The sequence below is a fragment of the Mycolicibacterium sp. P4_G11 genome (assembly GCF_056555145.1).
This window is the reverse complement of the sequence record NZ_JBFUJW010000003.1, coordinates 515055-571127: the sequence shown is the minus strand read 5'-3', so window position 1 is coordinate 571127 and position 56073 is coordinate 515055. Positions and strand designations below refer to the sequence as shown.

The 56073-nt window shown below is 66.0% G+C and carries 58 protein-coding genes and 1 tRNA gene (1 of these 59 cut by a window edge); 35 read left to right on the top strand and 24 right to left on the bottom strand.

Going from position 1 to position 56073, the window contains the following annotated elements; translation table 11 throughout:
• Nucleotides 1-296: 296 nt before the first annotated feature.
• Nucleotides 297-722 carry a PPOX class F420-dependent oxidoreductase gene (locus AC1U2B_RS08730; RefSeq protein WP_480216477.1) on the bottom strand — a complete coding sequence of 142 codons (426 nt, stop codon included), beginning with the start codon at nt 720-722 and terminating at the stop codon, nt 297-299.
• Nucleotides 723-861: 139 nt separating this feature from the next.
• Here AC1U2B_RS08730 and AC1U2B_RS08725 point away from each other — a divergent pair, with 139 nt between their 5' ends.
• Nucleotides 862-1332, top strand: coding sequence for a nuclear transport factor 2 family protein (locus AC1U2B_RS08725; RefSeq protein WP_480216476.1), 471 nt, complete (start codon nt 862-864; stop codon nt 1330-1332).
• A gap of 19 nt (nt 1333-1351) precedes the next feature.
• On the opposite strand, the gene AC1U2B_RS08720 is transcribed toward AC1U2B_RS08725, so the two are convergent.
• Entirely contained in the window at nt 1352-1861 is a 510-nt protein-coding gene (locus AC1U2B_RS08720; protein ID WP_480216475.1) for an allene oxide cyclase barrel-like domain-containing protein, read from the bottom strand.
• Between the two features lie 197 nt (nt 1862-2058).
• On the opposite strand from AC1U2B_RS08720, the gene AC1U2B_RS08715 reads away from it, so the two are divergent.
• From AC1U2B_RS08715 to AC1U2B_RS08705, 3 genes are all read left to right on the top strand, one after another.
• Complete coding sequence (locus AC1U2B_RS08715; protein ID WP_480216474.1) at nt 2059-3081, top strand: bile salt hydrolase; 1023 nt, start codon at nt 2059-2061, stop codon at nt 3079-3081.
• 55 nt (nt 3082-3136) lie between these two features.
• Nucleotides 3137-3748, top strand: coding sequence for a hypothetical protein (locus tag AC1U2B_RS08710; RefSeq protein ID WP_480216473.1), 612 nt, complete (start codon nt 3137-3139; stop codon nt 3746-3748).
• A 111-nt stretch (nt 3749-3859) separates the two neighbouring features.
• Entirely contained in the window at nt 3860-4606 is a 747-nt protein-coding gene (locus AC1U2B_RS08705; protein WP_480216472.1) for an alpha/beta fold hydrolase, read from the top strand.
• Between the two features lie 19 nt (nt 4607-4625).
• On the opposite strand, the gene AC1U2B_RS08700 is transcribed toward AC1U2B_RS08705, so the two are convergent.
• Entirely contained in the window at nt 4626-6035 is a 1410-nt protein-coding gene (locus AC1U2B_RS08700) for a glycoside hydrolase family 183 protein (protein WP_480216471.1), read from the bottom strand.
• A gap of 294 nt (nt 6036-6329) precedes the next feature.
• Between AC1U2B_RS08700 and AC1U2B_RS08695 the strand changes: the two genes are divergently transcribed.
• On the top strand, nt 6330-6953 hold the full coding sequence (locus AC1U2B_RS08695; RefSeq protein ID WP_071287111.1) for a TIGR03085 family metal-binding protein: 624 nt from the start codon (nt 6330-6332) through the stop codon (nt 6951-6953).
• Between the two features lie 77 nt (nt 6954-7030).
• Here the strand turns inward: AC1U2B_RS08695 and AC1U2B_RS08690 are convergent, their stop codons facing one another.
• Nucleotides 7031-7363, bottom strand: coding sequence for a hemophore-related protein (locus AC1U2B_RS08690; RefSeq protein WP_071287112.1), 333 nt, complete (start codon nt 7361-7363; stop codon nt 7031-7033).
• Between the two features lie 238 nt (nt 7364-7601).
• Here AC1U2B_RS08690 and AC1U2B_RS08685 point away from each other — a divergent pair, with 238 nt between their 5' ends.
• On the top strand, nt 7602-8210 hold the full coding sequence (locus AC1U2B_RS08685; protein WP_480216470.1) for a GNAT family N-acetyltransferase: 609 nt from the start codon (nt 7602-7604) through the stop codon (nt 8208-8210).
• 28 nt (nt 8211-8238) lie between these two features.
• Nucleotides 8239-8931 (top strand): YceI family protein, encoded by a 693-nt coding sequence (locus AC1U2B_RS08680; protein ID WP_051954820.1) that lies wholly within the window; start codon nt 8239-8241, stop codon nt 8929-8931.
• Here the strand turns inward: AC1U2B_RS08680 and mbtN are convergent.
• The 6 genes from mbtN to crcB (AC1U2B_RS08650) are packed head-to-tail and all read right to left on the bottom strand — an operon-like array spanning nt 8921 to nt 13796.
• On the bottom strand, nt 8921-10096 hold the full coding sequence (gene mbtN, locus AC1U2B_RS08675; protein ID WP_480216469.1) for a mycobactin biosynthesis acyl-ACP dehydrogenase MbtN: 1176 nt from the start codon (nt 10094-10096) through the stop codon (nt 8921-8923). The two genes, AC1U2B_RS08680 and mbtN, sit on opposite strands and share 11 nt — an antisense overlap.
• Nucleotides 10093-11670 carry a long-chain-fatty acid--ACP ligase MbtM gene (mbtM, locus tag AC1U2B_RS08670; RefSeq protein ID WP_480216468.1) on the bottom strand — a complete coding sequence of 526 codons (1578 nt, stop codon included), beginning with the start codon at nt 11668-11670 and terminating at the stop codon, nt 10093-10095. The genes mbtN and mbtM overlap by 4 nt, the downstream gene beginning before the upstream one ends.
• Nucleotides 11667-11930: an acyl carrier protein gene (locus tag AC1U2B_RS08665; protein WP_071287115.1), complete on the bottom strand. Its 264-nt coding sequence runs from the start codon at nt 11928-11930 to the stop codon at nt 11667-11669. Before AC1U2B_RS08665 ends, mbtM begins: the two co-directional genes overlap by 4 nt.
• Before the next feature lie 47 nt (nt 11931-11977).
• The gene (locus AC1U2B_RS08660; protein WP_480216467.1) at nt 11978-13057 is read right to left on the bottom strand and encodes a putative PII-like signaling protein; all 1080 of its coding nucleotides are present in this window, start codon (nt 13055-13057) and stop codon (nt 11978-11980) included.
• Nucleotides 13036-13401, bottom strand: coding sequence for a fluoride efflux transporter CrcB (gene crcB / locus AC1U2B_RS08655; protein WP_043394752.1), 366 nt, complete (start codon nt 13399-13401; stop codon nt 13036-13038). Before crcB (AC1U2B_RS08655) ends, AC1U2B_RS08660 begins: the two co-directional genes overlap by 22 nt.
• Nucleotides 13398-13796: a fluoride efflux transporter CrcB gene (gene crcB / locus AC1U2B_RS08650; RefSeq protein ID WP_480216466.1), complete on the bottom strand. Its 399-nt coding sequence runs from the start codon at nt 13794-13796 to the stop codon at nt 13398-13400. Before crcB (AC1U2B_RS08650) ends, crcB (AC1U2B_RS08655) begins: the two co-directional genes overlap by 4 nt.
• A 70-nt stretch (nt 13797-13866) precedes the next feature.
• Between crcB (AC1U2B_RS08650) and pgm the strand changes: the two genes are divergently transcribed.
• The 9 genes from pgm (at nt 13867) to AC1U2B_RS08605 (ending at nt 22127) form a co-directional block, all read left to right on the top strand.
• Nucleotides 13867-15501: a phosphoglucomutase (alpha-D-glucose-1,6-bisphosphate-dependent) gene (gene pgm, locus AC1U2B_RS08645; protein ID WP_480216465.1), complete on the top strand. Its 1635-nt coding sequence runs from the start codon at nt 13867-13869 to the stop codon at nt 15499-15501.
• Nucleotides 15498-16757: an MFS transporter gene (locus tag AC1U2B_RS08640; RefSeq protein ID WP_480216464.1), complete on the top strand. Its 1260-nt coding sequence runs from the start codon at nt 15498-15500 to the stop codon at nt 16755-16757. Before pgm ends, AC1U2B_RS08640 begins: the two co-directional genes overlap by 4 nt.
• A 56-nt stretch (nt 16758-16813) precedes the next feature.
• Nucleotides 16814-16886 (top strand) — tRNA-Ala (locus tag AC1U2B_RS08635).
• Between the two features lie 104 nt (nt 16887-16990).
• Nucleotides 16991-17866, top strand: coding sequence for an alpha/beta fold hydrolase (locus AC1U2B_RS08630; RefSeq protein ID WP_480216463.1), 876 nt, complete (start codon nt 16991-16993; stop codon nt 17864-17866).
• A 57-nt stretch (nt 17867-17923) separates the two neighbouring features.
• Nucleotides 17924-19606 (top strand): patatin-like phospholipase family protein, encoded by a 1683-nt coding sequence (locus AC1U2B_RS08625; protein WP_480216462.1) that lies wholly within the window; start codon nt 17924-17926, stop codon nt 19604-19606.
• Between the two features lie 56 nt (nt 19607-19662).
• On the top strand, nt 19663-19965 hold the full coding sequence (locus AC1U2B_RS08620) for a DUF4333 domain-containing protein (protein WP_051954822.1): 303 nt from the start codon (nt 19663-19665) through the stop codon (nt 19963-19965).
• A 79-nt stretch (nt 19966-20044) separates the two neighbouring features.
• Complete coding sequence (locus AC1U2B_RS08615; protein ID WP_480216461.1) at nt 20045-20887, top strand: LLM class flavin-dependent oxidoreductase; 843 nt, start codon at nt 20045-20047, stop codon at nt 20885-20887.
• Nucleotides 20884-21273 (top strand): DUF427 domain-containing protein, encoded by a 390-nt coding sequence (locus AC1U2B_RS08610; RefSeq protein ID WP_480216460.1) that lies wholly within the window; start codon nt 20884-20886, stop codon nt 21271-21273. The genes AC1U2B_RS08615 and AC1U2B_RS08610 overlap by 4 nt, the downstream gene beginning before the upstream one ends.
• Nucleotides 21270-22127 (top strand): acyl-CoA thioesterase, encoded by an 858-nt coding sequence (locus AC1U2B_RS08605; RefSeq protein ID WP_480216459.1) that lies wholly within the window; start codon nt 21270-21272, stop codon nt 22125-22127. The genes AC1U2B_RS08610 and AC1U2B_RS08605 overlap by 4 nt, the downstream gene beginning before the upstream one ends.
• A 1-nt stretch (nt 22128) precedes the next feature.
• On the opposite strand, the gene AC1U2B_RS08600 is transcribed toward AC1U2B_RS08605, so the two are convergent.
• From AC1U2B_RS08600 to AC1U2B_RS08580, 5 genes are read right to left on the bottom strand one after another with little or no spacing between them, the layout of a single operon-like run.
• Entirely contained in the window at nt 22129-23628 is a 1500-nt protein-coding gene (locus tag AC1U2B_RS08600; RefSeq protein ID WP_480216458.1) for a class I adenylate-forming enzyme family protein, read from the bottom strand.
• Nucleotides 23618-25015 (bottom strand): class I adenylate-forming enzyme family protein, encoded by a 1398-nt coding sequence (locus AC1U2B_RS08595; RefSeq protein ID WP_480216457.1) that lies wholly within the window; start codon nt 25013-25015, stop codon nt 23618-23620. The genes AC1U2B_RS08600 and AC1U2B_RS08595 overlap by 11 nt, the downstream gene beginning before the upstream one ends.
• Nucleotides 25012-25791, bottom strand: a complete 780-nt coding sequence (locus tag AC1U2B_RS08590; RefSeq protein WP_480216456.1) for an enoyl-CoA hydratase/isomerase family protein — start codon at nt 25789-25791, stop codon at nt 25012-25014. The genes AC1U2B_RS08595 and AC1U2B_RS08590 overlap by 4 nt, the downstream gene beginning before the upstream one ends.
• Entirely contained in the window at nt 25788-26588 is an 801-nt protein-coding gene (locus AC1U2B_RS08585; protein ID WP_480216607.1) for an enoyl-CoA hydratase/isomerase family protein, read from the bottom strand. Before AC1U2B_RS08585 ends, AC1U2B_RS08590 begins: the two co-directional genes overlap by 4 nt.
• Before the next feature lie 2 nt (nt 26589-26590).
• Nucleotides 26591-27388, bottom strand: a complete 798-nt coding sequence (locus AC1U2B_RS08580; protein ID WP_480216455.1) for an enoyl-CoA hydratase/isomerase family protein — start codon at nt 27386-27388, stop codon at nt 26591-26593.
• 81 nt (nt 27389-27469) lie between these two features.
• On the opposite strand from AC1U2B_RS08580, the gene AC1U2B_RS08575 reads away from it, so the two are divergent.
• From AC1U2B_RS08575 to AC1U2B_RS08565, 3 genes are all read left to right on the top strand, one after another.
• Complete coding sequence (locus AC1U2B_RS08575; RefSeq protein WP_480216454.1) at nt 27470-28123, top strand: hotdog family protein; 654 nt, start codon at nt 27470-27472, stop codon at nt 28121-28123.
• Entirely contained in the window at nt 28123-28986 is an 864-nt protein-coding gene (locus AC1U2B_RS08570; RefSeq protein WP_480216453.1) for an enoyl-CoA hydratase/isomerase family protein, read from the top strand. Before AC1U2B_RS08575 ends, AC1U2B_RS08570 begins: the two co-directional genes overlap by 1 nt.
• Before the next feature lie 61 nt (nt 28987-29047).
• Nucleotides 29048-30223, top strand: a complete 1176-nt coding sequence (locus AC1U2B_RS08565) for a thiolase family protein (protein WP_480216452.1) — start codon at nt 29048-29050, stop codon at nt 30221-30223.
• Nucleotides 30224-30229: 6 nt separating this feature from the next.
• Here AC1U2B_RS08565 and AC1U2B_RS08560 read toward each other — a convergent pair whose 3' ends face one another.
• Nucleotides 30230-30970 carry a TetR/AcrR family transcriptional regulator gene (locus AC1U2B_RS08560; RefSeq protein ID WP_480216451.1) on the bottom strand — a complete coding sequence of 247 codons (741 nt, stop codon included), beginning with the start codon at nt 30968-30970 and terminating at the stop codon, nt 30230-30232.
• A gap of 128 nt (nt 30971-31098) precedes the next feature.
• Between AC1U2B_RS08560 and AC1U2B_RS08555 the strand changes: the two genes are divergently transcribed.
• The 9 genes from AC1U2B_RS08555 (at nt 31099) to AC1U2B_RS08515 (ending at nt 40659) form a co-directional block, all read left to right on the top strand.
• Nucleotides 31099-31860 carry a crotonase/enoyl-CoA hydratase family protein gene (locus AC1U2B_RS08555; RefSeq protein ID WP_480216450.1) on the top strand — a complete coding sequence of 254 codons (762 nt, stop codon included), beginning with the start codon at nt 31099-31101 and terminating at the stop codon, nt 31858-31860.
• Nucleotides 31861-31866: 6 nt separating this feature from the next.
• Nucleotides 31867-32664: an SDR family NAD(P)-dependent oxidoreductase gene (locus AC1U2B_RS08550; protein ID WP_480216449.1), complete on the top strand. Its 798-nt coding sequence runs from the start codon at nt 31867-31869 to the stop codon at nt 32662-32664.
• Between the two features lie 78 nt (nt 32665-32742).
• Nucleotides 32743-33582, top strand: a complete 840-nt coding sequence (locus AC1U2B_RS08545) for an enoyl-CoA hydratase (protein WP_480216606.1) — start codon at nt 32743-32745, stop codon at nt 33580-33582.
• Entirely contained in the window at nt 33582-34826 is a 1245-nt protein-coding gene (locus tag AC1U2B_RS08540; RefSeq protein WP_480216448.1) for an amidohydrolase family protein, read from the top strand. The genes AC1U2B_RS08545 and AC1U2B_RS08540 overlap by 1 nt, the downstream gene beginning before the upstream one ends.
• An 11-nt stretch (nt 34827-34837) precedes the next feature.
• A complete protein-coding gene (locus AC1U2B_RS08535; protein ID WP_480216447.1) occupies nt 34838-36454 on the top strand; it encodes an acyl-CoA synthetase in 1617 nt (538 codons plus the stop codon).
• Complete coding sequence (locus tag AC1U2B_RS08530) at nt 36451-37281, top strand: amidohydrolase family protein (protein ID WP_480216446.1); 831 nt, start codon at nt 36451-36453, stop codon at nt 37279-37281. The genes AC1U2B_RS08535 and AC1U2B_RS08530 overlap by 4 nt, the downstream gene beginning before the upstream one ends.
• Before the next feature lie 4 nt (nt 37282-37285).
• Nucleotides 37286-38326 (top strand): acyl-CoA dehydrogenase family protein, encoded by a 1041-nt coding sequence (locus AC1U2B_RS08525; protein WP_480216445.1) that lies wholly within the window; start codon nt 37286-37288, stop codon nt 38324-38326.
• A gap of 1 nt (nt 38327) precedes the next feature.
• Nucleotides 38328-39521: an acyl-CoA dehydrogenase family protein gene (locus AC1U2B_RS08520; protein WP_480216444.1), complete on the top strand. Its 1194-nt coding sequence runs from the start codon at nt 38328-38330 to the stop codon at nt 39519-39521.
• A gap of 1 nt (nt 39522) precedes the next feature.
• Nucleotides 39523-40659: an NAD-dependent epimerase/dehydratase family protein gene (locus AC1U2B_RS08515; RefSeq protein ID WP_480216443.1), complete on the top strand. Its 1137-nt coding sequence runs from the start codon at nt 39523-39525 to the stop codon at nt 40657-40659.
• Here AC1U2B_RS08515 and AC1U2B_RS08510 read toward each other — a convergent pair.
• The 5 genes from AC1U2B_RS08510 to AC1U2B_RS08490 are packed head-to-tail and all read right to left on the bottom strand — an operon-like array spanning nt 40636 to nt 46225.
• Nucleotides 40636-41874 carry an amidohydrolase family protein gene (locus AC1U2B_RS08510; RefSeq protein ID WP_480216442.1) on the bottom strand — a complete coding sequence of 413 codons (1239 nt, stop codon included), beginning with the start codon at nt 41872-41874 and terminating at the stop codon, nt 40636-40638. The two genes, AC1U2B_RS08515 and AC1U2B_RS08510, sit on opposite strands and share 24 nt — an antisense overlap.
• Nucleotides 41871-42635, bottom strand: coding sequence for an SDR family oxidoreductase (locus tag AC1U2B_RS08505; protein ID WP_480216441.1), 765 nt, complete (start codon nt 42633-42635; stop codon nt 41871-41873). Before AC1U2B_RS08505 ends, AC1U2B_RS08510 begins: the two co-directional genes overlap by 4 nt.
• A 5-nt stretch (nt 42636-42640) precedes the next feature.
• Nucleotides 42641-43786 (bottom strand): thiolase family protein, encoded by a 1146-nt coding sequence (locus AC1U2B_RS08500; protein ID WP_480216440.1) that lies wholly within the window; start codon nt 43784-43786, stop codon nt 42641-42643.
• Nucleotides 43786-45012 carry a CaiB/BaiF CoA transferase family protein gene (locus AC1U2B_RS08495; protein WP_480216439.1) on the bottom strand — a complete coding sequence of 409 codons (1227 nt, stop codon included), beginning with the start codon at nt 45010-45012 and terminating at the stop codon, nt 43786-43788. The genes AC1U2B_RS08500 and AC1U2B_RS08495 overlap by 1 nt, the downstream gene beginning before the upstream one ends.
• Before the next feature lie 4 nt (nt 45013-45016).
• Nucleotides 45017-46225, bottom strand: a complete 1209-nt coding sequence (locus AC1U2B_RS08490; RefSeq protein ID WP_480216438.1) for a cytochrome P450 — start codon at nt 46223-46225, stop codon at nt 45017-45019.
• A 95-nt stretch (nt 46226-46320) separates the two neighbouring features.
• Between AC1U2B_RS08490 and AC1U2B_RS08485 the strand changes: the two genes are divergently transcribed.
• Nucleotides 46321-47799, top strand: coding sequence for an aldehyde dehydrogenase family protein (locus AC1U2B_RS08485; protein WP_480216437.1), 1479 nt, complete (start codon nt 46321-46323; stop codon nt 47797-47799).
• Here the strand turns inward: AC1U2B_RS08485 and AC1U2B_RS08480 are convergent.
• Genes AC1U2B_RS08480 through AC1U2B_RS08470 form a run of 3 tightly spaced genes read right to left on the bottom strand, consistent with a single transcriptional unit; the run spans nt 47781 to nt 51226 of the window.
• Nucleotides 47781-48773: an aromatic ring-hydroxylating oxygenase subunit alpha gene (locus AC1U2B_RS08480; protein WP_480216436.1), complete on the bottom strand. Its 993-nt coding sequence runs from the start codon at nt 48771-48773 to the stop codon at nt 47781-47783. The two genes, AC1U2B_RS08485 and AC1U2B_RS08480, sit on opposite strands and share 19 nt — an antisense overlap.
• Entirely contained in the window at nt 48770-49705 is a 936-nt protein-coding gene (locus AC1U2B_RS08475) for a TIGR03619 family F420-dependent LLM class oxidoreductase (protein ID WP_480216435.1), read from the bottom strand. The genes AC1U2B_RS08480 and AC1U2B_RS08475 overlap by 4 nt, the downstream gene beginning before the upstream one ends.
• A 24-nt stretch (nt 49706-49729) precedes the next feature.
• A complete protein-coding gene (locus AC1U2B_RS08470) occupies nt 49730-51226 on the bottom strand; it encodes an acyl-CoA carboxylase subunit beta (RefSeq protein ID WP_480216434.1) in 1497 nt (498 codons plus the stop codon).
• Nucleotides 51227-51291: 65 nt separating this feature from the next.
• Between AC1U2B_RS08470 and AC1U2B_RS08465 the strand changes: the two genes are divergently transcribed.
• The 6 genes from AC1U2B_RS08465 to AC1U2B_RS08440 form a co-directional block, all read left to right on the top strand.
• Nucleotides 51292-52320, top strand: coding sequence for an LLM class F420-dependent oxidoreductase (locus tag AC1U2B_RS08465; protein ID WP_480216433.1), 1029 nt, complete (start codon nt 51292-51294; stop codon nt 52318-52320).
• 10 nt (nt 52321-52330) lie between these two features.
• Entirely contained in the window at nt 52331-53575 is a 1245-nt protein-coding gene (locus tag AC1U2B_RS08460; RefSeq protein WP_480216432.1) for a cytochrome P450, read from the top strand.
• 28 nt (nt 53576-53603) lie between these two features.
• Nucleotides 53604-53918 carry a hypothetical protein gene (locus tag AC1U2B_RS08455; RefSeq protein ID WP_480216431.1) on the top strand — a complete coding sequence of 105 codons (315 nt, stop codon included), beginning with the start codon at nt 53604-53606 and terminating at the stop codon, nt 53916-53918.
• Nucleotides 53919-53926: 8 nt separating this feature from the next.
• On the top strand, nt 53927-54346 hold the full coding sequence (locus AC1U2B_RS08450) for a Zn-ribbon domain-containing OB-fold protein (RefSeq protein ID WP_480216430.1): 420 nt from the start codon (nt 53927-53929) through the stop codon (nt 54344-54346).
• Nucleotides 54343-55488, top strand: coding sequence for a thiolase family protein (locus AC1U2B_RS08445; RefSeq protein ID WP_043985427.1), 1146 nt, complete (start codon nt 54343-54345; stop codon nt 55486-55488). Before AC1U2B_RS08450 ends, AC1U2B_RS08445 begins: the two co-directional genes overlap by 4 nt.
• Before the next feature lie 87 nt (nt 55489-55575).
• Nucleotides 55576-56073, top strand: the 5' portion of a protein-coding gene (locus tag AC1U2B_RS08440) for an enoyl-CoA hydratase (RefSeq protein WP_043394823.1). The gene runs 426 nt beyond the window's last position; the window shows 498 of its 924 coding nt (coding positions 1-498); the start codon lies at nt 55576-55578; its stop codon lies off the right edge, out of view.

The window sequence follows — 56073 nt, the reverse complement described above, 5'->3', positions numbered from 1 at the left end:
CGCAAACTCGATGCGGATATATGGCGACTCGCTAGAGGCTCAGACGAGCTGGGAAGACGCCGCGTCTTAACCTGGCGGACACGTTGGAAGACACGGCATGGAAGACACTCTGCATACGACAGTTGCCTCCACAAGAGAAGGCCCGGCTCGAATGAGCCGGGCCCTTTCGTTTGGATCCATCGTTGGGGCGCGCGTTGCGATGCCTGAATGTCAGTCGGTTCGTACGCGCCAGAACCGGTGGCGAGCCGTCAACGCTCCACACCTGTTCGTCGGGTCCGTCCCAGACGCCCTTGGACTCAGACGTTACGGCTGTCTGCTTTGAGCAGGTGGGGTTCGGTATCGGTGTCGTCGATGCCGAAGCTGATGATGCGACGGGGCGTGATGCGAATGATTGCGGAATCGAGGGCATCCCCTGCGGGGCCATGTTGTCCTGACGCTGTCACGGCCTGTTGGGCGGTGCCGCGTATCTCCAGGCAACGCACGCGCCATGGGTCGCGAGAGGCGATGTCGTCGACGACGAAGGCCACCTTGTCGTGGTGGGCGAGGTTGCGGAACTTTTGGCTCTTGGCCATGTGGTAGCCCGAGATGTCGATTGTGCCCAGTTCCTCGTTGTAGGTGAAGCCCACTGGGCTGACCTGCGGCGTGCCGTCGGGCTGGATCGTCGCGAGTCGCCCGAGGTCTGCCGCCTTCATGAACTCGATTTCGTGTGCTTTGAAGGACATGCACTCCACGCTAAAACCTCAACGTAGGTTGAGGTCAACCCCGGCCGTACAACACGCTTCGTAGTTTCGATACCACCATGCGGTGAGCCGGGTTCCGCATTGTCGTGACAGAAAATGAAACACGTTCTAGTCTCTGGTTATGGGTAACCTGGAGGCGATCGCTGACATTCATCGACTCAAGTACCGGTACTTCCGGTCCCTGGACCTCAAGGAGTGGGACACCTTCGGGGACTGCCTCACTGCAGATGTCGTGACCCGCTACGGCACGCATGCGATGGGTGAGCCGGTGCATTACACCGGGCGGTCGGACGTCGTCGACTTCATGCGGACGAACCTCGACAACGGCATCATCACGACACATATCGCCAGCCACCCGGAGATCGACATCGACTCCGACACCACCGCGCACGGTTCCTGGGTGTTCGAGGACACCGTGATCGTGCCGGGGCACGCGATGATCCGCGGCTCGGGCTACTACGCCGATACCTATCGCAAGGACGAGGACGGTTCGTGGCGGATCGCCAGCACCGGGTACCAGCGGATCTACGAGGCGCTGGTACCGCTGGAGGATCTTCCGAGTTTCAAATTGCTGGCGAACCGCTGGGCCTAGTGCTCGTGCGCTTCGGCGCCTAGTTCGTCACCACGTTCAGCACGAAGTTGGCGTCGGTCTGATTGGGCACCTCGGGCGGCACTTGAGCGGTGCCGTCGCCCCGGGCCTTGTTGTACTTGCCGCTGCCTCCGACGATCGAGACGGGCAAGGTTTCGCCCTTGCTGAACACGGCAGCTCGGTCGGCCAGCATCTGGATCGAAATCTGTCCGCCATCGAGGATGAAGGTCTCGGTGCACGAGACGTCACCGGAGGTGGCGTCTCCGCTGACGGTCGTGCACTGCCCTGCCGTTCGCCCGAGCTTCGTGCCCCCTTGGCGATCGAAGACGTCGCCGGAGAAGATGAATTGGTCGCCGGGGCCTTCCCCGGGAGTTCCGAGATCCACGCTGGTCTGTCCGGTGTCGTGCTCGTAGAAATGCAGCGTCGTGACGGCTGCTGTGGAGTCGTCGGCCTTCTTGCCGCCCGAGGAGCACGACATCGTCAGCAACAAGGCAGGGATCAACACGGCCGTCGTAGTACGCAACATGTTCATGTTTCTTCCTCTCGGAGGGCGAGTAGCTACCGACGGCCGCAAACCATCGGTTGAGTGGCGGGGACCTCCATATCCGTAGTTTCAGCTGCGAGTTCCCTGTGGGAAGCAACCATCTCAAGAGCATCCCACTCGCACGGCGCAATTTTTGGCAAACAACTCAGCGATTGTGGCGGACCGAGAAAGTTAGGCTTGCTCCGGTGTGCACACGAGTGATCTGGCCTGACGCGGGCGACGCGGTCCTGGTCGGCCGCAACATGGACTTCCATCGAGACCTCATGACCAACTTGTGGAAGCAGCCGCGCGGCGTGACCCGCGACGACGGGGTCGCCGGCAAACTGACCTGGACCTCGAAATACGGCAGCGTGATTGCCACCGCCTTCGACATCATTTCGGTGGACGGCCTCAACGAGGCCGGACTGGCGGGGCACGTCCTGTGGCTGGCCGAATCCACCTACGGCACACCGGATGCCACCCGAACCCAGCTGAGTCAGGCGATCTGGCTGCAGTACTTCCTGGACAACTTCGCAACGGTCGCCGAGGCGGTCGCGTGGATCGGCGAGACCAACGTGCAGGTGGTCCAACTCAACGACCCCACCGGTGGCAATCCGCCCACCATTCATCTGGCGCTCGACGACGCCACCGGCGACTCGGCGATCATCGAGTACCTCGACGGCCAGCCGAAGGTCTACCACAGCAAGGACTTTCGGGTGATGACGAACTCACCCGCCTTCGATCAGCAGCTCGAGCTGGTGAAGAACTTCGAGGGCCTCGGCGGCACCGAGCCGTTGCCGGGCTCCACATTGGCCTCCGACAGGTTCGCGCGGGCCACCTACTACGCCGGCCGACTGCCCACACCGTCCAGCCAGGTGGAAGCGATCGCGAGCATGTTCTCGGTGATCCGAAACGCCGCCCAGCCCTTCCGGATTCCGGATCCGGGCAAGCCCGACGCCTCGCAGACCATCTGGCAGGTAGTGCTGGACCTGACCAACAGGCGCTACGTCTACGAATCCACCACACGGCCCAACATCGTGTGGGTGGACCTGGCTGATCTCGACTTCAGCGAGGGCAGCCCGCAGCTCAAGCTCGACCTGATCAGCGACCTCGCCATTGAGGGCGGCATCGCGGGCAACGCCGGTGGCAAGTTCAAGGACGCGGGACCGATGACCTTCCTGTCGTTATCTGTCCTGCGCGAACTGGAGAAGGCGAAGACGGCGGATTGAGTGGCACGTCGGTGATTGCCATGACGTGTCGCTGACGCTCTGACAGTCTGTGCACGTGGACCTGATGTGGCGTGTCGTCGCGCTGACCGTCGCGACGTTCACGGTGCTGCTGGCGGTGCGCCGAGTGGTCATGGTCGTCAGCGGGTTGGTGTTCGCGCGCTACGTCGCGGTCGGCGGATTGGCGGCCTTCTCCGTCGAGCGCAACGGAGCCGATGGCTACACGGTGCGGTTCGAGGTCGGTGGGCCGGCGGTCTTTCACAACGTCGCAGTGCAGCTGTTCGGCGTGCCCGAGGGTACACAGCCGGCACCGCCGGCGTTGCGCCACACCATGATTGCCGGTGACGATCCGATCGAGTGGACCTTCCGGCTTCCCGACGACGCGGCGGGGCAGACGTGGGTGATGGTCACCTGGGTCCGGCCGTATCTGCAGGGCGTCGAATCCGAAGCGCTCGCGCACTGGCTGCAGGCCGGTCGCCTGTACGAATGGCGTTGGTACTCAGAGACTAACCGCTATGTGCGGACCGTCATCCGCTTCGTGGCCCGACGACGGTCCGTGGGCGGAGAGTCGTTGCGCGAGTTACCGCTGTCCGGTCGCTGGCGACGCACCTCGTCGAACGACAGCACCGATCTGTTGGGCCCGGCGGCCACACCGCCGCCGCGAACATAGTCATCGTCAGGTCGGCAGCTGCTATGGGGCCTCGGGCTGGGCATCCTGCGCGATTTTGTGGCGGCGGCGATTTTGTGGCGGCGGCGATCGCGGCAGTGTCAGGATGGCCTCATGACTGTCGTTCTGGTGCACGGTAATCCGGAGACCGATGCGATCTGGGGGCCGCTGGTCGGCGTGCTGGGCCGCGATGACGTGGTGATGTTGTCGCCGCCGGGATTCGGCGCCCCGCTGCCCGACGGTTTCCCGGCTACCTACCTTGCCTACCGGGACTGGCTCGAAGCTGAGTTGGAGGCCATCGGCGAGCCGGTCGATCTGGTCGGCCATGACTGGGGCGGCGGTCATGTGCTGTCTGCCGTCATGCACCGGCCTGAACTCGTGCGAAGTTGGGTCACTGACGTGGTCGGGATACTCGACCCGGACTACGTCTGGCATGACCTGGCTCAGGTGTGGCAGACGCCGGGGGAGGGCGAGCAGCTGGTCGACACGATGCTCGGCGGCACCGTCGAGGATCGCGCCGCGCAGATGGTCGCGCTGGGTATGCCGCTGGATGTCGCCACGGCCCTTGCCGCCGCGCAAGGTCCGGAGATGGGGCGGGCGATCCTGGCGCTGTACCGGTCGGCACGCCAACCCGCTATGGCGGAGGCCGGTCGCGACCTCGAAAACGCGCGAGCCAAACCAGGTCTTGCGCTGCTGGCCACCGACGACCCGTACATCGGCTCCGACGAAATCCGTTACCGCGCAGCGGAGCGTGCGGGCGCGCGGACGACCGTGCTCGACGGCTTGGGGCACTGGTGGATGCTGCAGGACCCGGTCCGGGGCGCCACGGCCCTCACCGACTTCTGGAACACCCTCGACTGATCACCAAACCTGAACTGGCTCAGGGCAGTACGGTGTGCAGCAGCATCACGTTGTACGCCGACCACAGCGACAGGGTGAAGTACAGATCGCGACCGTTGGACCACGGATGCAGGTACGGCGCGTAGACGCCGCCGGGGAACTGCTGCGACGACACCACCAATTGCTCTGGGCCCCAAGGTCCTTGCGGCGTCGGCGCGGTACGGATCACCACGTCGGACAGGTTGTTGCAGTACATCACCAGGTACTGCTTGAGGTAGGTGTTGTACTGCACCGACATCTCACCGACCGGGCCGGGAATGATCGGCGAGGCTGCGGCGGGGTTGTTGGGCACCCACGACTGGCTTTCGTTGTTCCAGTACTCGTACTTGCTCATGTCGGGTAACAGGTTCTGCGGCACCCGGGACACGTATGCGTTTCCGATTCGGCCAGAAGGGGTTCCGTACGAATAGATGTAGCCGTCGCTGCCCTTCAGGAACGCGCCCTGCTGAAAATTCTCGTTGCCGGGCATGAAGGCAACTCGCGACACGCTGTCCGGCGCCATCGGCCGGACACTGCTCGGGTACACGCCCCAGTTCTGGCCGTTGTCGTTGGAGACGGCGATCGCCGAGTAGTTCGTCGTCCACTGGCCGGCGCTGTCCCAGTTCTTGATCGACATGAAACTGGCGTACTGCGTCTTGCCCACGGAGACACCGGAAGTCGGGATGATGCCCTTCTCGACGGGCGCCCAGCGGATGGTCGGGATGGTCTGCTTGGCCAGGTTCGGCTGCCACTCGGGTGAGCCCGAATAGGGGTTCGTCACCGAGCCGGGTGGGATGTGGACACCGCCCGACAGCGTGCGGTCGCTGGTGCGCACCATGGTGTTGTAGCGCCACTGCTGGTTCGGGGTGGCGCAGTAGCCGTACGTGTCACCGAACATCATCAGCACCTGGTTGTTCACCGGGTCGCCGTTGTCCCACATGATGCCGAGGTCGGTGCCGGAGATGCCGAACCGTTGCAGGGTGTCGCCGCCCGCACTCTGGTCGCCGGTCACCCACCCGACGAGGGACGTGGTACCTGCGTCGATGGGCGGTGCGGGCGCTGCTGCGGGTTGGGGTTGCGTAGCGGCCGGAGCGGGCTGGGCCGCGCGTTGTTGGACCGGCGGCTGCGGCACCCGAGGTGTACCGGGCAGCACTCCGGCCTGCTGTTGCACGGTGCCCTTGGTGAAGGCGCTGAGCAGTGATCGGGACAGCTTGCCCAGAGTCGGCAGCGGGGCCTTGTCGATCGCATTGCTCGGTCGATGGCCGCCCGACGTTGGCCGCATGACTCCGCTCGACGGCACCCCGTTCGGCGGCAGGACGCCCGCGTTGGGGCCGGTGCACGGATCGGCAGCGGCGCGCGGCGGCGCGATGCCGACCGCTCCGCCGAGAACGACGGCGGCCGTCAGTGCCATCGATGCAATGCGAGGACGCGGCGACACGGTCACACCTTTCGGATGGCGGGCGGCGCTCGGGCGCCAGCAGGGGCTTTTGTGACCATAGTTATCAATGAGGTTCGTGAGGCCCCTGCTGCGCGGATGGGTACCTATCTGTGACCGCGTCGCTACCGTTCACCTGGCGTTTGCCCGGCGAGGGTGACCCACATCGCAATGCTGGAGCAAGAGCGTCCGACCCAATGGGATTTGTCGCGCTCCTCACCGCGGCTCGTGCCTCGCCCCTTGATCGTCGCCCGACCTAGACTTCAGCGCATGACAGCCGCCCGGCGGGAACGCGCCGCACTCGTCGAATCCCTGCGCGAGCACGGACCCGATGCACCCACATTGTGCGAAGGATGGACCGCCCGTGATCTGGCCGCGCATCTGGTGGTGCGGGAACGTCGGCTCGATGCCGCGCCCGGAATTCTGGTGCCGCAGCTGGCCGGGTACACCGACCGGGTTCAGGCGCAGGTGACCGCATCCACCGACTGGGAAAAGCTGGTCGACATGATTGCCGCCGGCCCACCGCTGTACTCGCCGTTCAAACTCCTCGACCCGTTCGTCAACGTCGCCGAGATGTTCATTCACAACGAGGACGTCCGCCGGGCGGGCCCGACCTGGGAGCCGCGGGAGCTCGATGACCGACTGGTGTCCGCATTGGCCGGACAGGTGGCGAACATGGCGCGTATGGGGATAAAGAACGCGCCGGCACGGATCGTGTTGGTGACCCCGGAGGGCCGTCGCCTGGCCGCCGCCGGCCGCGGCGCTGAGGTGACGGTGACCGGCGCACCCGGCGAGCTGCTGCTCTTCGCGGCAGGCCGTGGGCCCGCGCAAGTGACCTTCACCGGACCCGACGAGGCCGTCGCCGCCGTCCGTGGCTCGAACCGCGGATTCTGACTATCGGCGGCTACCCGCAGAAAGCACAACGCAGCTCAATCCCGAAGGATTGAGCTGCGTTGTCTTGGCTTCTGGGATCAGAAGTTGTTGCAGGTGTTCGCGACGTTCAGCACCAGGTCGGTGTACCCAGCGGCACCCGGGGTGTTGTACGCGCGCGTGATCAGCGCCTTACGCTGCTGCGGACCGGAGGCGATCAGCTGGTGCAGGTAGCCGACGCCGATCGGGTTTGCCTGCAGCTCAGCGGCGGCACCCGGGTCGAGCGCGGTCAGCGCGGCGATCACCTGCGGGTAGGTGCAGGTCGAGTACATGATCGGGGTGGGGTCCGGCTGAGCGGTGGCGACAGCGCCGCTGGCCATGACAGCGACCAATGCAGAACCCGCGCCGACCATCATCCGAGTGGTGAAAGACATTGTGTGTTCCCCTCCCGCACCAGCTAACTGATGCGACCAAAGTGATTAATGACTACGTTAGCAGCTCTATCGACCTGTTGTGGCTGAGCGTTACAGGGGCCGTTTGCGCATTCGGTGGGCTCTGTCGGGTGTTCTGGGCGAACCGATGACGACCTTCGGCCTTCAGTGGATGGCGGGCAACACACGAGGCGATGTAGGCAAACCTAACCTAAACCAATCCGGTAGGCTCGCCGCTGAAATGACCGAGATTGATCAGGGGCCGGTGCTGCCGCGCGAGTTGACGTCGCTGTCCGCTGAAGTGCGCGCGGTGGGTGCACCACCCGTTCCGCAGCTGGCGGCTCCGTGGGCAGTGCGTCTTGTCGACGCCGAAGCCGACGCTGAGCTGTTGTCCGAATGGATGAATCGGCCCCATCTGGCCGAGGCCTGGGAGTACGACCGACCTCCGCAATGGTGGCAGCGGCACCTTCAGGCACAGCTCGACGGTGAGTACTCGCGACCGTTGCTGGTGAGCTACCAGGACAAGGCCATGGGCTACCTCGAGCTGTACTGGGCCGCCAAGGATTCCATCGCGCCCCGATACGACGCCGATCCCCATGATCTGGGACTGCACGCCGCGATCGCGGATGAGCGCTTTGTGAACCGCGGCCTGGCGCCGATGTTGCTGCCTCAGGTGTTGGCGAGTCTGTTTGAAATGGTGCCGTCGTGCCGGCGGGTGATGTTCGATCCCGACCACCGCAACTCCGGCGCGCGCCGGCTGTGCGAGCATGCCGGTTGCGAATTTCTCGGTGAACACGACATGGCGAACCGCAGGATGGCGCTGTACGCGCTGGCGCGCCCATCCGTCTGACGTCCGACCCGCCCTGTATATAGGGGGAGTGGCAAAAAGGCTTCTGCTGGCGCTGACAGTGCTCGCCGTCGTGGGGGTGTGCGCCGGACCGTGGTTCTACCGAACCCAGATGGAAGGCCTGCCGGCTCCGGTCCTGACTCTGCCGTCGACGCTTCGTCCGGCCACCACAAACCTCGACGGCAAGTGGGTCGTGGCCGCGGGCCCCGACGACGAGGCCAACCGCTCCCAGGCCGGTTACCGAGCCAGGCAACAACTGTTGTGGGAGACCGTGACTGTCACCGGGCGGACGAATGCGGTGCGGGGCGACGCCACCGTCGCGGGCGGCACCTTGCAGGCGGCGAGCTTCGTCGTCGACGTCGGGACGATACAGTCACCGCACCGCGGCCGCGATGACAAGTTCCGCAGCACCGATGTGATGGACGCCGCCCAGTTTCCGACGGCAAAGCTCGCTGTGCTCGATCCGGTGAACCTGTCGTCCATCGCCGGGGACGGCACGCCCACGACTCAGGAGGTGTCGGCGCAACTCACGCTCAAGGGCGTCGCCCGGCAGGTGGCTGTGCGGCTGGAAGTGCAGCGGTCGGGTAGTGGGGTTGTTGCCGTCGGGCAAATCCCGGTCACCTTCGCCGATTACGGCATCATCCCGCCGGCGCCGCCGGCGGGACTGCTCGCCGTCGATCCGATCGTCACCATCGAATTCCTGGTGAACCTCGTCAAGCGATGAACCCGGCTGGTGACGCAACCACCGCGTCGTAGCCCTCGTAGTCGGGTCGCATGCCCGCCGCGACCAGCTCCCAGAGCACCTCGTCGGTGCCGCCGCCTACCCGCGCGAGTTTCATGTCGCGCCACCACCGACCCAAAGGTGTCTCGTCCACCAGGTATCCGGCACCGCCGAAGATGTGCATGCACTCGTCAACGACCTCGACGCCGAGCCGTGCCGCGGTGACCTTGATGGCCGCGGCCGCGCGCAAGTCCATGCGTCCCTGCGCGGCAAGCCCTGCCAATCCGTAGCGCAACAGGTCGACCCGGGCCTGCAGGTCGGCCAGCCGCATCCGCAGGGCTTGATGTTCGTACAAGGTATGGCCGAACTGGCGCCGTTTCATCATGCGGGCCAACGTGATTCCGATGATCCGGCGGCAGTTGGCCTCGATCTGACCGGCGATCGACAGCCGCTCCTGCGCCAAGCCCCAGGAGATGGCCGCCAGGCCGGTGCCCGCGCGCGCCACCAACGCTTCCGCGGGCACCCACGTGTCGATGTGGACTGCCGCAGTGTCGAGCGGGCCGGCACCCACCTTGCGGTAGGGCGTCTGGACGTCGACTTGGGCGGTCGGCACGGCAACAACCACCACGCTGCCGTGGCGGCTGCCCGGATCGTGGTCGACGCTGCGAGCAACCACCATGATGTGATCGGCGATGGGCGACAGCGACACGAACTTCTTGATGCCGCGGACCTCGAAACCTCCACGCGCGGAGACGACTTCGGTCTCGACGATCTGCAGATCCGAGCCGCCGGACTCTTCCGACGCGCCGATGCACAACACGGCGTCGCCCCGGATGGCCTGCTCGGTGATATCGCGCAGATAGTCGGATTTGCCGAATCGGCGCAGGATTGCGATGGCCGAGTCGTGCAGGCTCACTCCCACGCCGATTCCCGCGGACCCGAGCTTGCCCAGTTGCTCGGCGAGCGCGAACACCTTGGCCACATCCGGATGCTGGCGCTCGCCCCACTTGGCGGCGAAAACCTCGGACTGGCCCAGGTATTCGATGAGCTTGCGCGGAAAGCGTTCGGATTCTTCAGCTTCCGCGGTCCAGTCGCGGACCCGCTCGTCGAAGACCTCGCCGAGCAGCTCTCGATAGCTCTCGGTGGTGCACGTCTCGAATGTGGTCATGAGCCCACCGTTTCCAGCGTGCGTCTGACCTCGAGGCGTCGGAGTTTCCCAGATGAGGTCCGCGGCAGTGAGCCCGGTTTGAGGAACACCACGTCGGCCGGGACGATGCCGCACTCGGAGGCGACGAGCGCCACCACTTGGCTTCGGGCGGTCGATTCGTCGTCGCCCTTGAACTCCGCGGCGATCACCAAACCCTGCCGAGCGCCGGTGTCGTTGGTGCCCACCGCCACGACGGCACCCTCGCGCACTCCGTCGGCGCGTGCGGCGACCTGCTCGATCTCCGTCGGGAAGATGTTCCGGCCCGCGACGGTGATGAGTTCCTTGAGTCGACCGCACACCACCAGACCGTCGTCGGTGAAGTAGCCGAGATCGCCAGTGGTAAACCAATTTTCGGGGTCGATCGGGTCCAGGCCGAGATAGCCCGCCATCATCGAGGTGCCACGTACCTGGACTTCGCCGACATCACGTCCGGTGAGCTCGTGGGGCACATCCGTGGGGGCAATGCGGACTTCCATGCCGTCGATCGGCCGGCCGAGTATCGCGTACCTGCGCACAGCGGTGCTGCCGTCGACGGTCACGGTGACGTCGTCGCAGCGTAGTCCGCCGCCCGGCGCGGGAACGGTTACCGCACAAGTCGATTCGGCCAGTCCGTACGACGGGCAGAGGGCGTTCGCATCGAACCCGAACCTCGACATCTCGGTGGCGAATCGATTGGTGCCGTCGCAATCGACGGGTTCGCCGCCGTTGAGCGCGAATCTCAGTGCGCCCAAGTCGACATCGCTGACCAGGCGGGCGTACTTGCCGAGCAGTCCGTAGGCCATGTTCGGGGCCGCGGTCATGGTGGCCTTGCTCTCGGTCAACCATTTGAGCCAGTTGAACGGCGACGCCGAGAATGCGGTGGTGGGTGCCTGCCACAGTTCGCCGCCGCCGAGCGTCACGGTGAGCATGAATGCCAGGCCCATGTCGTGGTAGATCGGCAGCCACGACTGTCCACGATCTGCGTCGGTGACGCTGATCCGCGCGACCAGGCCGCGCAGGTTCGCCAACGCCGCGTCCGCAGGGATCTGCGCGGTGCGGGGGGTGCCGGTCGATCCCGCGGTGCCCTGCAAGATGCCGATGTCGGCGCGCTGGGAGGGGATGAACGTGGTCGAACGCTGTTCGTGTGCAACGGCATTGACGTCGTGCAGCTGCGTGCCGGTGGCGCCGGTGCGCAACAGGTCGAGATGCTTGCCGTGGCTGAGCACCGTGTCGATGCCGATACCGGCGAACCTGGTCAAGGTGGCGTCGGCCCAGGCGCGGGTGTCGGCCCCGCGAACCGGCCCGGGAAGGATGGATACGGCGGCGCCGGCGAAAATGGCGCCGTAGATGCCGGCCAGGAATTCCACCGTGGGTTCGCCGACCAGGCCAACTCGTGTTTGGCCATCGACGTGTGCGGCGACGTTCTCGGCGCGGGCGTGCACTTCCTGCCAGGGATGCCGCCGCCAGTCACCAGATTTCGGATCGAGGGTCACCAGGTCGCGCCCGGACTGGGTCATCGCCTGCGACAGGGCGGACGCGAGGCTCGATGTGCTCATGAGCGTTGGGCGGTAGGGAGTTTCGCGGCGATCGCGTCTTCGAGGTCGCCGACGGTCTCGCTGCCGAGCAGGTCTTCTTCGGACAGCGCGACGCCGAAGTGGTCTTCGATTGCGACCATGCCCACGGCGAAAGCCACCGAGTCCAGACCGACATCGTTGATGAGCCGTGATTCACGGGTGACGCGCTTGATGTCCACGCCCATGTCGTCCTGCATGATCTTGGCCAAGCCAGCGCTGACCGATTCAGTTGTTGACTCCATGCCGAGGGACCGTAGTCGACCGAAGCTGTTTAGGCTAGGCTTACCTTCTACGTGAGAAAGTGTCCCAGACTGGTACCGCCGTCCCGGTATCCGTTGTCGACGGAAACCAGTGCCGGCACCCGCTCGCAGGTCACCACTCCATGGTCGGATGTCACCTCATCGATGAGATCGAAAGCGGTAGCGATGTTTTCGGGAGTGTCGACCACGATGGTCGTGACGGGAACCTGGCGGCCGAGCTGAAACAGCCGGTCGCCATGCGGCGTTCGTCCGTCATGGAAGCCCCAGATGCCGCGCAGGGCAGTGACGCCGCGGGTGCCCTCGATGGCACGCAGGCGGCGCACGATCTCGCGGTGCACCGGCTCGCCGCCGTGCAGCGTGTCCTCGGTGGTGTACACCATGAGTTTCTGCCACAACGGAGATCCATTGGCATCGTGGGCGGGGAGCGCACCGGGACGGGTCAGTAGCGTCCCCGCCTGCTTGCAGAGCTCGGCCCGCTCCACCGTCACCAACGGGTCGGGCAGCAGGCGCTCCAGGTCGGGCAGGACTGCGGCAGCGCGGTCACCGTCGCCGATCGCGATGATCATGACGGGCACGTCCGTGTTCCGGTTCAGGAATCGGGCCCGCTCACGGCGGCCGCGGACCGTGCCGTCGACCCCGAGAAAGACGGAGGCACAGGCGAATCCGCTCCGGTGGAGCAGTTCGCACACCGCGATGTGGGCCGGCCGGCCATTGATCCGGTGCTGGCGGCCGACGTAGACGGTGAGCTTGGTATGCACGCCGGCATTCGCGGTGGTGACCAGCCGGGCGCGTTCGAGCGTGACCAGTCCCCGGGTCGTCAGCTCCACGGTCCGCTCGGCCAGCCCCGCGATCTTGTCGGCGGTGTCCACCGCGGCGATGGCCACCGGCAGGTCCTCGGACTGGCTCAGGGTCTGGTCGGTGCGCAGCTGGTGCCGTGGCCCGAATCCGGCGATGCCGCGCAGCACCACGCTGGTGGCGACGTTCGCGGCGCCGTAGAGGTCGAGCAGCTCCTCGGCCAGGAACCGGCCCTGATGACGTTGTCGCTCACCGAAATACGTCGTGAGTTTCAGGTAGTCTGCGGAATCGCTCACAGCAGGCCGCCCATCCATAGTCCCAGCGCCGCGGCAGCCAGACCGAGCACCACACTCGCCACGATATTGGCCAGTGCGAACCAGACCTGCCGTTCTTCGCCGAGCCGCTGGGTTTCCAGCATCCACGTCGAGAACGTCGTGTACGCGCCGACGAACGCCGTACCGGCCAGCAGCGCGACATTGGGGCTCAATGCCAGTCCGCCGAAGAAGCCGAGCAGCCAGGCGCCGCTGAGATTCACCACGAAGGTGCCGTACGGGAAGCTGCTGCTCTTGCGTTTCGAGACGGCCCGGTCGACCAGGAAACGGGTCACCGCGCCCACGCCGCCGATGAGCGCGACGCCGGCCCACACCACCGCCGTCACGCCCGCACCCGTACCCGCCGCACCAGGACGGTCGCCAGGTACACCGCGGCCAGGCCCGCGACGATGCTGGCGACCGTGTAGCCGGCGGCCAGCCCGTAGGCGCCGTGCTCGAGCATCCGCACCGTCTCGACCTGCATGGTGCTGAACGTGGTCAGGCCGCCGCAGATGCCTGTGCCGAGCAGCGGGCGCTGGTAGCTCGACACAGGTAGCCGCTCCAGCAGGCGGGTGGTGAAGTACCCGAGCAGGAAGGCGCCGACGATGTTGACCGCGAAGGTGGGCCACGGCCACTGGTCGGGATGGGGTGCCGCGTAGACCGCGAGGACGGCGCGCGCGACGGTACCGATCGCGCCACCGATGAACACGGCGGCCAATTCTCGGTTGTCGTGGCCGAACATGTTGCAAAAGTATCGTGACCGACCGTCGACTGGGCGACACCGGGGGCGTGCGGGTAGCAGAATCGAGCCCATGACGGCCAACCCGCGCGCCGGCCAACCGGCCCAACCAGATGACCTGATCGACGTGGCCCACGTGGTCACCGCTTACTACACAGTGGCGCCGGACCCCGAGAACGTCGACCAGCAGGTCGTATTCGGCACGTCAGGCCACCGCGGGTCCAGCCTGGACGCGGCGTTCAATGAGCCGCACATCCTGGCCACCACGCAGGCGATCGTCGAGTACCGCGCCGCGCAGGGCACCACCGGACCGCTGTTCATCGGTCGCGATACCCACGCCTTGTCCGAGCCGGCCTGGGTGACGGCACTGGAGGTGCTGGCCGGCAACGAGGTCGTCGCGATGATCGACGCGGCCGACCGCTACACACCCACCCCGGCGGTCAGCCACGCGATCCTGACCTTCAATCGCGGCCGCGAAGGCGATCTCGCCGACGGAATCGTCGTCACCCCGTCGCACAACCCGCCGCGCGACGGGGGTTTCAAGTACAACCCGCCCAACGGCGGCCCGGCCGACACCGATGCGACGAGCGTGATTGCCAAGCGCGCCAACGAGATTCTGCGTGACGGGCTGCGCGACGTGAAGCGGATCCCGCTGGCGCGCGCGTTGGGCTCGACGGAGCGGCACGATTATCTGAATGCCTACGTCGAGGATCTGCCGAATGTCGTTGATCTGCACGCCATTCGGGCCGAAGGGGTACGCATCGGAGCGGACCCGCTCGGCGGTGCCAGCGTCGACTACTGGGGCGCCATCGCCGAACGGCACCAACTCGACCTGACCGTGGTCAACCCGCTGGTCGACGCGACCTGGCGGTTCATGACACTCGATACCGACGGCAAGATCCGGATGGACTGCAGTTCGCCGAATGCCATGGCCTCGCTGATCGCGAACCGGGACCGCTACCAGATCGCCACCGGCAACGACGCGGACTCCGACCGGCACGGCATCGTCACACCCGACGGCGGGCTGCTCAACCCGAATCATTACCTCGCCGTCGCGATCGACTATCTGTACACCCATCGCGCGGGGTGGCCGGGTTCCACCGCGGTCGGCAAGACGGCGGTCAGCTCATCGATCATCGACCGGGTGGTGGCCGGGCTGGGGCGACAGCTCATCGAGGTGCCGGTCGGCTTCAAATGGTTCGTCGACGGATTGCTCGGCGGCACAATCGGATTCGGTGGCGAGGAGAGCGCGGGGGCGTCGTTCCTGCGGACGGACGGGACCGTCTGGACCACCGACAAGGACGGCATCATCCTGGCGCTGCTGGCTTCGGAGATCCTCGCGGTCACCGGCGTCTCACCGTCGCAGCGCTACACCGAGCTGACCGAAAAGTACGGTGCCCCAACCTATGCCCGCATCGATGCGCCGGCCAATCGTGAGCAGAAGGCCCGGTTGTCGAAGCTGTCGGCCGAGCAGGTCACCGCGACCGAACTGGCGGGCGAACCGATCGTCGCCAAGCTCACCGCGGCGCCGGGTAATGGCGCCCCGCTGGGCGGCCTGAAGGTGACGACCGAGAACGCGTGGTTCGCCGCGAGGCCGTCGGGTACCGAGGACGTCTACAAGATTTACGCCGAGTCGTTCAAGGGCCCGGAGCATCTTGCTGAGGTGCAGCAAGCCGCACGAGATGTGGTGAATACAGTCATAGCGTGAGCGCTGTCACGGAGGGCGACTGTCCGGCCCCGACCCGACTTCCCGCCGAGATATGGGTGCTGGCCGGCGCCAACGTCGTCATCGCACTCGGCTATGGCGTGGTGGCTCCGGTGCTGCCGGCGTACGCCCGCAACTTCGGTGTCAGCATCAGCGCGGCGACGTTCGTCATCACCGCGTTCGCCGCGATGCGCCTGATCTTCGCGCCGCCCAGCGGACTGCTGGTGCAGAAACTCGGTGAACGGCGCGTGTATCTGACCGGCCTGCTGATCGTCGCGTTGTCGACGCTGGCCTGCGCTTTCGCCCAGACCTACTGGCAGCTGCTGCTGTTCCGCTCGCTCGGAGGTGCGGGCTCGACGATGTTCACGGTGTCGTCCCTGGCGCTGATGATCCGGCTGTCGCCGTTCGACGCGCGCGGCCGAGTGGCCGGCTTGTTCTCCAGTGCCTTCATGATCGGCGCCGTCGCCGGGCCGGTGGTGGGCAGCCTGGCCGCCGGGCTGGGTCTGGCCGTGCCGTTCATCATTTACGGCGTGGCGCTGACCGTCGCCGCGGCCGTGGTGTTCGTCAGTTTGCGGAACTCGACGCTGGCCGCGCCCGAAGAGGAAACCGGGCCGGCGGTGTCGGTGCGGACAGTGCTGCGCAACCGCGCCTATCAGGCCGCGCTGCTGTCGAACCTGGCGTCCGGCTGGGCCGCGCTGGGCCTGCGGGTGGCGCTGGTTCCGCTGTTCGTCGTCGACGTGTTGCACCGCAGTGCGGGCATGGCCGGCCTGGTGTTGGCGGTGTTCGCGGTCGGCAACGTGTGCGCCGTCATTCCCAGCGGCCATCTGTCCGACCGGGTCGGCCGGCGAAAGCTGCTGATCGCCGGGCTGACGGTGTCGTCCGTTTCGACGATGCTGCTGGGCTGGACCACGTCGCTCCCGGTTTTCCTGGCGATCGCGTTCGTGACCGGCGCGGCGAGTGGCGTCTTCGTCTCACCGCAGCAGGCGGCCGTCGCGGACATCATCGGCAACCAGGCTCGGGGCGGCACTGCCGTGGCGACCTTCCAGATGATGTCCGACCTCGGCACGATCGTCGGCTCGCTGGTCGCGGGGCAGATCGCCCAGCACGTGTCCTTCACCGCGGCGTTCGGCGTAGGCGGGGTGATCCTGCTGGCAGCCGCGGTGGGCTGGTGGCTGGCTCCGGAGACGCGTCATTCGGGTGACGAGGAGGAAACCCCGATCTGTCCGCTGGGTCACGAGCCGGTGGAAGGGTCGCTCTGACCAGCCGTTTTGTTCACCATGGGGCCGGTGGTGTAGCTTCATCAGGCACCACTTAAGGGGCTATGGCGCAGTTGGTAGCGCACCACACTGGCAGTGTGGGGGTCAGGGGTTCGAATCCCCTTAGCTCCACAAGTAAAACCCGTTCTGACTTCGGTCAGAGCGGGTTTTCTCGTTTCCCAGCCGCGATCACTCGGCCCTCGTCATCGGAACTGACCGCACGGTAAGATGCCCGAATGACTCAGCGCAGCATGCCCACTCTCGATGGCGTGACCCATGAATATGTGCAGGCCGGTGACGTGAAGATTCACGTCGCCGTGGCCGGACCGGAGGCTGGGCGCCCGGTCGTGCTGTTGCACGGCTGGCCGGAGAACTGGTGGATGTGGCACAAGGTGATTCCCGCGCTGGCCGACGCCGGCTACCGGGTGCACGCCATGGATCTGCGTGGCGCCGGCTGGAGCGAGGTCACCCCGAAGGGCTATGAGAAGGAGCAGTTCGCCTCCGACGTGCTGGCCGCGGCGACCGCGCTGGGGCTCGACTCCTTCGACTTGGTCGGCCATGACTGGGGCGGCTGGACCGCGCAGCTGGTAGCGCTGAAGGCGCCGTCGCGGATCACGCGGCTGGCCATCCTCAACATTCCGCCGGTGTGGCAGGAGCCGGGCCGGGTGGCCCGACATGCCCACAAATTGGCGTACCAACTTGTCGTGGGAGCCCCTGGTGTCGGGCCGCTGTCGCACCTGTCGCCGACGCTGTGGTGGTTCATCCGCCGCAGCGGGATGCCCCAGGAGTCGGTGGACTTCTTCCGCAGCTGCTTCCGCGACCGGGACCGTCGCGTGGCGGGTTCCAAGATCTACCGGTCGATGGTCGGCAAGGAGTTCGCCAAGCTCGCGCGCGGGCCCTATGACGACCAGAAACTCGCGATGCCGGTGCGGGTGCTGTTCGGTCTCGACGACGTGGCCGTGCACCCGTCGCTGCTGGATGGCTTCACCGATCACGCCGACGATCTGAACATCACCGAGGTGCCCAACTGCGGTCACTTCATCATCGACGAGCAGCCCGAACTTGTGATCAAGTGGCTTTCGGATGTGCTGGCCGAGCCGCTGAAGAGCTGACGTCGCGAATCCGCCCCAACTGCCTCGGTCAGCGACCGGGATGACAAGAATGGACTGATGGCGAATTCCGAGCTCGTACCGTTCGGCGAGCTGTCCAATGAGTTGGCCCTGGTAGAGGAAGTCGAACCTCCTGGGCTTCCGGGCAGCAATCCCACCCTGGCGCTGCAGCACATGGAGGCCGCGCTGGTGCGCGCCGACCTCGAATGCCCCGGCGTGCTCAGCGCCGAGCAGTTCCGGCGCCTGCGCTATCTCTTGAGCTTCGCGCGCCTGACGGTGTTCGAACCGGGCGCGGCCGGCCCGGGCGGCACCCGCGGCCGCGGCGACGTCACGGTCGGCGACGAGATCAGCGGCTTCCGGAACCGAGTGATCGATGCGCTGTACAACCCGCTCCGTGGCCGTACCTCGGCGCAGCAACGGTTGGACGCGGCGAAGGCAGTCCTGGCGAACTTCGCCGAGGATGTGGAGTACGAACGGTCGGTGCTGCTGGAGCGCCACGGCAACGACTTCTCGGCGGCCGAACTCGACACCGAACTCGGCTACAAGACCTACGTCGCCGTACTGGGCGGTGGGGGCGGCGCCGGCTACGTCTACCTCGGCGGGATGCAGCGCATGCTGGCGGCGGGTCTGCCGCCCGCCTACATGCTGACCAACTCCTTCGGCGCCATCGTGGGCAGTGTGATGGCCCGCGTGCTGCCGGTGCCCATCGAGGACTACGTCGCGTGGGCGAAGACCGTCACCTACCGCGGAGTCCTGGCCCCGGCCAGGACCCGGCGGCGCCACGGCCTCAACGGACTGTTCTCACTGCAGTTCGACGAGTTCGCCAAAGAGATGTTCACCCGCGAAGACGGTGAACCGATGCGGATGACGGACCTCTCGATCCCGTACGAAACCGTCGTCGCCGGGGTCAGGAAACAGTCGTTCGACCGCCTACCTGGGCAGTTCCATCCGTCGCACTTCACGATGATGGGGGTGCGGGCGCTCGAACACCTCAAGCTGGGCTACGCGCCAGGCGCCGTCAATCGGCTGTGGCAGGTCGCGGCGTTCATCGACTCCCGCGTCGTCAAACCCATCGTGCTGGGCGGCGACGACCTGACAGCTGACTTCAATGTCGTTGACGCCGCGAGCTTTTCATCGGCGATCCCGGGAATTCTGCATCACGAGTCCAGTGATCCGCGCATGTGGGACCTGCTCGACCAGTTGCTCGTGGAGAAGGACGTCGCCGCCTTGGTCGACGGGGGAGCAGCCAGTAACGTCCCAATTGAGCTGGCGTGGAAGCGTATTCAAGACGGGCGCCTCGGCACCCGCAACGCGTGCTTCATCGGCTGGGACTGCTTCCACCCGCAGTGGAATCCGAGACACCTTTGGCTGCAACCCATCACCCAGGCCTTGCAGCTGCAGATGGTGCGCAACGCGCCATTCGCCGACCGCGTCATCAGGTTCAGCCCGACGCTCTCGCCGGTCACGCTGGCGGCCGCGCCGGAAGCCATCGATCGCGCGATCGAGTGGGGCAACGCATCGGTCGAGAGCTCGGTGCCGTTCGTGCAGCGGCTGACCGAGCCGGTGTGGTGGCAAGGAGATCGGCCGCCGCAGGTCGATCGCACGCCCACGCGCATCTCCGCACCGTTGCAGCCGATGACCACGATTCTCGACGGAGCCCGACGGGCCGCTGAGTACGTACCGCGGGTCACCCGGGTACGCCGTCGGGTTGCCGCTGTTGGGGAACGGATCCGCCGGTCGTAGTGACGGTGTGCGTTGCTTCCAACGCATTTCCAACTGCCCGTAGCTACGTTCCTGCCATGACCCGATCCACCGGATTCATCGGCACGACGCTCATCTGCGGAGTGCTCACGCTGCAGCTCAGCGCATGCGGTTCCACCATCAAGCCCGACGGCGCCGCGCAGTCGGTGACCGACTTGGTGACCAGCCAAACCGGGTTCCATCCGACGGACGTCAAATGCCCGTCCGGCGTCGACGCCAAGGTCGGCGGTGAATTCGACTGCACCTTCACCGGTCCGGAAGGGCCGTACAAGGCGCACTTGAAGATCACCAGCGTGGACGGCGAGAAGGTCGGCTTCGACATTAAGACGAGCCGCAGCTAGCGGCGGGGAATCCGAACGAGAGAATGATATTTCCTAATAGATAGAACATGACTTCCCGTCGCGGTAGGCTGGCGGGGTCATGGCCGAGTGGTTCTTGTTCCTGCCGCAGGTGCGGCTGGGTATCGATGAGATCGTCGAGCGCGCGCAGGTGGCCGAGGGGTCGGGCTTCGACGGCATCGCCTTCATCGACCACCTTGAAGCGCCCGGTGCCCCGGATCGAGGTATCTGGGATGCCATGGCGATCGCCGCCTGGGTCGCCGCGCGCACACAGCGGCTGCGTGTCGGACATCTGGTGCTGTGTGACGGTTTCCGCCACCCGGCGGTGCTCGCCAAGCACGCCGTGACGATGTCCGCCGCGTCTGGCGGACGCTTCGAACTCGGGCTGGGTGCGGGATCGATGCCGACCGAATTCGAACGCTTCGACATCGACAACGCCCATGACGCCCCGGCCCGATTCCGCAGGCTGGAACGTGACCTCGCGCTGATTCGGCAGTACTGGGGCGACGACGGCGACAACGCTCAGTTCCCGCGCCGTGAGCACCACATTCCCCTGGTACTGGGTGGTGTCGGCAAGAAGACCATGGAACTGGTTCGCAGACATGCCGATTGGTGGAATCTGCCCTGCAATCATCTTGATCGCCTAGAACAGCTGCGCCCACAGGCGGGCAATGCGCGGGTGTCGGTGCAGCAGATGGTCGGGTTCATCGGTTCCGGAGCGGACCGGACGTCGGTCACCGAGGCGAGCACCCGCCGGTTCGGGTATCTCGGCGACGGGCTGACCTGCGGGACGGCCAGCGAGCTGATCGATCATTTCGGGCGGATGAGTGACCTTGGCGCTGAACGGTTTTACGTGTGGTTCGCCGATTTCGCCCAGCCTGACACCTTGAGAGAGTTCGCCGAGACGGTGGTGAAAGCGGCATGAGTTTCGAGGACCGCCCCGACTACCGCGTCGATATCCATCGCCGCCGCAACAGGATTACGGCCGAGTATGACGGACGGTTGATCGCGTCGACCACTGCCGCCTTGCTGGTCGACGAGCAGGATCACGGCCTGGTGTTCTACTTCCCGCGTTCGGACCTGCACATCGAACTGCAAAGAGATCCCGACGCCGCCAGCCGCTGCCCGTTCAAAGGGCAAGCCACCTATTGGCGATTCGACAACGATGGAGACGAACCGGTGTGCTGGAGCTACGAAGACCCGACCGAACAAGTCGCGCGGCTGCGCAATCACGTCGCGTTCTACCAGGACCGGGTGATCGTTCGGGTCGGTCAGGCCCATCCCGCTGTGCTCGGATACGGCCAGGCATGACGACGCCGTCCTCCGTCACCGGAATGCTCGAGGTGTTCGATGTCCAGCCGGCCGGCGCCGGCCGGTACCGCGGCTTCAGTGACGGTGGCGAACGCGCCATCGTCGACGGCACCCAGCTTCTTGCACAGTCCATCGTCGCTGTCGCAAAACAGCTGCCCACCAAAGTGATTCGGTCAGCGCACGCGATCTTCGGCAGAGCGGTGCAGGTTGACCTGCCGGTCGACTTCGTCGTCGACGTGGTCAACGACGGCCGTAGTTTCGCCGCCGCGGTGGTGGCGGTGGAGCAGGACGGGCGACGTTGCGCGACGGTGACGGTGCTGGCCGACACCCCGACTCACGATGTGATCCGGCACCACGCGGAGCGTCCCGACATCGCGCCGCCGGCGGAAGCGATTCCGAGTCATATGCCGATGGTCGGCCGCGAGCTGCGCCTCGTCGACGTCGTCGACGTCAACAGTCCCGACGAGGTCGGGCCACCGGTCTTGCATGCGTGGCTGCACTATGACCCGATTCCGCAGCGCGATGACCTGGCTAAGGCGTTGCTCGCGCACTTCACCGGCCACCTGTCGATCTCGACGACGATGCGTGCGCACGCCGGCATCGGCACCAGCCAGGCCCACCTCACTGTTTCTACGGCGCCGATGACGGTCACGGTCACCTTCCACGAGCCGGTCGGCTGGGACGGTTGGTTGTTGTACACCCACGACAGCACCCAGGTCGGTGCCGGAATGTCCTATGTGCGTGGACAAGTCCACACCGAGGACGGTCGGTTGATCGCCTCGTTCGCGCAAGAGGGGATGATCCGTCCGTTGCGAACCACGGACAGCGCTGTCGCCGCGACGGCGCGCTTGTAAGTCAGGATTGCGCCAGCAGCTTCCTCAACGCGGCGGCGTCGACCTTCCCGGTGGAGCCTCTGGGCAGCGCGTCATCGGACCCCAATACTCGCCACACCGTGGGAACTTTGAAGGAACTCAACCGCTTTCGGGCCGCCACCCGGAGCTCATCGACGGTCATGGTACGAGTCACGATGGCTGCGCCGACCGCGCCGGCGACTTCGGTCACCGCCGCGGTGTCGACACCGTCGATGGTGCGCAGTGCCTGTTCGACCTCGCTGGGGTAGACGGTCGCGCCGTTGACCTTGAACATGTCGTCGGAGCGACCGTGATAGAACAGGAACCCGTCGTCATCGACACGGCCGAGGTCACCGGTGGGGTAGTAGCCGTCCGCGGTGAACAGTTCTTCGGTTGTGCGCCCGAGGATTCCGCGCATGAGATGCGGTCCGCGAATCTGGATCATGCCGATCTCGCCGACCGGCAATGGCTCTCCGGTCTCGGGGTCAGCGATCCGAACCTCTGTGCCAGAGAACGGTGTACCGCAACTACCCCATTTGTCGGACGGCAAGTCGGTGTCGGCCGGATAGCCGCAGTACGGGCCGAACGCCTCCGTCATCCCGAACAGCCTCGCCCGGGCTCCAGGCGCCGGGCGTTCTGCCTCCGGCAAGAGCGCGGGCAGGCTGCCAGGCTGAAGAGCCGGCAGCGAAACACCGATCGAATCAGCATGGCGGGCAATCGCTTCGGCTTGGTCCGGCCAGCCGCGAAACAGCGTCACCTGCTCGCGCTGCAACAGTCGCAAGGTGGTGTCCGGCCGGGGTATCTCCTCGGTGACCAGCGTGGCGCCGGCCAGCAGTGCCGACAGGATGCCGCTGCCGAAACCGCCGACCCAGAAGAACGGCATCGGCAGGTACAGGCGGGTCGCGCTGTCGATGCAGCGCGCCGTCAAGCCCGCTCGTACCGCACCCAGCGCGCCCCCGTGCGAGTGGATGACGCCCTTCGGCGGACCACTGCTGCCGGAGGTGAACATGACGGCGAGAGTGTGTGCGGGCGTGACAGTTTCGGCCACGGTATCAATGACATTCAGGTTCATGTCGGCATCAAGGTCGGTGGCCGGCCACACCCGACGCAGCTCCGGCAACTCCGCGTTCTCGGCACGGAGTTCATCGAGGTAGCGGTGGCCCCGGAACTCGTCGACGCTGATCAGGTGCTGCACCGCCGCGACGCGTAGTTGCGCGACCAGTTCGGGTCCGCGGAGCAGTGTGCTCAGCGGAACCAGCACCGCGCCGATCCGGGTCACCGCGACGGCGATCCGCACCCAGTCGACGTTGTTGGGCATGATCAGCCCGACGCGAGTGCCCACGCCGATCCCGGCTGCGATGAACGCCGCGGCCAGGCCGCGGCTCGACGCATCGAGATCGCCGTAGCTCATCGAGGTGGTCGTGTCGATCACCGCCGGCTTGTCCGGATGCGCCGCACTGCGTGCCCGGACCAGGCGGTCGATGGTGTCGGTGCTATCGGGCATGTTCGTCGGCGAAGAATCGGCGGACCTCACCCAGATCCGCCTTGCCTGACGGCGTGCGGGGAATCTGGTCGACGATCGCGATGGAACTGGGAATCTCGTAGCGCGCCAGGCGGGTTCGAAGATGGTCGATGATGTCGTCGACCTCGGCGGGTGTCCGCAACTCCACCATGGCGACCGGCGTCTCGCCCAATCGCTCGTCGGGCTGGCCGACGACTGCCGCACCCGACACCGCGGGGTGCCCTTCCAGCGCGGCACGGACGTCGTCGGGCAGCACCTTGAACCCGCCCCGGATGATCGCCTGGTCGGCGCGTCCCAGAATCCAGACGAATCCGTCGGCGTCGATGCGGGCCAGGTCTGTGGTCTGGAGCCAGTCTGCGGACGGCGCGAGTTGGCCGGGCTTGACCTCCAGCAGTCCCGATTCACCAGGGGCCAACGGGTTGCCGTGATCGTCGACGACGCGCAGGGATGCGCCGAGCGTCGCTCGTCCGACGCTGCCGCGCTTCGCTTTCCAGAACCGGTGGTAGTCCTCGATGGTCCAGCCTGCGACGCCGCCACCGAATTCTGTTGCCGCATAGGAGGTCAGCACTGGGATGCCGAACTTGGCGGTGAAGGCGTCGGCATCGTCGGGAGACAGTGGCGCCGTACCAGACGTCACCGCGCGGATGCTCGCCAACTCGGCGGCGCACAGTTCTGAGTGCAGCACCATTCGCAGCGCTGCCGGCACCAGGGATACCGCGGCGGGGCGGTGCCGGCGGACCGCATCGGCCCACCGGTCCAGTTCGAACTTGTCCAGCAGGGCGAACGGCCGTCCCGACGTGATGCACTGCAAAATCCGGTACACACCGCCGATGTGAACCAACGGGGCGTTGACGATTGCCACCCCGCGGCGGAGCGCCGTCGGTGCTGGACCCATCAGGCTGCGGGCCAGCATGTCGTAGGTGAGGTCAATTCGCTTGGGCGGTCCCGTGGTTCCGCTGGTCAGCATGCGCACTGCATCGGCAGGACGGGGTTCGGCGCCGCCGCCCGCCGCCCAGATCTGCAAACAGCCCACCGACCCTGCGGGCGGGGCGTCCAAGTCGGACGCTTCGCCGATGATGGTCGACAGGTCGAGTGCAGCGAGGTCGGTGCGGACGCGGTCGGCACCGCGGGACGGGTTGACGGTGACGACGGTGCCGCCCGCCAGCAGAACGCCGAGCAGCGCTGCGACATGATCGGGCCGGTTGCGCAGCAACATGCCGATCTGGGTGCCGGGGGAGACGCCGGCGACCGCCTGGGCAACATCGGCGATCTGGCCCCATGAATGCCAGCGGCCGTCGTACTCGATGGCATTCGCACTCGGGTCCAACCGCAGTACTTCGGCGATGCGTGTGCTCAGCGGATGCGTCACCGGACCCTCGGTGGCTTGCGCTTGGCTGGTGCGGCACTGAGTTCGGCAGTGCCCAAAGGGTTTCCGAGCCGTGTGTAGATGAGGTTCTGCTCCATCGCCGCGCGGTACGGCTTGTCCAGCGACTCCCAGATCGCCTTGACGGTGCCCTGGGTGGCCGAGGGCGGTTTGGCGGCGATGCCCGCGGCGATCTGGTGCGCGCGGTCCCACAGTTGATCCGCGGGCACCACCTCGGACACCAGCCCGATGCGCAGGGCGGTGGCCGCTCCGACACGTTCGTCGTTGCCCATCAACGCGATTCGCAAGGTCTCGGCGAGGCCGATACGCCGCATCAGCCCGACGGGTTCCAGCGCGCACACCAATCCGGCGCTGACATGCGAATCGAAGAACGTCGCGTCGTCCGAACAGATCACCACATCGGATTCGTTGACGAAGTAGAACGCGCCGGCAGTGCAGATGCCGTTCACGGCGCACACCACGGGCTTCCACATCTTCTGCCATTTCGGGCTGAGCGCTTCGCCGGGGTCTTCGTGGTTCCACACGTTGTCCGGTTGTCCATACGGCGTTTTCACGTCGAGGCCGGCGCTGAACGCCCGGTCACCGGCGGCGCGCAGCACCACCGCGTGGACGGTGTCGTCGCGTTTGACGGCCCGCCACGCCTGCGCCATCTCCTCGCACATGGTGCGGTTGAACGCGTTGAGTGCTTCGGGCCGGTTCAGCGTGATGGTGGCGACGTGGGCGTCGGGGTCCACGTCGAGTGTGATGGTCTCGAACGTCATCGGCACCGCCAGTTCGGTGTGCGTTTCTCGACGAACGCCGCGGGCCCCTCCAGCGAATCCGCGGTGTGCAGGTTGCGTTCCCGGAAGGACTCCGCGAGCATCTCGGCCTCGTGTAGCGGCAGGTCCAGGCCTTTGAGGATCGCCAGCCGTGTACCCCGAACGGCCAGTGGGGCATTGGAGTTGACGATGTCGGCGATCTCGTGTGCGCGGTCCAGCAGGCGGTCGTGGTCGACGACTTCACTGATCATGCCGAGCTCGTACGCGCGCGTGGCACTCAATCGTTCGTGCTTGCCCATCAACGCCATGCGCAACGCCACTGATCTGGGCAGCACCCGTGCGAGCCGGACAACTTCGCGGCCGGCCACCAGACCGATGCTCACGTGCGGATCGAAGAACGTGGCGCGCTCGGACGCGATGACGATGTCGGCCGTGGTCACCCAGTCCAGGCCCGCGCCACAGCAGATGCCGTTGATGGCGGCCAGCACAGGTTTGGCCATCCGCCGGAACGGCGGGGTGCCTTCCTGCGGTGCTTCCCACTGGTCGTAGGTCGACAGGTAAGGCCGTTCATCGACGACCTTGCCGTCGCCGGGAATTTCCTTCACGTCCGCGCCGGTGCAGAAGCCGCGGCCGGTGGCGGTGACGATGAGCAGCCAGACGTCGTCGTCGTTCTCCGCTTGGTCGTAGGCCGTCCGCAGTTCGGTGACCATGTGCGGGCTCAGTGCGTTGAGGGCATCGGGACGGTTCAGCGTGATGATGGCCTTGTGGTTGTCGACCTCGTACTTGATGGTGTCGAACATGCTCACCGCCCACCGAACTGGGGCGGCCGGTGCTCGCGAAACGCGGCCATCCCCTCTTTGAAATCAGCTGTGCGGCACGATAATTCCACGTTGTACAGCTCCTGGGTCAGCGCCTGCGACAGCGTCGCCTGCTGGGCGTGATGGATGGCCTGCTTCGCCAGTCCGAGGGCCACGGTCGGGCCCGAGGCCAGTCGGTCGACGAGGGCGGCGGCGGCATCCTCGAGGTCTGCCGGGGCGACCGCGCGGTGCACCATGCCCCAGTTCGCCGCCTCGGTCGCGCTGACTTTCTCGCCGAGCAGGAGCATCTCCTTGGCGCGGGCCAGGCCGATCAGTCGTGGCAGCAGCCACGTCGCACCGGAGTCCGGGGTGAAGCCGCGCGCGGCGAATGGTTCCCAGAACGTCGCGTCGTCAGCGGCGACCGTGAAATCGGCGGCCAGGGCCAGGTTGCAGCCCAGTCCGACGGCCCAGCCCCGGACGCTGCACACGACCGGAAGTTGAATGGTCGCAACAAGTTCGATGAGGCGGTGCGCGGTATGGGGGATGCGGCGCAGCAGGTGACCCGCTCGGGGCCGCGTTCCTGCCTCGTTCGTGGCGACCCAGTCCGCACCGCTGCAGAAATCCGGGCCCACCGCGCCGATGTGCACGGCACGCAGAGTTTCGTCGCTCGCGGCCGTCGTCAGCTCACTGACCATCCGGTCGATCATCGAGTGGCTCAACGCGTTTCGATGCGTCGGCCGGTCGAGCATGAGGCTCAGGACGGAGGCGCTGCGAAGCACGGTGATCGAACCGTCATCGCTCACCGCAATGGTCCTCTCTCATGCCGTACTGTGATGCCAACAGTATGTACTACGATTGCATTCGGCAAGCGGGAAAAGAGGCAGATGGCCACGGTCGAATACGGCGAACGTCCGCTCGCGCAGACGGTCGCGGCAGCCCGGGCTATGCGGCGCCTGGCCGGACTGCTGCTGGCGCTGGAGCGGGACCATCCCGTGGTGGACGACATGCTGGCCCGGTTCGCGGAATGGGAGGGTGTGCTGGCCGTGGCGGGCCCGCCGGACCTGACGCCGCGTATCGGTGCGGACGCCGGCGATGAGCAGCGCATCTACCTCGACCACGCATTCGACATCGGCGCCTACAACCCGTGCTTCCCCGAATACGCCTTCGACCACCTCGATGACGAAAGGGCGAGCGGGCGCGTGACCTTCCCGCTGGTGTACGAGGGGCCGCCGGGTCTGGTCAATGGCGGGTTCCTGGCCGTGTTCTTCGATTGCGTCACGCAACATCAGAGCTGCGCCGCGCAGCGGACCGGTAAGACCCGTGCGCTGACGCTGACCTTCCGGCGGCCGACACCGATCCTCACCGAGCTGCGCTTCGACATCGTGCGCGTGGAATCCGACGGCGCGGTCGTCTCGACGGCACGACTACTGCGGGACGACGACGTGCTCTGCATCGGTGAGTTCAGCACCGTGGCTTCTCGGCCCGCGCTACTCAGCGGTTTTCAATTCGGCAAGCGACGCAACGGATTCGAGGAATGATGACTGACGATCGTGTTCTCTACTCGGTCGACGACGACCACCGCATCGCGACCATCACGCTCAACGATCCGGCCAAGCGCAACTCTTACGACGCCACCATGCGTGATCAGCTGGCCCGATACCTCGATCAGGTCGCCGATGACGACGACATCACCGTGGTCCTACTGCGTGGCAACGGGGGAGTGTTCAGCACCGGGGCGGACATGAACAACGCCTACGGCTGGTACGGCTCGGGTGAGCAGCAGGCCAAGAGCCGGCCGAGCCAGCGACGACGACTCACAGTGGACCGCAAGTCATTCGGCTTCTATCACAACCTGATGGGCTTCCCGAAGGTCACCGTCGGCGAGATCAGTGGCTACGCGCTCGGCGGCGGCTTCGAGATGGCACTGATGACCGACATCTCGGTCATCGCCCGAGACACCCGGATCGGCATGCCCGCGACGCGGTTTCTCGGGCCGGCGCTCGGCAGCCTGCACATGTTCTTCCACCGGCTCGGCCCGGTGCTGGCGCGCAGACTGCTGCTCACCGGCGACATCGTCGAGGCCGGCACAGTCGAACATCTCGGAGTCTTCACCGAAACCTGCGCGCCGGAATCGGTTACCGCGAGAGCCCGGTACTGGGCCGCCAAAGCCGCGAAGATGCCCGCCGATGGTGTGGTCATCGCCAAAGAGGCGTTTCGTCTCGTCGAACAGAGCCAGGCTTACCAGGGTGAGGAAGTCGCGAGCTACCTGTTTCACGCATACGGCACGAATCTGCAGTTCGCGCCGGGTGAGTTCAACTTCGTCAAGACGCGCGGCGAGCACGGCACCAAGGAGGCCTTCCGGCTTCGCGACGAGCACTTCCGGGTAGATGAGCCGGGCTGACCGGTCTCGTATACTGTGAACGCAACAGTATCTGTTACAACCGGAAAAGTTGAGGTCGAGCATGCCCACACCCGTCATCGTCGGTGCCGTCCGGACAGCTATCGGCCGATCCTTCAAGGGGACCCTGGTCAACACGCCGCCGGAGACACTGATCACCACGGTGCTGCCCGAGGTGGTGCGCCGCGCCGGCGTCGACCCGAATGCGATCGATGACCTCATCTTCGCTGAATCCCACTACGGCGGTGGCGATCTCGCCCGGTATGCGGCGGACGCGACCGGCATGCAGCAGGTGCCCGGCCAGTCGGTGAACCGGCACTGCGCGGGCAGCCTCACCGCCATCGGCAACGCGTCCGCGCAGATCGGCTCGGGCATGGAGCGGGTGCTGATCGCCGGCGGAGTGCAGTCGCTGTCGATGACACCGCAGGTGAACTGGCGCATCCCGGGTCCGGAGCTGAAATTCGAAGAACGGTGGATGCCGCCGACGCACGTCGAGACGCCGGATGCTCCGGCCAAAGACATGTCGATCACCGTCGGCTGGAACACCGCGCAGGCCATGGGCATTACCCGCGAAGAGATGGACGCCTGGGCCGCGCGGTCACATCAGCGGGCCATCGCCGCGATCGATGCCGGCAAGTTCCTCGACGAGATCGTCCCCCTCAAGGTGCAATTGCCCGACGGCTCCGTCATCGACTTCAGCGTCGACGAGTTTCCGCGGCGCGATACCACCGCAGAGAAGCTCGCCCAGTTGAAGCCTTTGCATCCCGAGATCGAGGGGTTCTCGATCACCGCCGGCAACAGCAGCGGTACCAACGACGCTGCCGCCGCGGTCGCGATCGTCGACGCCGCCTACGCCGAGGCGGAGAACCTGACGAAGATGGCCACCGTGCGCGCGTGGGCGGCCGCCGGCGTCGCGCCGCGCGACACCGGCCTCGGCGCGGTGCGCGCGATCGGAAAGGTGCTGCAGCGGGCCGGATTGCAGCCGGCCGATGTGGCCCTGTGGGAGATCAATGAAGCGTTCGCCTCGGTGCCGATCGCTGCGTGCAAAGAATTCGGCCTCGCCGAGGAGAAGGTGAACTTCTCCGGAAGTGGCTGCAGCCTGGGGCATCCCATCGCGGCGTCGGGTGCCCGGATGGTGACGACACTGATCTACGAGCTGCAGCGCCGTGGTGGCGGGATCGGTGTCGCCGCGATGTGTGCCGGCGGCGGGCAGGGCGGCGCGGTCGTCATCGAGGTTTAGAACGAACTAGGAGCGCGGCGCCTTGCGGGTGCGGGGCGCCGGCTTCTTGTTGGCCTCGATCAGCCGTTCGGCCTGATCGAGGATGCATTCGAGCCCGAAGTCGAAGTTGTTCTCATCCGCTGTGCCGAGGTGGTGGCCCTCTTTGACGGCCCTGGCGAGCAGTGGTGTGGTCTCGGCATCAATGGTCATGGCGTCTTGGATATCGCCCGGCCCTTCGCCGTCGGCCTGGTTCTTGTCCCGAAGGCGTTGCAGCACAGCTGAACCACGGACGTGAACCGACACCGCCGAATAGATGTCGAATGCGTGCTCCGGCGACAGCCCGGCTTCCACCAAGCTCGCGATCGCCTTCTCGACCGCCTGCACGCCCAAGCGGGCGGCCCGCGGGCTCAGTGCTGAGCGGATGAGAATCAGGTCGCACAGAATCGGGTTGCCCACGAAAGTCTCACGCATCGTGCGGGCGTGGTTGCGCAGCGTCGAACGCCAATCTTTGGCTTCGACATACGGCGTGGCGAACACGTACTCGCGCAGGGCGCGGTCGGTCATCGCGTTGAGCAGGTCGTCCTTCTTGCGGAAGTACCAGTAGATGCTCGTGACGCCGACGCCGAGGTGTTTGCCCAGCAGCGGCATGCTGAGGTTGTCGATCGAAACCTGTTCTGCGAGTTCGAATGCCCCGTTGATGATGTCATCGGGATTGATCGAACCCCGCTCACGCCGCTGGCGCTTTTCGGCGGTTGCCACCTTTGCCACTGTGGGCACCTCCATCACGATCGATGCTGCGCAACTGTTGAATCTACCGTGTGCTGCCCTCTCGACTGGCACGTCCCTCTACTGTAAGACATATAGTAAGTGTTTCTGTGGACTATGGAGGGCAAGCGGTGGCAGACGAAGTTCTCGTCGAGCGGCAGGGTCGCATTCTCGTCATCACGATCAATCGTCCGGATTCGCGTAACGCGGTGAACCACGCGGTGAGTCAGGGCCTTGCCGACGCAGTCGACGAACTCGACTCCGACGCAAGCCTGTCGGTCGCCGTGATCACCGGAGCGGGTGGAAACTTCTGCGCCGGAATGGATCTGAAGGCGTTTGCGGCTGGTGAGCGCGTCGACATCCCGGGTCGCGGAATCGGCTTCACCGAACGCCCGCCGCGCAAGCCCCTGATCTCCGCGGTCGAGGGATATGCCCTGGCGGGTGGCACCGAGGTCGTGCTGGCCACGGACCTCGTAGTCGCCTCGCGCACTGCGAAGTTCGGCATCCCGGAGGTGAAACGTGGTCTGATCGCTGCCGGCGGCGGCTTGTTGCGACTGCCGCGCCGCATCCCGTTCCAGAAGGCGCTCGAGTTGGCCCTCACTGGCGACAGCTTCACCGCCGAGCAGGGGGAAGCGTGGGGTTTCGTCAACGTGCTGGCCGAACCGGGTGAGGCGCTGGCCGAGGCGATCACGCTCGCGGAACGGATCACCGCCAACGGGCCACTGGCCGTCGCGGCGACCAAGGAGGTTCTGGTCAAGGGCGCCAACTGGACCGACGATGAAATGTGGTCCAAGCAGCTTGAACTCATCATTCCGGTGTTCACGTCCAACGACGCCAAAGAGGGGTCCGTCGCGTTCGCCGAGAAGCGCGCCCCGAATTGGACCGGCACGTAGCGACTCATGGATCTGGGCGTTCGCGACGCGACCGCGGTGATCGTCGGTGGCGGCCGCGGCATGGGATTGGCCGCGGCCCGGTGTCTGGCCGACGACGGTGCGCGCGTCGCCGTGGTCGGCCGTACCCGTGAGGTGCTCGACGCGGCCACGGCTGAACTCACCGGTCGGGGCAGTCCGGACGCGGTCGGATTGGTTGCGGACATGTGCGACGCAGCTCAGGTCGATGACCTCTTCGCGCAGCTGAGCGAGCGGTGGGGCGGCGAGTTGAACATGCTCGTCAACGCCGCTGGGCCGACTACGGTGGGGAGCTTCGAGGACCTCACCGACGATCAGTGGCGCACCGCCGTCGATGACGGCGCGATGGGCATGGTGCGGTGTGTCCGAGCGGCACTTCCGTTGCTGCGCAAGGCATCGTGGGCCCGCATCGTCAACTTCTCGGCGCACTCGACGCAGCGGCAGAGTGTCATCCTGCCTGCCTACACCGCGGCCAAGGCTATGGTCACCAGCATCTCGAAAAACCTGTCGCTACTGCTGGCCCCCGACGAAATCCTGGTCAATGTGGTCTCGCCCGGAAGCATCGCCTCCGAGGCGCTCATCGGCTGGGCCGAATCGGTCGGTGTCGACGGCGCCGATCCCTACGCGCTGATGGCTGCAGTCGGTGAGCATTTCGGGCATCCCGCGCATCTGCCGCGCGCGGGACTTCCCGACGAAATAGGCGCTGTCGCTGCATTTTTGGTGTCGCGACGCAATTCGTACATGACCGGAGCCAACATCAACGTCGACGGCGGCAGCGACTTCAGCTGAGCCGTATCGCGGAGATACTGATAGGTGTACAGTATGGCCATACAAACGCCCGAGAGTGACGCCGAGGAGGCCCATCCGGTGACGGTTCCTGACCGCGTGGACACCGACGTCCAGAGTGCCGTGGTGCTCTACGAGGTTCGGGATACCGGCGTTGCGGTGGTGACCCTGAACCGGCCCGAGCGGATGAATGCCTGGGGTGACGGCCTCGCTGCCGCCTTCTACGCCGCTCTCGACTCGGCCGAGTCCGACCCGGCAGTACGGGCGATCGTGCTCACCGGCAGCGGGCGCGCGTTCTGCGCCGGCGCGGACATGGGTGATCTGTCGTCGATCAGCGGTACCGCCATCAGCGGCGACACGGACGTCGACAAGCTGGTGGGGGAGCGCCATCCGCTTTTCGTCACCACATTGCGCAAGCCTGTCATCGCCGCCATCAACGGTGCGTGCGCGGGCATCGGGATGACCCAGGCGCTGATGTGCGACGTCCGATTCGTCGCCCGGAGCGCCAAGTTCACCACTGCGTTCGCGCGTCGGGGACTGATCGCCGAGTACGGCATCTCCTGGATCCTGCCGCGGCTGATCGGTGTCAGCGCCGCCCTGGATCTGCTGCTGAGCGGGCGGAAGGTGGGCGCCGAGGAAGCGGTCGAGCTCGGGCTGGCGAAAGAGGTTGTCGCCGATGAGGACTTGCTGCCGCGGGCAATCGCGTATGCCGAAGATGTTGCGGCGCACTGCTCGCCGAGTTCGCTGGCGGTGATCAAGCAGCAGGTGTACTCGGACACCATGCGCGACGTCGTCAGTGCCAGCGCTCGCGCGGAGACGCTCATGCACGAGTCACTGCAGCGTCCCGACGTGATCGAAGGAATCACCAGTTTCTTCGAGAAGCGGTCTCCCCAGTTTCCGCCGTTGAAGGGGCAGTGCTGATGGTTTTGGAGCGAGCAGCGGAGCGGATCGCGCATCCGACGTTGGACTACCGGGCGATTGACGTCGACAACCACTACTACGAGCCCGTGGATTCCTGCACCCGCCATCTGCCGAAGGAGTTCAAGCGGCGCGGCGTCCAGATGGTGCAGGACGGGAAACGCACGTGGGCCGTGATGGGGGAGAAGGTCAATCACTTCATCCCGAATCCCACTTTCGACCCGATCATCGAACCAGGTTGCCTGGATCTGTTGTTCCGCGGCGAAATTCCGGACGGCGTCGATCCCGCGTCGCTGATGAAGGTGGACCGGATGGCCAACCATCCCGAATACCAGAATCGTGATGCCCGGGTGCAGGTGCTCGACAAGCAGAACCTCGAAACCGTGTTCATGCTCCCCACATTCGCCTGCGGCGTCGAGGAAGCGCTCAAGGGCGACATCGAGGCGACCATGGCGACGGTGCGCGCATTCAACCTATGGCTCGACGAGGACTGGGGTTTCAATCGTCCCGACGGCCGGATCATCTCTGCGCCGATCATCTCTCTGGCCGATCCGGCTGCGGCGGTCGACGAGGTCGAGTTCGTCCTCGGCCGCGGCGCCAAGCTGGTGCTGGTGCGTCCGGCCCCGGTGCCCGGCGTCGCCAAGCCACGGTCCCTGGGCGACCCCCTGCACGACCCGGTGTGGGCCCGGCTGGCCGAAGCCGGCGTACCCGTCGGATTCCACCTGAGCGACAGCGGCTACCTCGCCATCGCTGCCCTGTGGGGCGGCAAGGCGACGTTCGAGGGGTTCGGCAAGAAGGACCCGCTGGATCAGGTTCTGCTCGACGACCGCGCCATCCACGATTCGATGGCGTCGATGATCGTCCACCAGGTCTTCACCCGGCACCCGACGCTGAAGGTGGCCAGCATCGAAAACGGCTCGTACTTCGTCTACCGCCTGATCAAGCGGCTGAAGAAGGCCGCCAACAACGCGCCGTACCACTTCAAGGAGGACCCGGTCGAGCAGCTGCGCAACAACGTCTGGATCGCCCCGTATTACGAAGACGACGTGAAGTTGCTCGCCGAAACCATCGGCGTCGACAAGATTCTGTTCGGCTCCGACTGGCCGCACGGTGAAGGGCTCGCCGACCCGATGTCGTTCACCGCCGACATTCCGCAGTTCCCCGAGTTCAGCGCCGAGGACACCCGGAAAGTGATGCGCGACAACGCCTTGGACCTGCTCGGCGTCACGGTGGAGGCGACGGCCTAGCCGTCACCGTCGTGAGCGAATGGACCCTCGGCGCCGTCCTCGACGCCATCGCGGACGCGGTACCGGACCGCCTGATGACGGTCTGCGGTGAGCGCCGCAGCACCTATGCGCAGGTTGCCGACCGCACCCGGCTGCTGGCGAACTTCCTGGCCGGCAAGGGTTTTGGGGTTCACCGAGAACGACAGAGCCTGCAGCGCTGGGAGTGTGGCCAGGATCGGGTCGCGCTGATCATGCACAACGATCTGTACCCAGACATGCTGCTCGGCTGTCTGAAGGCGCGGGTTGTCCCCGTCAATGTCAATCACCAGTACACGCCCACAGAAGTCCACGAGCTGCTCGACTACCTCAAGCCGCGCGGGGTCATCTACCACCGGTCACTGGGCGCCAAGTTCGCCGACGTACTGCCCGCTGTTCGTCCGGACCTGCTGATCTCGGTCGACGACGGCAGCTCGGCGCCCGAACTGCCTGGCGCCATGACCTTGAATGACGCACTTGGACAAGGGGACCCGGATGCCGGTATCGAACCGAGTCCCGACGACGTACTGATGATCTGCACCGGCGGCACCACCGGACGCCCGAAAGGGGTGATGTGGCGCCAGGGCGACACGTACGTCGTGTCGATGAACGGCGCCGACCATTCGTCCGCCGCGGAGATCCACGAGAAGGTGCGCCACTGCGGTCCGCCGTGGTTCGCCGTGTCACCGCTCATGCACGCGGCCGGACTCTGGACCACACTTGCGGCAGTGCTCAGCGGCCAGACCGTGGTGCTCTACGACAATCGAGCCGCGTTCGACGCGCGCACCGTCTTGGAGACCGCCGAGCGCGAGCAGGTGGGCATGATGACGATGGTCGGCGACGCGTACGCGGGACCCCTGGTGGCGGAGCTGCAACGGCACCCCTACGATCTGTCGTCGCTGTCCGCGGTCGCGAGCGGAGGTGCGGCGACGAATCCGAAACACCAACGGGCGCTGCTGGAACTGCTGCCGAACATCACCGTGGTCAATGGGTACGGATCGTCAGAGACGGGAAACGTCGGGTTCGGTCGCAGCCGGCGCGACAATCACAAGGACACTTTCGAGCTGCGGGCCGGCGCCTCGGTGGTGGCGGCCGACCTGCACCGCTTCCTGCTCCCCGGTGACCCGGAGATCGGCTGGGTGGCCCGTGATGGCCGCATCCCACTCGGGTACTTCGACGATCCGGAAGCCACCTGCAAGACCTTTCCCGAGATCGATGGTCGTCGCGTGGTGATCTCCGGCGACCGCGGCCGGCTCGCCGCCGATGGCACGCTCGAACTGTTCGGCCGGGATTCGTTGGTGGTCAACACCGGCGGGGAGAAGGTGTTCGTCGAAGAGGTCGAACAGGTGCTGCGGGCGCACCCAGGCGTCGCCGACGCCCTGGTCGTCGGCAGGCCGAGCGAGCGGTGGGGCGAGGAAGTCGTCGCCCTGGTCGCCGTCCACGACCAGGGCGACGTGACACGCGAGGACTTGCACGCGTCCTGTGCGGCGCGCCTCGCCGGATTCAAAGTCCCGAAAGAGTTCCTCTTCGTCGACCAGATACGCCGGCTGGGCAACGGCAAAGCCGACTACCGCTGGGCCAAGAGAGTTTCCGACGGGCGGGTGATGACATGACAAGAGCAATCGACTGCCTGGTCAACGTGCACTTCGGGGAGACCGAACGGCAGCCGTCGTGGATGGTCAAAGTGCGGGACGACTATTTCAAGGGCCCCGACTCCATGTTCGCGCCGGTCGAGCTGTCGGGGCTGCTCGACGAGATGGACGCTCAGGGGGTCGCCAAGGCCATCCTGATGGACAACCTGGCGAGTCCGTCGGTGACCGCACGCAAATTTGTTGAGGCACAGCCGGATCGGTTCGCCCTGGCGCTGGGTGGAGTCAACCTGCTGCGTCCGATCCCGTCATTGCGCGAACTGGCCGCAGCTGCGGCGAACCTCCCGGTCGCGTATGCGGTTGTCGGACCGAGCTTTTGGGGTGACGGACAGTATCCGCCGAGTGACGCCGTGTACTACCCGCTCTACACCAAGTGCGCCGAACTGGAGCTCCCGCTCTGCGTCAACACCGGCCTCCCCGGCCCACCGATCCCCGGCGAGGTACAGAACCCCATCCATCTGGATCGGGTGTGTGTGCGCTTCCCCGAACTGAAGTTGTGCATGATCCACGGCGCGGATCCATGGTGGGACATCGCGATTCGGCTGCTCATCAAATACGACAACCTTCGGCTGATGACGTCGGCCTGGTCACCGAAGCGCCTGCCCGACAGCTTGCTGCACTACATGCGCACCCGCGGCCGCGACAAGGTGATCTACGCATCGGACTGGCCGGTGCTGAAGATGAGTCGCGTCGTCCCCGAGGCGCTGGCGCTCGACCTGCCGCCGGACGTGCTGGAGAACTACCTCTACGCCAACGCGAACGACTTCTTCTTCGGAAACCGGGAGAACTGAGGCCATGGACCGCTACGAGCTGCGCAGGCTGGACTACAGCCTGTCATCGGATCACCAAGCGCTGCAGGCGGCGTACCGCGAGTTCTTCACGGCACACTGCCCCATCGAGGTGGTGCGTGCTGCCGAAGAGTCGGGGTTCGACAAGAGTCTGTGGGAACGGTTGTGCGGCATGGGTGCAACGACCATGGCTTTGCCCGAGTCAGTGGGCGGCGACGGAGCGACCCTCGTCGACTTGACGCTGGTGGCCGAGGAGATCGGCCGGGTCCTGGCGCCGGTGCCCTGGATCGACCATGTCTGCGCGGCGCGGCTGCTCGGGCGATTCGGCGCGTTGGAAGCCGACGTCGTCAGCGGCAGGCAATTGGTCGGGTTCGACCCGGTCCAGGACAACCTGCCTGGCTCACTGCTGATTCCGGCCGGTTCGGTCGTCGAGCACATTCTGCTGCGGGACGGTGAGGACATCGTGCGGCTCACCTACGCTATCCGGCCGGCGAGGGTCGACAACATCGGTCGGCTGCCCATGGCCTGGATCGACCCCGACGCTGCCGACGCCAGGACTGTGGTGGCGAGTGGCCCGGCTGCCTGCGCGGAATATCAACGGGCGCTCGATGAATGGCGGCTGCTGACCGCCGCGGCGCTCGTGGGACTGGTCGAGGCGACCATGACCATCGCGGCGGAGTTTGCGAAGACCCGCTTCACCTTGGGGGTGCCGATCGGTTCGTTGCAAGCGATTTCGCATCCGTTGGCCAACATGGCAATCGTGGTGCAGAGTGGCCGGAACCTGGCGCGGCGGGCGGCGTGGTTCCTCGACAACGAACCGGACGCGAGGCCGGAGCTGGCACCGGCGGCGTTCGTGTTCATGGCCGACGAGGCGCCCCGCGCGGCGACGATGGCCGTGCACGTGCAAGGCGGGCTGGGGGTGTCCGAAGAAGCCGCTGCCACTGCTTATCTCGTGCGAGCGCGCGGGTGGGCGCTGGCAGCAGGCGATCCCGGGGCCACCGCAAGGCGCATCGGCGCGATTCTCGCGCAACGCGAAAGGGTGAGCTGACGTGGATTTCTCGACGGTCGAATTGTCGGATGAGGACCGGGCGTTCCGCGACGAGGTTCGAAAGCTGTTGCGCACCGTCGTCACCGACGAGGTGATCCGCCGTGACCGGGAAACCGGCGACAACTTCGATGAGGGCGTGCATCTCGCGTTGGGCGCCGCCGGATACCTCGAGGCCGAATGGAAGTCGGAGGCCGACGGCGGTTTCAGCCGGGTACGCCGGCGGATCTGGCAGCTGGAGAAGCGCCGTTTTCACGTGCCCTGGGTGACGTGGGGGACCACGGCCATGGTCGCCCACTCGGTGGCGACGTTCGGATCGCCCGAGCTGCGCGACGAGGTGCTGCCCGGGGTGTTCAGCGGTCAGGTCCGGCTCTGCTTGGGTTACACCGAGCCCGAAGGCGGCTCCGACGTGGCGACATGTAAGACCCGTGCCGTGCGCGATGGCGTCGGGTGGATCATCAATGGATCGAAGATGTTCACCACCGGCGCGCACAACTGCCGCTACGTTTTCCTCATCACCAACACCGATCCCGATGCGCCGAAACACCAGAGTCTGACCATGTTTCTGGTGCCGCTCGATACACCGGGCATCGAGATCCAGGGCATCCGTACCGTCGACGGCGACCGCACCAACATCGTGTACTACAGCGACGTACGCGTCGACGACCGCTACCGGCTCGGCGAGGTGAACGGTGGCTGGACGGTGCTGCGTGAACCGCTCAACACCGAGCACGGTGCCGTGGCAGCGGATCCCGACGGCCTGCAGGACGTGTCGATCATGATGCACCAGGCCGGTTTCATGGCCACCGCTGTCGACAAGGTCGCCGCTCGGACCGCGGCGGTGGGCGCCGATGGACATCGGCTCATCGATGACGCGTCGGTGGCATATCGGCTGGGCCGCAGCGCCGCTCGTATGGAGGCAGCGCTGAGTGCCCCGAGCATCTTCGGTCGGGTGGCGCTCGCGCAGACGATGCGGGACATCTCCCCGGAGCTGATGGACATCCTCGGAGCGGCGTCGGCGTTGCCCGTCGGTACCGAGGGAGCAGCCGACGACGGAGCGGCTGAATACGTGTACCGGTTCGCACCGCTGGTCGGCATCTATGGCGGCACCCTCGAGGTGTTCCGCAACATGATCGCCCAGCACGTTCTCGGGCTCGGAAAACCCGCTTACGCACCAGTTGGTGCACAGAAAGGATGATGTGAGCGACCAGATTGCCGACGTCGTACTGATCACCGGCGCCTTCGGGCAAGTCGGAAAGCGGTGTGCCGAGATCTTGCTCAGGCGAGGACGCACCGTCATCGCGATGGACCTGCAGAACGACAAGACCGCCGTGGTCGCAGACGAGCTCGCGGCCCGAACAGACGGTGGAACGCTCATCGTCGCGTACGCCGATCTGCTCGACGCCGAGACCATCGCCGAGTGCGTGAGCCGGCACAAGCCGGCAGCCATCGTGCACCTGGCAGCGATGCTGGCCCCCGCGTCCTACCGAAACCCGTTGCTGGCACGCAAGATCAACGTGGACGGGACCCACAACCTGGTGGCAGCCGCGCGGTCCCTTCCCGAACCTCCACTGTTCGTCGACGCGTCGAGCGCGTCGGTCTACGGATCGCGCAACCGGCACACCCATCCCGAACGCATCACCGCGCAGACGCCGGTGAACCCGATCGATCAATATGGCGAGGACAAGGTGCTCGCCGAAGAGGTGGTACGTGCCAGTGGGCTGCCGTACGCGGTGTTGCGCCTGGGTGGAGTGATCTCGACCGATGTCTCGGCCAACTTCAACGCCGACTACCTGGTGCTCATGCGCGCGACACCGCGGGACAATCAACTACACACGGTCGACGCCCGCGATGTCGCCCTCGCCTTCGCCAACGCCGTCGACCGTCGTGATGTGGTGAACGGCAAGACGTTGCTCATCGGTGGCGACGACACCCACATGCATGCATTCCGCGATGTCGAGGACGACATGATGGAGGCGGTCGGTGTCGGGCGGCTCGGTCCGTCGGCGAGCCTGCCCGGTGACCCGGACGACGAGCGGGGCTGGGGCTTCACGGGCTTCTTCGACACCACCGAAGCACAAGAGCTGCTGGAGTTCCAGGAACATTCGTGGTCCGCGACGCTGGGCTGGGTGGGAGATTCCCTGGGGCGTCTCCGCCCGGTCCTGCGCCTGCTGGGCCCCGTGATCCGCCCGGTGATCCGGACTGTGCTCGCGATCCAGCGAAAGGCCGAGCGCCGCGGCCGCTACGCCGACCCGTGGGCGCTGATCGAGAAGAACTATGGCCCAGGGGCGTTGGCCGGCGGACAGGCCAGATCAGGAGCCGGCGAACGTCGCTAGCTTCGGTGGCCGCACTGCCGCGGGATCGGGGTTGGCGATCGGCAGCCCCATGAACCGGCGGGCGTTGTCACCCATGAAGTCGTAGGTGCGTCGCTCGTCCATGCCTTCGGCGTAGTGCCAGTAGCCTTTTGGTTCGGCGAGGCCTTCGGGGTGCGGGTAGTCCGACCCGAACATCACCCGGTCCCATCCGACGGTGTTCACGACGTCCGCGACGCAGCCCTCCCAGAACGGGCTCACCCAGATGTTGCGCCGGAACACGTCGTGTGGATGTTCCGGAAAGTTCTGCGGCATCTTCTTGTACAAGTCGGCGAAATCGTGGAACAGCGGGTGAATCCACGAGCTGCCGTTCTCGACGCTGGCGACGCGCAGTTTCGGGAACCGGGTCAGTGTGCCGTGACAGATCAAGCTGGTGATCATGTCCGCGATCTCGCGGTGGCCCAGGACCATCCACCGAAAGGCGCTCTGCGCCATGAAGCTCTGGGTGTGCGGCGGTTCCCACTGGTTGACGTATGCATCCAGCGGCGGATAGCTCGCGTGCAGCACGACCGGCAGGCCCGCGGCCTCCAGGTCGCGCCAGAACGGGTCGAACTCCGGTAGGGCGGGGGAGCGCCAACCACGAATCCCGTTGACGGGTCCCGGTTTGATGAGGGCGACCCGTACGCCGTTGTCGAGCAGGTACTCGAGTTCGCGCTGCGCGCCGTCCACCTCGGACAGGTTGATGATCGGCGTCGAGTACACCCGATCCTCGTAGTTGAAGGTCCAGTGCTCGAGCATCCACTGATTCAGCGCGTGGATCACCGCCAGCGACAGTTCGGGATCGTCGGCGGTGGCATGTTCGATGAGGCTGGCCAGCGTCGGGTAGTTCAAGGCCTCGAGCACGCCCTGGCGGTCGAGTTCCTTGACCCGGTCTTCGGGATTGCGGGTGGCCGTCGGCGCTTCGATTGCGGCGCCCTGCATTTCGCGCAGGGTCAGGCCATCGGGGTTCTCGCCGGCGAAGAACTTCTCGTGGGCCCCGGGTGCGGCGACGCGTTCGAACGTCGGGTTCGGGATGAAGTCGTTGACCCGGCCGTTGATCACGATGCGGGTCTGCTTCCCGAACTTCGCGAATTGCACAGCTCGTGAGTACTTTTCGGGCAGGTATTTGGTCAGTGCCTCGGCCGTCTCATACATGTGTTGGTCGGCGTCGAAGATCGGCGCTGTACGGAATTGCGTCATGGCAGGGCCGCCGTCCCCTTGGATGCGCCGCGGGCGATCACCTTGGGCATCGACGTCGACGAACTGGTGTTCAAGATGGTGTGCACCACGTTGACCAGATCTTCGACCGGCATCAATTTGCCGGGCAGGCAGCCGCCGGACATCCACAGTGGCACCGCCTTTGCGGCCAGTTCCATGTCCCAGTCGGCGTTCATGCCGGTCTGACCCTCGCCGGTGCCGCCACCGCATTCGCCGACGATCAGACACGTGAAGCCGATGTCGGGATGCTCGGCCCGCCAGGCGTCGACGAGCCGTTCGAGTGCCGCCTTGCTCACCCCGTAGGCGCCGAGCCCCGGCCACGGCGGCCCGAAAGTGCCTGCGTCCGAGGACAGGTACACGGCCTTACCCGCCGACGCCGTGAGGTAGGGGATGGCCGCGGTCGTCGCGAGTGATGCGCCGATCACGTTGGTGTCGAAGATGCGCCGCCAAAGGTCGGCTTCGGTGTCGACGAGTCGAATCACGGGGCCGACGGCGGGGGTGTAGATGAGGTTGTCGATGCCGCCCAGGGTGTCGGCGGCAGCGTCGATGGCCGATGTCACCGACGCTTCGTCGGTGACATCGCATTCGAGCGCGACGGCCTGGGGCCCAGCTTCTTTCGCGGCGTTCTCCAGCCGCGTCAGGCGCCGCGCCAGCAGCGCGACCTGCGCGCCGCGCTGTGCCAGGCCGACGCCGATGCAGCGGCCGAGGCCGCTCGAGGCCCCGATCACTACCGTTCTCGACATCGTTGTCACCTCGTGAGAATCGTGGCCGCGGCGGTGCCGGGTGCACCGTATAACTGCGCGAAGCCGACTTTCGGCTCGCCGGGCACCTGGCGGTCCCCGGCCTGCCCCCGCAGCTGTCGGACCAATTCGTGGATTTGCCGCAGGCCCGATGCGCCGATTGGTTCGCCGTTGGCGATGAGCCCGCCGTCGGTGTTGACCGGCATACTGCCGCCTATTTCGGTGGCGCCGTCGGCGAGGAGCTTCTCCTGGTCTCCGTGTCCGCAGAATCCGCACTCGGCCATGTGAATGATCTCCGCACCGGCATCGGTGTCCTGCAGTTGGATCACGTCGACGTCTTCCGGTGCGACATCTGCCTTTTCGAAGGCGGCCCGCGCCGCGTACACGGTCGGGGACGCGCCTTCCTCGACGGGCGCAAAGGTCGTGTTCACCTCGTAGGTGCCGTACGACCGGGTGCGGATTTCGACGGCGCGCAGATAGACGGGCTTATCGGTGTACCGGTGGGCGATCTCGGCGCGGCACATCACCACCGCGGCGGCGCCCTCATCGGGTGCGCAGAACATGTACTGCGTCAGCGGGTAGTTCAGCATCGCGGAGCCCAGGATGTCTTCCTCCGAAATCGGCTTACGCCGGAAGGCATTCGGATTCAGCGCGCCGTTGCGGAAGTTCTTGGCTGCGGCCCTGGCCAGCGTCTGCTGCGAGATCCCGTGGTCGTTCAGATACCGGTTGGCCTTCATACCGAAGAACTGGGTGGTGAGGTACTGCCCGTTCTCGGCGTACCAGCTGGGCATACCGACCAGGGCGGGGTCTTCGGTGAAGGCGCCGCGCGGATGCTTGTCCAATCCGACTGCGACGCCGATCTCGTAGTCGCCCAGACGGATTCCATCGGCACACGTCTTGACCGCGCTGGCCGCGGTCGCGCACGCGTTGAACACGTTGGTGAACGGAATGCCGCTCAAGCCCACCATGCCCACGATGGCATCGGGATTCGCGACGGTCCAACTGCCGCCGGTCGCGGCGCCGATATCGCTCCACTCGACGCCGGCGTCGGCGACGGCGGCGAAGATCGCGTCGACGCCCATCTGCATTGCCGACTTGCCGTCGAACCGCCCGAACGGGTGCAGGCCGACACCTATGATCGCTACGTCGTGCATCAGGCGATGGCTCCTGCCTTCTTGAGGGCTTCGATACGGTCCCAGTCGATCCCGAGTTCGGACAGGACGAGCTCGGTGTGCTCGGAGGCCTGCGGGGCGCGGGTCGTTTCCAGGGGCTCGTGGTTGAACTGCACCGGCCCGCGGACCACCCGGAACGGCTGCTCACCGACCCCGGCCTCGACTTCGACGATCATGTCGTTGGCGATGGCCTGTTCGTCGGTGGCGAGGTCGAGGAAGCTCTGGAACGGCGCCCATTGACCTTTCATGGTCTTGAGGTGCTGTCGCCAGTAGTCGAACGGCTTGCCGCCGATCGCCGCACTGATGAGAGCTGCAGCCGCCGAGGCATTTTCGATCAGCGGCAGCACGTCGCTGAAGCGCGGGTCGTCGGCCAGCTCGGCGAGACCGAGGTGCTCGAAGGCATCGCGGATGTAGCCGGTCGGGCTGACGATGCACAGGTTGATGGTGCCGCCGTCCGACGTCAGATAGTTGGCCATGAAGGGGTTGACGCTCGGACCCGTGTCATCCGGCAGGAGCGACCGCATCGTCTCGCCCGTCTCCATGCCCTGCGTCATGCTTGCACCGGCTGCCCACCACGCGGTGCTCAGCAGTGAGACGTCCAGCTCGACCGCTTCGCTGGTGCGCTCGCGGTGGAACAGCGCCGCCGAGATGCCGCCGGCGATGTTCGCCCCGCCGATCGAATCGCCGAACGCCGGAATGCCTTGCGACAACGCGCCACCCAGCCCTTCGGGCGTCAGTGAATGCCCAACCCCGCTGCGGGTCCAGAACGCGGTGCCGTCGAAGCCGCCGACATCGCGTTCAGGACCTTTATCGCCGTACGCGCTGCCGCGGGCGTAGATGATGTTGGGGTTCACCGCGCGGATGTGCTCGATGTCGAATTTGTGCTTCTGGCGGGCCGCGGGCAGGTAGTTGGTGAGGAAGACGTCGGCCGTCTTGGCGATCTCGTAGAGCACCTCCTGGCCGTCGGGGGTGGACACGTCGATGCCGACGCTGCGCTTGCCGCGGTTCGGGTGCTCGATGAGTGGGTGCCGGTCGGGGTCGAGCTGAAACCCGCCCATGTTGATGAAGCCGCGCTGGGTGTCGCCGCGCACCGGGTGCTCCACCTTGATGACGTCGGCGCCCCAGTCGGCGAGGAGGGCGCCGGCCGCCGGCACGAACGTGAATTGCGCGACCTCGAGGACGCGAACGCCTTGCATCACCTTGACCATGCCGTCACTCCGCCGCGCTGAACTTGACCGGCAGTGCCGTAGGTGAACGGAACGGCTGGCCGTAGATGTGGGGGTCGTCGTCGGTGACGAGCTCGATGTCGGTCAGACGCGTCAGCAGGCACTCGAGCGCCACCCGGGTTTCCATACGTGCCAGATGCAGGCCCATACAGGTGTGCTCGCCGGCGGCAAAGGAGATGTGCGGCAGGTGCTTTCGGAAGATGTCGAATTCCTCTGCGCGGTCCCACCGGTGTTCGTCGCGGTTCGCCGAGCCGATGCACACGTCGATCACAGCGCCCGCCGGTACCTCGACACCCTCGAGTTCGGTGTCCTCGGTCGCGTACCGCTGCACCGTGGTCAGCGGTGTCTCATACCGCAGGCCCTCTTCGATGGCGTCGCCGATGAGCGCGGGATCGTCCCGAATCGCCTGGAACTGTTCTCGATGAGTCAGCAACAGGTACAACAGATTTCCCGACGAGCGGTAGGTGGTCTCGAGACCAGCGGGCAGTAGGAGCCGCAGGAACGAGTAGATCGCCTCGTCTGTGAGTTTTTCACCGTCGATCTCGGCGGCGACCAGGTCGCCGATGATGTCTTCGGTGGGATTGCTGCGCCGCTGCTCGATCTGCTGCAGGAAGTAGTCCTTGAGTGCGGCCGAGGCTTCGAACGCGCGCCGGTACTTGACGGCGTAGCTGATCAGTTCGACCGCGCGCTGCCGGAACCAGGGGAGGTCTGCCTCGGGCAATCCCAACAGCTTCGAGATGACGCGGGTCGGGAATTCCATGGTGAAGTCGGTGACCAGATCGGCGGTGCCGGCATCGATGAATTCGTCGACGAGTTCATTGACGACGGGGCGGACGATCTCGGGTTCCCACCGCGCCAGTGACTTCGACTTGAACGCCGCGGACACCAGATTGCGGTGCTGCCAGTGTGGCTTGCCCTCCATCGCCAGGATGGTGGGTCCGATGAACAGCCCGATGGTGCTGTCGTAGATGTGCGAATTGAAGACCCGGCCGTCGCGGAAGACCCGGTTGACCGCGTCGAACGACACCGCGGCGTACATGTGTGCGGGCTTGAACTCCTCGGGCGTATTCGACCAGTCCATGACGCTGCCCCGAAAAGCGCCGCCTTCCTTGCGCTTCTGGGCGAATACGACGTACGGGTCACGGAGGAGGTCGACACCCTCGTCGACGTCGGCGTCCTGAACGAGACTCACCACCTCAAACTGACGGGCATCCGGCTATTGCTACCGTAAACCTTACAGTAGATACCGTTGCAACGTCAGGTGGTTTGTTGAAGTGCTACTGTCCGCCAATGGGTGACGGTGCGGAACCTGAGGAGTTGCGGGCGATTCTCGACCGGCAGCGGCAGGCCTTTCTGGCCGACCGATTCCCGGGAGTCGCAGTGCGGCGCAACCGCATCGACCGACTGGTTGCCCTCGTGCTGGACAACGCCGAAGCCTTCGCCGAGGCGATGGCGGCGGACTACGGCACCAGGGCGAAGGCCGGGTCGTTGTTCACCGAGGTTCTCGGCATGATGTCGGTGATCGAGCACACCAGATCGCATGTGCCGCAATGGATGCAATCGACGAAGCCGATCCGGGCCGCGCGGATGCTGGGCCTGCGCGCGGAGGTACTGCCCTGCCCGCTGGGGGTGGTCGGCGTCATCGGACCGTGGAACTTCCCGCTCAACCTTGTGGTGTTGCCCGCTGTGGCGGCGTTCGCCGCCGGCAATCGGGTGATGATCAAGATGTCGGAGATCACGGCGCAGACCGCGGTATTGATGACGACGCTCGTGCCGAGGTATTTCGACCAGGCGGAGCTCGCCGTCGTGACAGGCGGACCCGAGGTGGCGGCCGCCTTTTCCGAGTTGCCCTTCGACCACCTCTTTTTCACCGGTTCACCCGCGGTGGGAGCCAAGGTGGCGGAGGCCGCCGGACGCAGCCTGGTGCCCGTGACACTCGAACTCGGGGGCAAGAACCCCGTGGTGGTGTCGCGGGCCGCGAATCTGACCCGTGCGGCGACCCGGATCGCGCAGGGCCGGATGATCAACGGGGGACAGGTATGTGTCAGCCCCGATCTTGTCTTCGTGCCCGACGACCGGCTCCGTGAGTTCGTCGATGCGGCGCGAAACACGTTGCGGTCCATGTTCGGATCGATCGTCGGCAACGGCGACTACTGCTCCTCGGTCAATGAGGCGAACTTCGACCGGGTGCTCGCGTTGATCGACGACGCACGAGAGAAGGGCGCCGTGGTCGAGGTCATCGCTCCGCCCGGCGAGGTGCTACCGAACCGGCGCACCCGCAAGATTGCTCCGACCATCGTCCGCGACGTCGACGACCGGATGCGCATCACCGCCGAGGAGATCTTCGGTCCGGTGCTGGTGGTGCGGGCGTACTCGACTGTCGGCGACGTGGCCGACTACCTCAATGGGAAGCCCGCCCCGCTCGTTGCCTATTGGTTCGGGCCGGACGACGAGGAGTTCCGGGCCTTCGTGCGCGACACCCGAAGCGGCGGGGTGGCGCGCAATGACTTTGCGGCTCAGATGATCCCGTCGGCTGTGCCGTTCGGCGGCGTCGGCACCAGCGGCACAGGCGCGTACCACGGGAAGGCCGGCTTCGACACGTTCAGCCACTACCGGTCTGTGGTCGGCACCGATCTGCCGTTCAGCATCACCGGCCGCGCGGCGCCGCCGTTCACGAAGTCGATGCGGTCGAGTACCGAGCTGGCCCTCTGGCTGGCGCGCCGCAGGAACCGGCGCCGGCTCCGGCTGGGTCAGGCCGGCGCCTCGTAGAACTGCGTCGCCCACTTACGCATTGCCATATAGGGTTTCGCGTCTGCCTTCGACAGCGCTGGGTGCTCGATGTACTCCTGGTGGCGCCAGATGTCGAGGTCCTCCCACACCGTCTGCAGGAATCGCTTTTCGACGTGCTCGCGCACCTCGTCAGGTGGCACGTCGGACATGTCACCAGGACGGCGCGGCCACCAGATCGAATAGAACATGTCCGAGTAACCGTCCTCGACCGGCGTGCAGGCGAAGATCAGCCGGTGGTTCGACGAGCCCTCGAAGGCGCTGACCGCGAAGCCGAGGCCCGAGAAATGGCTGTGGATATACAGCGCCATCTTGTCCGGGTCGTCGCTGCGCGCGTCCGGCCACCCGGTGAGGAAGCGCCACTCTTCGTCGACGGCTTCCCAGTTCAGGCACACTGGCGTGACGGTGGCGCCGTGGACGTAGTGGAAGTGCGCACTGTCCGGACCGTTCTCGGCGACGACCTGCGGGTGCACGGGCTCGCGTTCGGCGCGACGCGAAAACTCCGGATATGGACGGTAATACGCGTCGCGGTCGGTGGGGAACTGCGGGAATTTGCCGAACAGGTCGGGCAATTCCCATTGGGGTTCCGAGCCGGCGGGCTGATACCAGGCGAACACACATCCGTACTGTTCCCGAACCGGAAACACGCGGAGCCGCAGCGCTTTGTTCGGCCGGTCCGGCTGATAGGGGATGTAGCGGTTGGTGCCGTCCGGGCCCCACCGCCAGCCGTGGAACGGGCACTCAACACAGTCGCCAACGACCTTGCCGCCGTGGCCGATGTGCGCACCGAGATGCCTGCAGTGGGCCGAAAGCAGGTGCAGCTCACCCGACTCGTCGCGGTAGGCGACCAGGTCTTCACCGAAGTATCGCAGCGGACGTACCTCTCCCGCGGCGAACTCCTGCGACCAGCCGATCATGAACCAGCCGGTGACCTTCCAGGTGAACGGGACTTTCACGGTGCCTCCGTCTGAAATCGTGGCTGCGCAATGATGGTTTCGCCGAATGCCTTGATGTAGTCGACCGCAGCGTCGACGCTCGACCCGTCGACGTGGACGACAGCCCAGGTGGCGCCGTAGCCGGCCAATTCGTCGAGCATGTCGCGGGCGCGCCGAACCGCGGGTTCGTCGTCGAGATCGACTTCGGGGCACAAGATCTGGATGTCCAGTTTGTTCGGGTCGCGTCCGGCAGCATCGAGTCGGCCGCGCAACGTGTCCACCGCTGAACCGAACTGGCGCGCGTCCGAAATAGCGACGGTCCGCATGCTCGCCGCGTATTCCGGCGGGGAGATCACGGGCATCCAGCCGGTCCCGTATTCGACGACGCGGCGTATCGCGGCGCGGCCATTGCCGCCGATCCACAGTGGCGGGTGTGGCCGTTGCACGGGGCGCTGCAGCCAGAGTTCATCGACGGCGCCGAACGCCCTGCCGGACACCGGAATTTCGGGATCCATCCAGATCGACCACAACGCGGCGAGGGCTTCGTCGAGAAGTTCGGCGCGGCGATCGAAATCCACCCCGAGCGCGGCGAATTCGGAGCGGAGGTACCCGGCCCCGACACCGGCGATGAGCCGGCCGCCCGAGACGAGGTCCAGCGAGGACAGTGCTTTGGCCGACAGGTATGGGTTGCGAAACGGCAGCACATACAAGTTGGTCAGCAGCCTGATCGTCGACGTCACACCCGCCATGAACCCGAGTGCCGCGATCGGATCGAGGGTGTCGTGCCCACCGCGGCGGCGCCACTTCGCCGACGGCGCCGGGTGCTCGCTGAGGGCCACGGCGGAGAACCACGATGCCTCGGCCTGTTGGCACACCTGGCGGATCGCCTCGGGGTGCAGGAAACCGTCTGCGGCGGTGGGTGATTCGACGGGATATTCGAGGGTGAACTTCACTGACGCCAGCTCCTGAATGGTCCGTTACGGCATGATCGTGGTGCGCGAGACCGGCTCGGGCGCGGCCTGCCGAGCGCGTACGCCGCGCTCGAGGGCGTGCAAGAGGGCGTCGCGTGTCTCGACGGGCGAGATGAGCTCGTCGAAGCCGAGGTGGCCCGCCGATCGGAACGACGCTTCCAGTTCCATCCGGCGCAGCTTGGCCTCGACGTCCTCGTCGGCGTGCGATGCCCGGCTCAGGGCGGCCGCGCTCATCGCGCCCATGGTCGCGCCCGGGTAGGCGAACGTCGCGCCCTGATTGTCGAAACCCAACAGCGACATGACCATCGAGCCGAAGCCGTAGGCCTTGCGCAACGTGACATGCAGCTTCAATGTCGTCGCCCCGGTCTGGGCGGCGAACATCCGGGCGCCGCTGCGCAGTACCCCGGTGCGCTCGGAGCGGCTGCCGGGCAGCATCCCGGGATTGTCGGCCAGGAAGATGATCGGCAGGTGGAACGAGTCCGCGACTGTGATGAAATGCGCTGCCTTGTCGGCGGCGTCGGCGTCGATGGCACCGGCCAGCACGTTCGGCTGATTGGCCACGACGGCCACCGGATGGCCGCCGAGGTGGGCCAGTGCGCAGATGATGGCCGGCCCGAACTTGGGCTGCACCTCGAACCAGTCCGGGGTGTCGAACACGACGTCGAGGACGCTGCGCATGTTGTAGGCGCGGCGGTTGTCGCGCGGCACGACGTCGAGCAGCTCGGGTGTCGGCCGTGGGGCACACGCGTCGTTCGTCGTCAGGGCGGCCGGATATGACCAGGCGCTGGGCGGAAAGTACGACAGGTAGCGGCGGATATCGAACAGGGTCGAGGCGTCATCCAGTGCGGCGTTGTGGATGACGCCACTGGTCAGCGCCACGCCGGGGCCGCCGAGGTCCTCTTTCGAAATCTCTTCGCCCGTGGACTCTTTCACGACGGGTGGGCCGGCGGTGAAGATGGCGCCCTGCTGACTCATGATGGTCCAGTCGCACACCGGGGCGACGAGTGCGCCGTGCCCGGCGGACGGCCCCAGCACCGCCGCGACCGTCGGTACCCGGCCCGAGCAGCGTGCCTGCGCGATCAGGTCGGTGGGGGTGCGGCCGTAATGTTCGCCGCTGGGCCGGAATCCGGCCCCCTCCAACAGCATCACCAGCGGAATCCGGTCGTGCAGCGCAAGTTCGGCGAGCCGGTATCGCTTGGCATTGCCGCCCGGCCCGATGCTGCCGGCCAGTGTGGTGAAGTCCTCCGCGCCCACCATGATCGGTGCGCCGTTGATCAGACCCGAGCCGGTGACGATCCCGTCGGCGGCGATGTCGCCTCCCGCCAGGGTGCCGAATTCACGGAAGGTCCCGGGGTCCAGCAGGTGGTTCAGTCGTCCCCGCGCATCGAGCTTGCCCTTGCTGTGGTGCTTGGCCAACCGCTCTGGCCCACCCATCGCGCGGGTACGTTCCCGCAGGCCCTCGAGGTCCTCGAGAGTCTGCTTCCAGTCGGGCCGATCCGTCATCGCAGTTCCTCACTGATGGCTTGTTACGTTGACCATACTGAATTGCTTACTGTAGCGTCCACCACATGGTTGGCGACCGCGTTGGCCTGGCGGTCGACGGGGGCGTGAACTGCGCTCTCGCCGAGGTGCCGGGTGCGGCAAGCGTGTTGGAGCGGCGGGGGTACAGCGGCTGCTGGACCGCGGAGGTGAACCACGATCCGTTCCTGCCGCTGGCACTCGCCGCCGAACACACCTCCAGTATCGAACTCGGCACCGGTATCGCCGTTGCTTTCGCCCGGTCGCCCATGACAGTCGCCAACGTGGGTTGGGATCTGCAGGGTTATTCGCGGGGCCGGTTCCTCCTCGGTCTCGGGTCGCAGATCCAGCCGCACATCGAGAACCGGTTCGGCATGCCGTGGAGCCATCCGATACCCCGCATGCGGGAGTTCATCGCTGCGCTGCAAGCGATTTGGACATGCTGGCGCGACGGCGGCACCCTGCGGTTCGAGGGTGATTTCTACACGCACAAGTTGATGACCCCGATGTTCGTCCCGGAGCGGCACGAGTACGGATTTCCGAAGGTGTTCGTGGCTGCGGTCGGTGACGCGATGACGGAGCTGTCTGCCGAGGTGGCTGCGGGTCTGGTTGGTCACGCGTTCACCACCCGGCGGTACCTCGAGGAAGTGACCGAACCGGCGGTGCGGCGCGGGCTGGAGCGCGCGGGTCGTGACCGCCATGACTTCGAGATGGCCTTCCCGGTCATGGTCGTCACCGGTACCGATGACGACGAAATGGCCGTCGCCGCGGGACGGGTCCGCAAGCAGATCGCCTTCTACGCGTCGACGCCTGCCTACCGCCGAGTCCTCGAACTGCACGGCTGGGGCGACCTGCAGCCGGAGCTTCGCCGGCTGTCATTGCGTGGCGAATGGGATGCGATGGCTCAGCTCATCGACGACACGATGCTCGCCGAGATTGCCGTCGTCGCCCCGGTCGGCAAGCTGGCCGCCGCGATCCGGGAACGCTGTGCCGGCGTCATCGACCGGGTCACCGTCGGTCTGCCGCCGCAGTTGCCGGAGGAAGTCGTCAAAGCCGTACTCGCAGAATTGCATCAGTGAGGAGCTGCCCATGAGTGCCCCGATCACCGCCGACGCTGCCGGTGTGTTCGCAGACCCGTCCGCCTACGCCGATGAGCCGAAACTCCATACGGCACTGTCCTTCTTGCGTGCCAACGCGCCGGTGTCAAAGGCCGACGTCCCCGGCTACAAGCCGTTCTGGGCCATCACCAAGCACCATGACGTCATGGCGATCGAACGGGCCAACACGTTGTTCACCAACTCGCCGCGCCCGGTGCTGATGACCGCCGAGGCCGACGCGCACCAGGCCGCGCTGGGCATCAGCACGCTGATTCACATGGACGATCCGCAGCATCGGTTGGTGCGGGCGATCGGCGCGGACTGGTTTCGGCCGAAGGCCATGCGGGACTTGCGTGTTCGCGTCGATGAACTGGCCAAACGCTACGTCGACCGGATGCTGGAGTTGGGTGGCGAATGCGACTTCGTCCAAGAGGTCGCGGTGAATTACCCGCTCTACGTGATCATGTCGCTGCTCGGGCTGCCCGAATCCGACTTTCCCCGGATGCTGGCGTACACCCAGGAACTGTTCGGCGCCGATGACTCGGAGTTCTCCCGGGGCGTCACGCCCGAGGAGAAGGGCGCCGCGCTGTTCGAGATGTTCAGCTATTTCACCGCGTTGACCGCTGCGCGCAGGGAGCACCCCACCGATGACCTGGCGTCGGCCATCGCCAATGCCCGGCTCGACGGAGAACCGTTGGGGGACATCGACACCGTCTCGTACTACGTGATCATCGCGACCGCGGGCCATGACACCACCAGTGCGGTGGTCTCCGGTGGACTGCATGCGCTGATCGAGAATCCGGAGCAGCTGGCGCGACTGCGGGAGAACCCCGACCTGATGCCTCTCGCGACCGAAGAGATGATCCGCTGGGTGACGCCGGTGAAGGAGTTCATGCGCACGGCGCGGGAGGACACCAATGTCCGGGGCGTGCCGATCGCGGCGGGGGAGTCCGTACTGCTGTCGTATGTGTCGGCCAACCGCGACGAAGACGTCTTCGATGACCCGTTCCGGTTCGACGTCGGCCGTGATCCCAACAAGCACGTGGCGTTCGGCTACGGCGTCCACTTCTGTCTGGGCGCGGCGCTCGCGCGCATGGAGATCACCAGTTTCTTCTCGGAGCTGATCCCGAGGCTCCGATCGATCGAGCTGGCGGGCACCCCGCAGCACACCGCGACCATCTTCGTCGGCGGCCTCAAACACCTGCCTATCCGCTACTCGCTCACTTCCGGAAAGTGACGTTCTCCTATCTGATAATGTGCTTCTCATGGTCAAGACAGGTAGCCGCCTGCGAAGTCAGGTGTGTGACACCCAGGTGATCGTCGTCCGGACTGGTGACAGCCTGGACGACCTGCGATGCGGTGGCGCCCCGATGGTGGCGCTCGATGCGGGTTCCGATGCTCAGGCCGACGGCGCATTGGCTCTCGACCCGGAGCTGTCCGGCGGCACCGTGATGGGTAAGCGGTACGTCGACGACGCCGCGGCAGAGGTGCTGGTCACCAAGGCCGGCGCGGGCACGCTGAGCGTCGGGTCGACGCCGCTCGCGCTCAAGGAAGCCAAACCCCTCCCCGCGAGCGATTAGGAGTCACGATGCAGAAGGCGCTTGCCCCCGAAATCTCCACCTGGCCGGAACCGGATCCGCAGCTGATCGGCAGCCGGTGTGGTGCCTGTTCGGCGACCACGTTCCCGCGCCAGGACCGGTGCCCGAAATGCAGCAGGGCCGAGATGTCCGAGGTGCTGCTACCGCGCCGCGGCACGGTGATCGCCTGGACCACACAGGGATTCCCGCCCGGAGCGCCGTACGCCGGTCCCACCGGCAAGGACTTCGTGCCGTTCGGAGTCGGCCTGGTACAACTCGGCGACGTGATCCGCGTCGAGGGGCGGCTCACCGAAAGCGATCCGGCCAAGCTGGAGTTCGGCATGGAGGTCGAGCTCACCATGGCTCCCTTCGCCACCGATGCGGATGGCAATGAGCTGGTCACGTTCTGGTTCGAGCCGGTGTCGCGATGAGTAACGACGTAGCGATCATCGGTGTCGGCATCCATCCGTTCGGCCGGTTCGACAAGACCGCGATGGAGATGGGCGCCGAAGCGATACAGAGTGCGCTGACCGACGCCAAACTGGAATGGAAGGACATCCAGTTCGGCTTCGGCGGCAGCTACGAGGTGTCCAACCCCGATGCGGTCACCCGTCTGGTGGGTCTGACGGGCATCACGTTCACCAACGTGTTCAATGCCTGCGCCACCGCGGCCAGTGCCATCCAGCAGACCGCCGACACCATCCGGCTGGGTAAGTACGACATCGGGATCGCCATCGGCCTGGACAAGCACCCACGTGGTGCCTTCACCGACGACCCGGCCAAACTCGCCCTGCCGCAGTGGTACGCCAACAATGGCCAGTTCGTCACCACGAAGTTCTTCGGGATGAAGGCCAACCACTACATCAACAAGCACGGCATCTCCGAGGAGACGCTGGCGCGGGTGGCGAACAAGAACTTCCGCAACGGCATCCTGAACCCGAACGCGTTCCGGCGCAAGGAGATCACCGTCGAGGAGATCATGGCCTCGCCGGTGCTCAACTATCCGTTGCGCCAGTACATGTTCTGCGCACCCGACGAGGGCGCCGCCGCGGTCATCATGTGCCGGGCCGACATCGCCCACCGCTACACCGACAAGCCGGTGTACGTCCGAGCCAGTGAGATTCGCACCCGCACCTACGGCGCCTACGAAGTGCACGCCACCTCGGCGCCGCTCGACGAGGACGTGTCGCCCACCGTGTACGCGGCCAAGGCCGCCTATGAAGCCGCCGGCATCGGGCCCGAGGATGTCGACATCGCGCAGCTACAGGACACCGACGCGGGTGCCGAGGTCATCCACATGGCCGAGACCGGGCTCTGTGCCGACGGCGAGCAGGAGAAGCTGCTGGCCGACGGCGCCACCGAGATCCACGGGTCGTTGCCGATCAACACCGACGGTGGACTGATCGCCAACGGAGAACCGATCGGCGCGTCCGGGCTGCGCCAGATGCACGAGCTGGTCCGCCAGTTGCGTGGTGAAGCGGGGGAGCGGCAGGTGCCGGGCAACCCGCGCGTCGGACTGGCGCAGGTGTACGGCGCGCCGGGTACCGCCTCCGCGACCATCCTGTCGCTCTAGATCTCTCGCGAGCAGACACAAAACTGTCCAAAATTGCGGATTTACGACAGTTTTACGTCTGCTCGCGGAGTAACGAAAGGTGCCCTCATGGCTACGGACAACACCGCTGACTACAAGTACGTCACGTACGAAACCCTCGACGAGGGCACCATCGCCCGAATCATGTTGAACCGCCCGGACACTCGCAATGCGCAGAGTCGCGGGATGCTCACCGAACTGCACGAGGCGTTCCTGCAAGCCGAAGCGGACGACACCGTACGGGTCGTCATCCTCGGCGGGCTGGGGCCGATGTTCTCCTCTGGCCACGACCTTGGTTCGGCACAGTCCCGCGCGGAACGCACGCCCGGACCCGACCAGCACCCGAGCTTTCGGATCAACGGCGCCACCCGCCAGGGCGCCGAGATGCTGATGCTGCAGGAGTGGCACTACTACTTCGAGAACACCCGCCGCTGGCGCAACCTCCGCAAGATCACCGTCGCCCAGGTGCACGGTGACGTCTATGCGGCCTCCCTCATGCTGATGTGGGCCTGCGACCTGATCGTCGCGGCCGACAACACCACATTCGCGGACGTGGTGGGTACCCGG

Coding starts and splice junctions, on each gene's coding strand:
- AC1U2B_RS08610 (WP_480216460.1), top strand. CDS start 20,884: ATGAGTTTCGAGGACCGCCCCGACTACCGCGTCGATATCCATCGCCGC.
- AC1U2B_RS08585 (WP_480216607.1), bottom strand. CDS start 26,588: ATGTTCGACACCATCAAGTACGAGGTCGACAACCACAAGGCCATCATC.
- AC1U2B_RS08450 (WP_480216430.1), top strand. CDS start 53,927: ATGCAGAAGGCGCTTGCCCCCGAAATCTCCACCTGGCCGGAACCGGAT.
- AC1U2B_RS08590 (WP_480216456.1), bottom strand. CDS start 25,791: ATGACGTTCGAGACCATCACACTCGACGTGGACCCCGACGCCCACGTC.
- AC1U2B_RS08660 (WP_480216467.1), bottom strand. CDS start 13,057: ATGGATGGGCGGCCTGCTGTGAGCGATTCCGCAGACTACCTGAAACTC.
- AC1U2B_RS08625 (WP_480216462.1), top strand. CDS start 17,924: ATGGCGAATTCCGAGCTCGTACCGTTCGGCGAGCTGTCCAATGAGTTG.
- AC1U2B_RS08485 (WP_480216437.1), top strand. CDS start 46,321: ATGGGTGACGGTGCGGAACCTGAGGAGTTGCGGGCGATTCTCGACCGG.
- AC1U2B_RS08630 (WP_480216463.1), top strand. CDS start 16,991: ATGACTCAGCGCAGCATGCCCACTCTCGATGGCGTGACCCATGAATAT.
- AC1U2B_RS08525 (WP_480216445.1), top strand. CDS start 37,286: ATGGACCGCTACGAGCTGCGCAGGCTGGACTACAGCCTGTCATCGGAT.
- AC1U2B_RS08725 (WP_480216476.1), top strand. CDS start 862: ATGGGTAACCTGGAGGCGATCGCTGACATTCATCGACTCAAGTACCGG.
- AC1U2B_RS08600 (WP_480216458.1), bottom strand. CDS start 23,628: ATGCCCGATAGCACCGACACCATCGACCGCCTGGTCCGGGCACGCAGT.
- AC1U2B_RS08605 (WP_480216459.1), top strand. CDS start 21,270: ATGACGACGCCGTCCTCCGTCACCGGAATGCTCGAGGTGTTCGATGTC.
- AC1U2B_RS08570 (WP_480216453.1), top strand. CDS start 28,123: ATGACTGACGATCGTGTTCTCTACTCGGTCGACGACGACCACCGCATC.
- AC1U2B_RS08465 (WP_480216433.1), top strand. CDS start 51,292: ATGGTTGGCGACCGCGTTGGCCTGGCGGTCGACGGGGGCGTGAACTGC.
- AC1U2B_RS08695 (WP_071287111.1), top strand. CDS start 6,330: ATGACAGCCGCCCGGCGGGAACGCGCCGCACTCGTCGAATCCCTGCGC.
- AC1U2B_RS08495 (WP_480216439.1), bottom strand. CDS start 45,012: ATGGTCAAGGTGATGCAAGGCGTTCGCGTCCTCGAGGTCGCGCAATTC.
- AC1U2B_RS08700 (WP_480216471.1), bottom strand. CDS start 6,035: ATGGCACTGACGGCCGCCGTCGTTCTCGGCGGAGCGGTCGGCATCGCG.
- AC1U2B_RS08445 (WP_043985427.1), top strand. CDS start 54,343: ATGAGTAACGACGTAGCGATCATCGGTGTCGGCATCCATCCGTTCGGC.
- AC1U2B_RS08720 (WP_480216475.1), bottom strand. CDS start 1,861: ATGAACATGTTGCGTACTACGACGGCCGTGTTGATCCCTGCCTTGTTG.
- AC1U2B_RS08665 (WP_071287115.1), bottom strand. CDS start 11,930: ATGGAGTCAACAACTGAATCGGTCAGCGCTGGCTTGGCCAAGATCATG.
- mbtN (WP_480216469.1), bottom strand. CDS start 10,096: ATGACCACATTCGAGACGTGCACCACCGAGAGCTATCGAGAGCTGCTC.
- AC1U2B_RS08460 (WP_480216432.1), top strand. CDS start 52,331: ATGAGTGCCCCGATCACCGCCGACGCTGCCGGTGTGTTCGCAGACCCG.
- AC1U2B_RS08620 (WP_051954822.1), top strand. CDS start 19,663: ATGACCCGATCCACCGGATTCATCGGCACGACGCTCATCTGCGGAGTG.
- AC1U2B_RS08530 (WP_480216446.1), top strand. CDS start 36,451: ATGACAAGAGCAATCGACTGCCTGGTCAACGTGCACTTCGGGGAGACC.
- AC1U2B_RS08685 (WP_480216470.1), top strand. CDS start 7,602: ATGACCGAGATTGATCAGGGGCCGGTGCTGCCGCGCGAGTTGACGTCG.
- mbtM (WP_480216468.1), bottom strand. CDS start 11,670: ATGAGCACATCGAGCCTCGCGTCCGCCCTGTCGCAGGCGATGACCCAG.
- pgm (WP_480216465.1), top strand. CDS start 13,867: ATGACGGCCAACCCGCGCGCCGGCCAACCGGCCCAACCAGATGACCTG.
- AC1U2B_RS08500 (WP_480216440.1), bottom strand. CDS start 43,786: ATGCACGACGTAGCGATCATAGGTGTCGGCCTGCACCCGTTCGGGCGG.
- AC1U2B_RS08510 (WP_480216442.1), bottom strand. CDS start 41,874: ATGACGCAATTCCGTACAGCGCCGATCTTCGACGCCGACCAACACATG.
- AC1U2B_RS08690 (WP_071287112.1), bottom strand. CDS start 7,363: ATGTCTTTCACCACTCGGATGATGGTCGGCGCGGGTTCTGCATTGGTC.
- AC1U2B_RS08615 (WP_480216461.1), top strand. CDS start 20,045: ATGGCCGAGTGGTTCTTGTTCCTGCCGCAGGTGCGGCTGGGTATCGAT.
- AC1U2B_RS08550 (WP_480216449.1), top strand. CDS start 31,867: ATGGATCTGGGCGTTCGCGACGCGACCGCGGTGATCGTCGGTGGCGGC.
- AC1U2B_RS08505 (WP_480216441.1), bottom strand. CDS start 42,635: ATGTCGAGAACGGTAGTGATCGGGGCCTCGAGCGGCCTCGGCCGCTGC.
- AC1U2B_RS08565 (WP_480216452.1), top strand. CDS start 29,048: ATGCCCACACCCGTCATCGTCGGTGCCGTCCGGACAGCTATCGGCCGA.
- crcB (WP_480216466.1), bottom strand. CDS start 13,796: ATGTTCGGCCACGACAACCGAGAATTGGCCGCCGTGTTCATCGGTGGC.
- AC1U2B_RS08730 (WP_480216477.1), bottom strand. CDS start 722: ATGTCCTTCAAAGCACACGAAATCGAGTTCATGAAGGCGGCAGACCTC.
- AC1U2B_RS08575 (WP_480216454.1), top strand. CDS start 27,470: ATGGCCACGGTCGAATACGGCGAACGTCCGCTCGCGCAGACGGTCGCG.
- AC1U2B_RS08455 (WP_480216431.1), top strand. CDS start 53,604: ATGGTCAAGACAGGTAGCCGCCTGCGAAGTCAGGTGTGTGACACCCAG.
- AC1U2B_RS08540 (WP_480216448.1), top strand. CDS start 33,582: ATGGTTTTGGAGCGAGCAGCGGAGCGGATCGCGCATCCGACGTTGGAC.
- AC1U2B_RS08470 (WP_480216434.1), bottom strand. CDS start 51,226: ATGACGGATCGGCCCGACTGGAAGCAGACTCTCGAGGACCTCGAGGGC.
- AC1U2B_RS08705 (WP_480216472.1), top strand. CDS start 3,860: ATGACTGTCGTTCTGGTGCACGGTAATCCGGAGACCGATGCGATCTGG.